Here is a 52,081-nt window from a genome sequence, read left to right as displayed (position 1 = left end):
GAAGTTCTATACATTCCAATTTGAAAGCAACGCTAAATTTTTCTTTCCTTTCCATAAAAAATGCCCCTAAAAAGTGTCTAACTTTTTGGGGGCAGTCCAAACCGCTGATTTTTTGATATCCATAATCTATAAAACAGCATGTTTAAATTCATCTAATTTGAATTCTCCTTATAAAACACTATTTTTGTTTTCCAAATTTTTTTTGTAGTATGGATTATCTGAATGGACTGAATGAATCACAATATGAAGCTGTTACAACACTTGAAGGACCTTTGATGGTACTCGCAGGAGCGGGTTCGGGTAAAACCAGAGTACTCACTATGCGTATTGCCCATCTTATAACCAATGGAATAGATCCTTTTAATATTCTTGCTTTAACCTTTACCAACAAAGCTGCAAAAGAAATGAAGGAACGTATTGCAAAAGTGGTTGGGCAAAGCAATGCGAGAAGTCTGTGGATGGGAACTTTTCACTCGGTTTTTGCAAGAATTCTCAGAAGCGAAGCCAATTATTTAGGATATCCATCCAATTTTACCATCTACGATCAGCAAGATGCCCTCAATGTAATTAAAAAAGCAATAAAAGACCTGAATATTGATGCAGATTTGTATAAACCAAAGAAAGTTCAGGCAAGAATTTCTTCGTATAAGAATAATCTTATCACTGTAAAAGCATATTACAATAATCCCGAATTATTGGAGGCTGACGAAAAAGCCAATATGAAATTTCTTGGTAAAATCTACGAAAAATACGTTGATGCTTGTTATAGAAACGGCTCAATGGATTTTGATGATCTGCTTTTGAAAACCAATGAGTTGCTTACAAGATTTCCTGAAGTTTTGGCAAAATATCAGGACAGATTCAGATATATTTTGGTAGATGAGTATCAGGATACCAATCATTCTCAGTATTTAATTGTAAAAGCTTTGGCTTCAAAGTTCGAAAATATCTGTGTGGTTGGAGATGATGCACAATCTATTTATTCGTTCCGAGGAGCGAATATTTACAATATTTTAAATTTTAAAAAAGACTATCCTGATGCCGTAACTGTTTCTTTGGAGCAGAATTACCGATCAACACAAAATATTGTAAATGCTGCTAATGTTGTAATTTCAAAAAATCTTCAGCAGTTTAAGAAAAATGTGTTCAGCGAAAATGAAGAAGGTGAAAAAATTAAAGTTTACCGTTCTCTTTCGGATGCCGATGAAGCCAATTTCGTTGCCGGAAACATTTGGGAACTTCATAATCGTGACCAAAGAAAATTTGGAGAATTTGCCATTCTTTATCGTACCAATTCTCAAACCAGAGCTTTTGAAGACGCTCTGAGAAGAAAAAATATTCCGTACAAAGTGTATGGCGGTCTTTCTTTTTACCAAAGGAAAGAAGTAAAGGATTTAATTGCGTATCTACGGTTGTTAATTAATCAAAACGACTCTGAAGCGTTGATGAGAATCATCAATTATCCAGCCAGAGGAATTGGTGAAACTACACAGAATAAACTCATTGTTTTTGCCGATTCCCAGAATCTTTCTGTATCTAAAGTTTTAGATAATCTTCCTATTTATGCCCCGCATTTGGGTTTTAATAATGGTATTATTACCAAATTGAGCGATTTTTGGTCGATGATTAAAGCATTTCAGGTATTGCTTAAAACTGAAACTGCTTATAACGTAGCCATGGAAGTAGCGAAAAGAAGTGGTTTGATTAAATTTTTGAAAGACGACCAAACTCCTGAAGGTATTTCCCGTGTAGAGAATGTACAGGAATTGATGAACTCTATGCAGGGTTTTATCGATGAGCAAATGCAGTTGGAAGATGGCGATCCGAGTTTGCCCAACTTTCTGGAAAATATTGCACTTTCCGCAGACACACAAAAAAAAGACGATTCCGACGATGCGGTTTCTTTAATGACTATCCACCTTTCTAAAGGACTGGAATTTCCGGTAGTACATTTGGTTGGGTTGGAAGAAAATCTTTTTCCGAGCTTTATGAGTTCTGCAACCAGAGAAGATTTAGAAGAAGAAAGACGGTTGTTTTATGTTGCTTTAACGAGGGCAGAAAAGCAGGCATTTTTCTCTTACGCCGTTTCCAGATTTCAGTGGGGAAAAATTACCGATGCAGAGCCATCTAGATTTTTGAGTGAAGTGGATGAGGAATACATAGAGTTTCTGAATCCGGCAATGCAGGGCAGATTCATCAATAATTCAGGTATTTCCTCTAATATTTTCGATGAACATCCTTCAGAAATCAGAAGTTTTAAGAAAGTAGAGAAAAAAACAATTACTAAAGCCGACAAAGATAAGCCTATTGCAGAACCACGTAAACTGAAGCCTGTAGCTACTGCAAAAATCATCAATCCGAGCGGTGCATCTTCTCAGGATATTGAAGTGGGAGATAAGGTAAGGCATGATCGTTTCGGAGTCGGTGAAGTAGCTTTTCTGGATGGAACAGATCCTCAGAATATTAAAGCAAAAGTTGTTTTTTTACATGAAGGAGAAAAAAACCTGATCTTAAAATATGCAAAACTTACTAAGATTTAGATAAGTTTTCTTCAATTCAATGATAGAATATTGAAAAAGGTTTAAAACAAAATAAAGGTACAGAATTAAACTCTGTACCTTTTTTATTTCTTGAAATTAAGTTAAAAACTATCTTTCTACCAATTCTTTTACGGTTTCTCCATAATAATCGGTTTCCGATGTTTTTACCTGCAGAAGTTTATACCATTTTCTGAATGCTCCAATGAATACGGCAAGCATTAAAACCATTGCAATTATTGCAAGGGAAGCCAATAAATACTGTTCTTTCGGAATATAAATTGTGGTAACTTGTATATAACCTGCCCAAAAGGTAATAACTGCCATAAAAACACCGGGAATTGCCGAACACAGTGCATATTTTCCTCTGTTGAGTCTGATGAGCATTGTTGTACATACAATAAGACCACACGCGGCAAGTAACTGATTACTAATTCCGAATAAAGGCCAAATACTGCTTACATTTCCGGTGAAAACCAAATATCCCCATGCAAAAGTAAAAAGCAAACTGCTGATAATAATTCCGGGAGTCCAGTTCTTATCATTAAATTTTGGAATAACGGAACCCAACATTTCCTGCAGGAAAAATCTTCCCACTCTTGTTCCAGCATCAATTGCGGTTAATATAAATACAGCTTCAAACATAATGGCGAAGTTGTACCAATATGCCATTAACTGATCCATGTAAGGTATTTTATTGAAAATATGAGCCATACCCACCGCTAAAGAAACGGCACCTCCTGTTCTTCCATGAAGGTCAATACCAATTTTTTCTGAAAAATAGCCTATATCTACTCCGTGTAAATCTGGATGAGCTGCTAAGAAAGTATCATACACTTCTTTTGGTGTATTAATAGCGAAATAATCTCCAGGCATTAAAGTACACGCTGCAATTAGTGCCATTAAAGCCACAAAACCTTCTACTAACATTGCTCCATAGCCTACAAAAAGAATTTCTCTTTCTCTATTCAGCATTTTTGGAGTAGTTCCTGTAGCAATTACCGCATGAAAACCTGATATAGCTCCACAAGCAATAACAATAAAAATGAAAGGTAATACGGGTCCGCCGATAATAGGACCGCCACCATTTACAAATTGAGTAAGAGCCGGCATTTGTATCGTTGGATGAATTGCAATTACACCTATTGCAAGCATAATAATGGTACCAATTTTTAAATAAGTGGATAAATAATCTCTTGGAACCAATAATAACCATACCGGTAAAACCGAAGCTAAAAATCCGTAAAGAGGAATGGCAATAGATATAGTGGTAATATCCCAACTGAATAAATTATTTATGGTTTCATTCTGCATAAGATTATGTCCGCCAATAATTCCTGCAATTAATAAAACACCCCCTAAAATACTTGCAAATGTTACCGAATTTTTTCTGTAACGCATTATTAAACCCATGATGATGGCAATCGGCATGGTTATAATAACCGTAAATAAAGACCAGGAAGCTTCATGCATTGCATTAATACATGCTAAAGACAATCCGGCAAGTGTTAGAATTAAAATGAATAAAATTGCAAAACCAGCAACTGTACCGGTTGTTTTACCAATCTCTTTGGAAGCAATCGTTGCTAAACTTTGCCCTTTATGTCTTACAGAAGCAAAAAGTACCACCATGTCGTGAACTCCGCCTCCTAGAACGCACCCGATTAAAATCCATAATGCTCCGGGAAGATAGCCGAACTGAGCCGCCAAAACTGGTCCTACAAGAGGCCCTGCTGCTGCAATTGCCGCAAAATGATGCCCAAAAAGTACATTTTTGTTGGTGGCAACATAATCTTTACCATCTGCAAATTCTATTGCAGGAGTAGTATTTCTGTCGTTAAGACGAAGTACTTTGTTTGCCAAAAAGATTCCGTAAATACGATAGGATATTGCAAAAATAAGTATAGATACAAATACCAAGGTTAATGCATTAATTCCGTTTAGAAATTCCATATAATTATTAATTTTTTATAGATATGTTTCAATGATTTGAAATTAAATTTCATAAAAATTTAATTAGATTGCAATTTACTTATTTTGAGTATAATTTATTTAAAATGTATATTAAATTAGCAAATATGTATCTTATGAAATTATTTTTAGTTGATTTTTAAATTTTTAGGATATCTATATTTACGATAAGTATATAGATTCAGATAGTGATTGTTTTATTGCAAAAACAAGAGAAGTTTATTTTTTGAAATGCTTTTAAACTATACAATGGCACTTTTTAGTAAAATAAAACAAAGTTTAGTGTTGCTTTGGTAAGTTCTACGCTTTGGTTTATGTTAAACATATGTAAATTAGATATTTTTACCCATTGCATTTTATAAATCCTTATCCCGAACTCAGGTTATTAAATACAGATTCTATATCATGAAATTGAATACCATAATAAATACAAAGACCGGCATTTTTAAAAGCCGGTCTTTCTAATATGTGTTAATATTTTTTATTTGAAATTATCAATAGCTTTATTAATAGCATCAATTTGAGGGTTGATGCTGGAAGCTTTTCCTGGATTTTGTTTTAATAATTCCATTTTTTTGCTTAGTCCGTCTTTCAGCATTTGGCTTATCATCATTTTTACCTGAGGATTTTCTCCCATCTGACCTTTTGCCTGACCCAATATTTTGGTAATGCTTGTCGTTGCTTTTAAATTATCCGAAGACATAATCCAATTATATCCTTCTTCGGCAACTTTTCCAAGTTCCGGATCCTGAAATTTAACAAATGGATAAAAAGCAGCAATAGGAGCAATATTCGCCATTTGGGAAGTCACTTTATTTTTTACAACGATTGGTAATAACTGCGAAAGCATGTCTTCAGAAGCACCTTCAAGATCAATCTTGTCTGCCAAAGAACTGGCTTTCGAAGGATCTACTGCTAAAATTGCAGCCAAAGAGTTGCCTTTTACAGAATTGGATACAGCATTAATTCCTTTTTCAAAAATCGGAACATATTTTTTGTCTTTTGTTTTTGCCAAAGCTGCTATTGCCGCTCCCTGAACCAAAGTTTTAGGATCATTTGTTGCCAGTTTTTCAACATCGCTTCCTAATGCTTTCATCATTTCTGCATTCGACAGATCTACAAGTTCCAGTGCCTTTATTCTTGTTCTGAAAAATGGATCTTTTACTGCAGCAGCCAACAATTTTGTGACAGCGGGATTTTTTCCTACCTGATCTTTAATTCCTGTTAGTGCAATGTATTTACTCTTAAATTCTTTAGAACCTAAGAATTGGGCTAAATATTGCTCCGGAGTTTTAGATTCTGTAACATCTGCAAGAAGAATTCCGTCTGCATTGATGTTGATAAGTTCAGGGTTTTTAGACGCATCAAAATTAAATGTATTTTTTGCTTCTGCATTTACCCAAACCTGATATCTTTTTGGTTTACCGTTTTCGTAAATATCAATAGCCAAAGGAAACTGAAAAGGCTCATCCTGAGTTTGGTTAATGGTTACGGTCACCTGTTTTTTTACAGGTTCAAAATTATAAGTATAATTCAGTTTTGGATTTCCGCTACCGAAATACCACTGATTAAAAAACCAGTTCAAATCTTTACCTGAAACTTTTTCAAAAGATAATCTTAACTGATGAGCTTCTGCCGCCTGATATTCGTTGGTTTTCAGATAATCTGTAATTCCTGCAAAAAATGCATCGTCTCCAAGGTAATTTCGTAGCATGTGTAAAATTCCACCACCTTTTTGATAGGTTACCAAATCAAAAACATCTTCTCTGGAATTATAATTGAATCTTACCAAATCTTTTTTGAAATCTGAAGGATTATGGATGTAATGGTTTACATCTTCCATTTGGTGATAATCTGCCTGATCTTTACCATACTTAAATTCGTTCCAGAGATACTCCGAATAGTTGGCAAAAGATTCGTTTACGGTAAGATTACTCCAGCTTTCTGCGGTTACAAGATCTCCAAACCAATGGTGGAAAAGCTCGTGGGCAATGGTGTCTTCCCATTTGTTTTCATCTATTAATTGTCCCGGTTTTTGTAAAATATCGCTCCCGTGAAGTGTCGCAGTTGTATTTTCCATAGCACCACTTACGTAATCTCTACCCGAAATCTGTGCATATTTTTGCCAAGGATAATCGTAACCCAATTTTTTCGAAAAGAAATCTATCATTTCAGGAGTATTCCCATAGATTTGTTTTGCGTAGGGTTCATATTCTTTTTCAATATAATAATCTACAGGAACATTTTTCCACTTGTCTTTAACTACGGCATATTCTCCTACACCCATAAAGAAAAGATAGGTGGAGTGTCTTTTATCCATCACCCAATGGTCGGTTCTCAATCCATTGGCCTCTTTTTGAGAATTTTTTAGAATTCCGTTGGAAAGTGTTACATATTTGTCTGGAACAGTCATGTAAATTTCCTGAGTGGTTTTTTGGTTGGGTTTATCTATGGTAGGAAACCAAGCAGATGAAGATTCTGTTTCTCCCTGCGTCCATATTTGGGTTGGTTTATCCGGATCTTTCCCCTGTGCATTAATGAAATAAAGACCTTTGGCATCATTAATAGCTGCACTTCCTTCCTGTTTTACTTCATTGGGTCTAGATGTGTATTTAATATAAACCGTATAATCCTGGTTTCGAGCATATACTTTATCAAGATTAATTTTTAAAACATCATTTTTATATTCATACTTTAAAGGTGTTTTTTTACCATTATTATCCAATGCAACTTCATGAATCAGCATCCCTTTGGCATCCAGAACAAGTTCATTGGTAGAGTAGAAAAAAGGAGATGCAGTAAGCCATTCTTCACCATTCATCTGCTCTTTCTCATAGTCGAAATTCACCTTCAGTTTGGTGTGCTTCAGTTCTGTAGTTTTGGTATGGGTCGCTCTGTAAGGAACTGTTCTTCCCGAAGTTTCTGTCTGAGCGAAAGTTACATTCGAATTAAATAGTGCACCCAGAAAAAGTGCTGTTATGAATATTTTTTTCATTCTTACGAATTTATGTATTGATGTTATTTTTAAGGTAATAAGTAGGAAATTTTTTGAAATTGTTACAGAATTAATTTTTGCATTATGATTATTGGAGATACTCTTTGAAAAACGCATTTAATTGTTTAATCATATCGTTGGTATGATTGTTAATCCCATGATTGTCATTTTCATATACCAATAATTTTGTAGAAAACTGATTAGAATTAAGCTCATTGAACAAGGCAAAAGCATTGCTTACATTCACTCTCTCATCTTTAGCTCCGTGAATGATAAAACTTTTCAGCTGCTTATTTTTTATTTGAGGAATTGCAAGTAATGAAGAACGTTTATTGAGTTCCAGTGTAGGATTTTTCTCAAAATCGGGTATAAGTTCTTTGTAAAGCCCGTACATTTCCGGTCTGTCTTTCTGGTTGAGATCTGCAATACCACCAATAGTTGCATTGGCAGATATTCTGTCTGTTTCTTTCAAAACCAGAAAATTAGTCATGGAACCTCTGCTAATTCCCAGCATTCCTATTTTTTTTGAATCTGCATTTGTTTGATGATCTATAATATTTAATAATTGCAATACATCATTAATATCTTTTCCGCCGAATTCATCCTTACCTTCACTTCTTGAGCTGCCCCGAAGCTGAGAACCGATAATAATAAATCCTTTTGCAGCTATTTTAGATAAAAAATTGGTAAGTGTAGCGATGCTTACAGCACCAAGGTCACGATTTCCACCACGGTTGAAAATAATCACCGGAAATTTTCCTTTTGTTTTGGGTTCAATAAGAAATCCCCGGATTTTCAGATTGTCGTGAGAGCGATAATCATAACCGTAAATACTAACAGAATCCAAATACTTATACTCTTCTTTGAATGTTTTTTTACCGTCTTTACCGTCTACAGTATACTCTGGAAATTTTTCAGGAAAAGTCTGTTCAAGAGATACGGAAGTATTCTGAGCATTGAAAAATGCAGAGAACAGTATTAACTTTAAGTAAATTAAATTTTTCATATTTACAACCGAGAAATACTTTTAATAAAAGAATGATTGATTTTGAATTATCATTTCAATAAAAAAATGTGGAATGTTTTTTTAAAAAAAAAATCTTGTTCAAATATTCAAGAAAATGATTCAAAAAATAATTACTTATATCGCTACCGGTGCTTTTATCCCTGGATGTGGATCGTAGTTTTCTAATGTAAAATCTTCAAAATCAAAATCAAAAATATTTTTAATTTCTGGGTTCAGTTTCATTGTGGGTAAAGCTCTTGTTTCTCTTGAAAGCTGTTTTTTAACCTGATCAAAATGATTGTTGTAAATATGTACATCTCCAAAACTATGAACATAATCTCCAACTTCAAGACCGGTAACCTGAGCGACCATCATCAATAAAAGCGCATAACTCGCAATATTGAAGGGAACACCCAAGAAAACATCTGCACTTCTTTGATAGAGTTGTAAAGATAATTTTCCGTCTGCCACATAAAACTGAAATAAAGCATGACATGGTGCTAATGCCATATTGGGGATTTCTGCAGCATTCCATGCAGAAACAATTAATCTTCTGGAATCGGGATTGGTTTTAATCTGCTCAATTACTTCCGAAAACTGGTCTACTACTTTACCATCTGCACCAGACCAACTACGCCATTGTGCTCCGTAAACAGGCCCCAAATCTCCATTTTCATCTGCCCATTCGTCCCAAATGGAAACACCATTGTCTTTAAGATATTTAATATTTGTTTCTCCTTTAATGAACCATAGAAGCTCGTAAATGATAGATTTCAGGTGAACTTTTTTTGTTGTTACCAGAGGAAAACCTTTAGACAAATCATAACGGAGCTGATACCCGAAAATGCTTCGTGTTCCTGTTCCTGTTCTGTCGGTTTTGTCGGTTCCGTTATCTAAAATATGCTGAAGTAAATCTAAGTAGTTTTGCATTGCGAAAATATAATAGCCTCAAATTTAGAAAAACTATGTTGAAAATCTTTACTTTGAGCCTAAATAATCCATATCGCAATCATTAATTTTTTGGATTGAATGAAGATGATATTTTTAGGTAACTTTTTGATATGCTAACGTGAGTTTTTGATAAGAATTTATAAAATGCAAAGCTAAACCTGAGATGTTAAATAAGATAAATTGCTTTTTTTACCCTTAAAATCAAAATTGAAAATTAAATAGTACGATTTTTTATGGGATTTTACTTCGAAAGAATATTTTCAACAATTATTTCCGCATGAATTCTTGAGTTTTCAATGAACCAAAGATGGGTATCTTTTCCGCCACAAACTACACCAGCAAGATATAAATTCGGAACATTAGTTTCCATTGTTTCAGGATGATAAAGTGGATTCAGACAATCTCCTTGTAACTCGATTCCTGAGTTTTTTAGGAAATCAAAATCTGGAAGATAACCTGTCATTGCCAATACAAAATCATTTTCAATTTCATTGATTTTTCCATTTTCATCTTTAAAAATGACCGAATTTTCTTTAATTTCAAGCAATTCGGAATTAAAATGTGCTTTAATACTTCCTTCTGAAATTCTGTTCTCAATGTCTGGTTTTACCCAATATTTTACGCTTGGTGATATTTCAGAATTTCGGATAATCATGGTTACTTCCGCACCTTTTCTGTAAGTTTCTAAAGCGGCATCTACCGAAGAATTGCTTGAGCCCACCACTACGATTTTCTGTTTTGCATAAGGATAAGGCTCTGTATAATAATGTTTTACTTTCGGCAGGATCTCTCCGGGAATATTCATGAGGTTGGGAATGTCATAAAATCCGGTAGCGATAATCACATTTTTGGCAAAATATTTTGATTTTGATGTTTCAACAGAAAATATTTCCTGATTTTTAGAAACATTTATTACCCGTTCGTAAAGATTAATGTTGATATTTTTCTGTCTTGCAATGCCTTGATAATATTCTAATGCTTCCTGTCTTCCCGGTTTGGGAGCCGCAGAAATAAAAGGAATTTCTGCAATTTCGAGTTTATCTGCTGTTGAGAAAAACTTCATATATAAAGGGTAATTGTAGAGGGAGTTTACAATAGTCCCTTTTTCAATAATTAAATAGCTGAGATTATTTTTTCTAGCCTCCAATGCACAGTTTAGCCCAATAGGTCCTGCTCCGATGATGAGAATATCTAAGATTTCCATTACACAAATTTACGAAATCAAAGGCTTTCTCTGCCTACATTTCAAAAAATTCGGCATCACTTTTGGAACTTTAAAGAAAATTTAAAAATGAAGCATTTTCTGATATCTTTACTTGTAGTAACTTTATTTTCTTGTAACAAAAAAGCAGAAGAAAATTACAAACCGTCTACTGATAGCATAAAAACTTCCGTTCAAAAGAAAGAAAAAAAACAGCAATCTCTTCCTAAGGAAGTCGTATTGAAAAAAATGAATAGCGAACTTCTGCAGGCTATAAAAATGGCAGATTACAATGCTTTCGCCAACCATATTCATCCCGAAAAAGGGGTTCGTTTTTCTATGTATGCATTTACAAACCGTAATGAAGATAAGCACTTTTCAAAATCAGATTTCCAGAAATATTTTCCTACAAAGACTATTTTTACGTGGGGATCTCTTGACGGAACTGGCGAAGTGTATCAATCAACGATTAAGAATTACTTCAGAAAATGGGTTTTCAAAAAAGATTTTACCCATTCAAAATATTCTTACAATTCTTTTCAGGGAGGAGGAAATTCGCTCAATAATCTTGAGGAAATATATCCTAAATCCGATTTCACAGAAAACTACATTCCCGGTTCGGAGCAATATAGCGAAATGGATTGGAAGTCGCTCCGTTTCGTTTTTGAAGAATTTGAAGGTGAATATTATCTCGTTGCTGTAATTAATGATGAATGGACAGTCTAACCCAGCAATTCGGAAAGTTGTTTTGTTAAATTTTTTCTTGAAAACTGTTCGATGTTTTTTGTGTTTTCAGATAAATTACCGTTTTTCCAGAGTTTAAATTTCTGTATAATAAAATCTTCAATTTCTTCTGAATCTTCGTAGCTAAAGTGCTTTCCGGCATTAGTTTCCTGCAAGATTTTAGAAACATCTGCTTCGTTGGGACCAAACGAGAGAATCTGCTTTCCGGTGGCGAGATACTCAAATATTTTGCCCGGAATTATTCCTTTGGAAGAAACATTGGGGAAGTTGGTAATCAATAAAACTGATGAGTTCGACATTTCCTGAACTGCCCGGTCATGCGAAACATACCCAAGATTCAGAATGTGATTTTTTAAATCTGAATTTTCAAGACTTGTCAAAATTTTATCATCAATTCTTCCCACGAATTTTAATCTGAAACTTTCAGCAAAATCTGAATTGTTTTTGATTAAATTATTCAGTGCTGCCCAAAGATTTTCAGGATTTCTCAGCTGTTCCAAAACACCGATATAGCTCAGCGTAAAATGATCAGGAATAGCGGACTGATTTAGTTTTTTTCCTGAATCTGTTTCATCAAAACCATTCGTAATGCAAACCGCATTGGCTCCGTTTTTTCTGAAATTTTCTGCATCTGTATAGCTTGTTGCCAAAGTAATATCTGCATTTTTAAAAACCTCACTTTCAAGAAAACGATGCTTTTTATCTGATCTGTTGGTAAGCTTTAAATGCTTGTAATATGAAATTTCTGTCCAAGGATCGCGGAAATCGGCAATCCATCGGAGATGGGGAAGTTTCTTCTTTAAATTCAGACCAATAAGATGCATGGAATGAGGTGGACCCGAAGTTACAACGGTTTCTATGTTGTTTTGCTGAAGATATTTTTCTAGAAATTCTGTGGAAGGTTTTACCCAGAAAACTCTGGCATCGGGAATGAAAAAATTTCCTCTCACCCAAATCGAAAGTTTAGATTTCCAGCTTTGATTATTTCCTACATCAAACTGTCCTGCTTTGAATTTTTTATTGCTTTTATTAAGCTTTTCGGCAAGTTGATAAGGTTCCCAGATTTTAGTTTTTACAATTTCTAAATCTTCAGGAACATCTTTCATTAAACTTTCATCCAGCAAAGGATAACTTGGGTTTTCCGGAGTGTAAATAATGGGTTTCCAGCCAAATTCGGGAAGGTATTTTGCAAATTTTAACCACCGCTGAACTCCCGGACCTCCCGCAGGTGGCCAGTAATACGTGATGATTAATATCTTTTTTGTCTGAATTCCTTCCATTTTAACTGTAAAAGTCCTTGATTTTTTAAGCGTTTGAAGTTTCAGTATTTTTAGGTTTTCGGAACATTAGAGAAATTCCAAAACCACTTAAAACTATAAATAATCCAAAACAGATTAGGGAAATCCATTTTCCTTTTTCGATTACCTCAGGCTCAAAAACCATTTTTATATTATGATTTCCTGCGGGTACATGTAATGCACGTAGAAAATAGTCTGCTTTAATATAAGGAACTTCCTTTTCATCTATGAAGACTTTCCAGCCATGAGGATAATACACTTCAGAGAAAACTGCCAATTGTGGAGTTTTAGAAGATGATTTAAATTCTAATTCGTTCGGCTCGTATTTGGTAAGATTAATTGTAGCCGTAGAGTCTATTTGAACAGGTTTTCCAGCGAAATAAGCTTTATCTGCATTATTAATTACAGCCGTTTTCTTACTGTCGATTTCTCCAATTAAATTAATTTCTTCGTTGGGTGTTGCAGCAAATTTTAAATCACTTACAAACCATGCATTTCCGTTGGCATTAGGGTTTGGAACTACTTGCGGAGAAGAAGTTTCCCCAAAAATTATGTATTTTGTATTGAGAAGATTTAAAATTTTTGGTGTTTTAATACTGTCTACATTAGAAATATATTGGTTCATAACATCATCAAACCTTCTCAGTCTTACTGCATGATAACCTCCCACTGAAGATTTAAAATATGACGTATTGGTTTCGCTATTTACACCCAAAACCTGATTGTATATTCTGTAATGCTTCTTGTCTTTTTCAGCAATGGTTTCCAGAGTTTTATTTACCGGAATGCTTGCTAAAATAGACTGTAAATTTTCGTTATCTCCCGCTTTCTCCATAAGATAATCGCTGCTCTCTGTCTGGAAAGGATTTTCTGCGAAAATTTTATCTACATAATTCTCGTCATTCAGGTAACGTTTGTTCACGCTCCACAAATCAAATAAACTTACCGCACCAATAATTAAAAGTGCAATATTTTGATTGAGTTTCTGTTTCAAACTAAAAAACAACACCGCACAAGTAATTCCAACATATAATAATGCTTTAATAGCATCTGTACGGAACATTCCGAATCTTGTGTCGATTAAATAATCCAATAAAAATGGAGGAAGATAGGTTCTTTCGTTATCGGTTGCAAACCCTAAAAGAGATTTTCCAAAAATAATCAGAATGAATGTTAAGCCTAAAGTTCCCGCACCAGTATACATTAGTATTTTCTTTTTGTATTCTTCGTCTAGATTTTCACTTTTGAAAAACCTGTATAATCCTATGATTGCTATAAGTGGGAATAGTAATTCTACTACTACCAAAATAGATGACGGAGCCCTGAATTTGCTATAAAAAGGGATGTAATCTATAAAAAAGTCTGAAAGAACCATGAAATTGCTTCCCCAAGCCAATAAAATAGTTAAAATAGTGGCTCCTAAAATCCAGTAACGGTATTTTTTCGGAGCAAAAAAGAATCCTAAAAGTGCAAGAAAACATACTACAGCTCCTTGATAAGCCGGACCTGAAGTTCCCGGCTGATCTCCCCAATAAGTAAGACTTCCGAATCCTTTCGAGATACGCTCGTATTCTGCCTGCGAACTTACATTTTGCTGAACCATCTCGCGAACCTTTTCCATCATTTCTTTTCCTTCCGGTTCCTGGCTTCCACCACCCATTAGTCTTGGTATGAAAAGATTTAAAGTTTCAAGTTTACCGTAGCTCCACATCAGGATGCTTTCTTTATCCATACCGGTATTTCCGGCTTTGTGACTGTCATTGGTTAAGATTTGTTTTCCTCTTACTGTTTCTTTTATGTATTCGGAGTTTGCCATAATTCGCTGAGAATTCATCCCAACACCTATCGCAAGAGAAGCAGCGATAATCCCTGAAGAAACTAAGAAATGTTTCATCGGAACTTTCTTTTTTATAGCTCTTACTAATTCAGAAATAAATAAAAATCCTAACCCTAAAAATAAATAGTAAGTCATTTGCGGATGGTTCGCTGCAACCTGTAATCCGAAGAATAGGGTAGTAACGATAAATCCGAGGATGTATTTTTTTCTGATGTATACCAATAAAATTCCGGCTAAAAGAGGTGCAAAATATTCTATGGTATTTACTTTTCCGTTGTGTCCTGCTGCAATAATAATATAGAAATACGTGGAAAGACCAAAAAAAGTGGCTCCTAAAAGAGCGTATTTCCAGTTTCGGACGGCAACCATTCCCAAAAGGAAAAATCCTGAAAAAAGTAAAAACAGATAATTAACCGGTCTTGGCAAAATATTTAGATAACTGTCTATTTTTTTAATAATATCTCCTTCAAAACGGCTTCCCATCTGGTAAGTAGGCATACCTCCAAACATAGAATCGCTCCAATACGTTTCTTTATCGAAATTTTCGCGGTAATCTAGAAGTTCTTTTGCACCACCCCGGTATTGTACAATATCGTGCTGAAAAAGCTGTTTTCCTGTAAAAACGGGAGTAGAATATAAAAATGCTAAAACTAAGAATACAACTAATGAAGCTGCAACATAGATTAAGTTTTTATTTTTTGCCATAAAATTGGTTGTTATCTTTAATATTGGGATGTTAACGTTTTTCGTTGCTGTCTTTTACCTCTTCATAATCTACAGTTTCGGCATCCCATTTTACTTTTTTCTCAATATTATTTTTTGAGTTTTTTATTTCTTCTTTCTCGCTGTTCTGAGGTCTGAAACCAGTGTATTTATAAAATTTATTAAAGAAAATCCTTTTAAGAATATTCCAAACAAAAAATAATACTATGGTTATGAGGATAAACTCAAGAATGTGCTTAAACATAATCTATCTTGTTTTTTTGAGCGTTGCAAAGGCATCCATCCTGAGCAACGCTTTTCGTAACTAAATTTTTAAATTATTTTGCAGAAGGATTTACCATAACAGAAGAATTAGAAATACTTTTCATAGACTTCGACTGTTTTCCATCAGAATATGTTTCTACCTGAGTGGTTTTTACATTGATGTTCTGGTTGTAAATCCATCCCGTATTTTGGTCAAACTTTATAGAACCGCTTTGTGCAAGCTCACTGCTTAAACTATGATTAATTCCGTTTTGGCTTTGTTTTTCTGTTTTCTTAGGAATTCCTCCGGAAATAGAAATTTCTGCAATACCATTTCCAACACTTTTTAAAGTATAATTAGAGGTGACTTTTATTTTTCCTGCTCCGTCAGCATTTTCGGAAGTGCTCCATTTATCCCCAATTTTAGCTCCTTTTTTAGGAAGGATAGAAAGGTTTTTTTCAAACTGGTCTTTCAGGATTTTTTCGTTGAAAGTTTCTTTCAGATTGGCAATTACGGCTGTTCTTTGGGTAGGATCTTTTACGATGTCTTTCAGTGCGTTAGAAATTTTTGTATAAACGGCATCAAACCCTGTAATAGAAATAACATTGCCTTTATCGTCCATTTTCATGTTCAGTTTATTTCCTGTAAGTGCTTTGTTGATATTCCAAAGCATCTTAAGATCGTCTTCTTTCGGAATTTTCTGATTGGTATCTACAACGATTGTTTTCCCTTGTGCAGACTGAGAATTTCTTTTAGAAATAAGATTAATGGTCATGTCATAAACATGTCCTTTAATATCATTAACCGTAAAGTTCATTTCGTCTGTAGATTCGCTGGTTCCGCTCATGCTTTTCCCTTCAGGATCAGTCATGGTTTTCGTATCTCTTTGGTAGGTTGTTAAAGGATAGGTTTTACCTTTTTCAAGCTTAAATGTTTGTTTGAAAATACCTGCAGAATCTCTAATTGCGGCATCTGCTTTTACTTCCTTTACAGAATCTGAAGGAACTTCTACAGTAATGGTTTTGCCGGTTTTGGGATCTACTTTTGTAATGGTTGCTGTTTCTTTTTTACATGAAATAACAGCTAACGAAATAATGGCTAATGCGAATATATTTTTCATAAATTTTTCTTTATTTGAATCGGTTAAATCTTAATTCAGATGAAAATGAAAAGTTTTAACCGATATTTTTCTTAATTAAAGTTGTGTAATTTTTTGTCTCATTGCTTCATAAAGGATAGCTCCACAAGCAACTGATACGTTTAAAGACTGTGTTTTTCCTTCGATAGGAAGCTTCACTTTTTCGTCCGAATGATGGAGGACTTCTTTAGAAATTCCTGTTTCCTCGTTCCCCATTACTATAGCACAAGGTTCGGTGAAGTTTACATCATAGATAAGTTTTTGGGCTTTTTCGGTTGCAGAAAAAACAGAAATTCCGCTTTGCTGAAGAAAGTCTACAACATGCGCTAGATTAGGCTCTTTACATATTTTGATATTGTACATGGCTCCTGCAGAAGTTTTAATAGCATCAGAATTTACCGGAGCTCCTCCTTTTTCAGGAATTACTACCGCATCAATGCCCACACATTCTGCTGTTCTGCATATTGCACCAAAATTTCTTACATCGGTAAGTCTATCCAGAATAAGAATGAAAGGGGTTTTTCCTTCCTCAAACAATTCGAGTACCACATCTTCAATTTTGTAAAACGGAACATCAGAAATAAATGCGACTACACCCTGATGGTTTTTTCTTGTAAAACGGTTCAGTTTTTCAACCGGAACATAATTGGGGCGGATTTTATTTTTAGCCAAAACAGCCTTTAATTCCGCATAAATTTCTCCCTGAAGTGCATTTTGCACAAATATTTTATCAATTGTTTTTCCAGCTTCAATAGCTTCTAATACGGGACGGAGCCCAAATATAAAATCGTCTTTCATTTCTTAATTGCCTGTTTTAAATTCAAAATCTAAAATGGGATATTTCTCGTTTGAATTTTTTGCCTTTTTCAAGGTTTTTCTAATTTTTTTCTCCTAAAATAGCTCTTCTCTGTGCCATTACATAGCCATAATGTAAGCTTTCGTGGATATTGTTGAATATAATCGCATCCTGAATGCTCTTCAAATCCATTCCGAAACTGGTGGTGTAAGGAGTGTAATCTGAAAAAAAATCGCTGTCGTAATCTTTCATTAATGTTTTTGAAGTTTCTGTAAGTAGAAATTCAAGATCTTCAACTTCAGATTTCTGCACATTTAGATTCGGTAAAGTTCCCTTTTTATAAGTTTCTATCCAGTATTTATCTATTCTGAAAGGATTGCCGCTTAGATAATAATGTAACAATTGCTGTGTTGCGACTGTATGAGCGATATTCCAGTAAATATTATTGTTAAAACCATCAGGAATCAGCAAAAGATCTTCGTGGGAAGTGTTTTGGAGAATATCTAAAAGGTTTTTTCTAACTTGTCTGTGCGCTTGAAAATGATAATTCATTTTGCGAAAATTTAATTGCCAAAATTAGTTTAATAAACTGAAAATGACAATTCTTAAACCGCTTATCCTTCAAATATTACGTATTTTTATGATATTCTTGCCTGAGTATATGATTTTTAAACGAAACTCCTGAAAAATGAAAGGTTTGTTTTGAAATTTATTTAACAAACTTTAACTCAAAAATGGCATTTATTGTGTTGATTAATGTAAGTTTTTATCAGAAATTTACCCATTATTTTAATTTAAACTATGTCAGATTCATATCAAGCAGAAGACATCCGTCAGCTTACGGAAAAAGTGAAAGAACAGAATTACTTTTTCAGTCTTCTGAGGCAGGAAATCAACAAAGCAATTATCGGTCAGCAATATATGATAGACCGTCTTTTAATAGGTCTTTTGGGAAATGGGCACGTTCTTCTGGAAGGGGTTCCTGGTTTGGCAAAAACTTTAGCGATAAAAACTTTGGCAGAAGCGGTTCATGGGGAATTTTCCAGAATTCAGTTTACGCCGGATCTTCTTCCTGCAGATGTTGTTGGGACGATGATTTTTAATATTAAAGACAATGATTTTTCTATTAAAAAAGGACCTGTTTTTGCAAATTTTGTTTTAGCAGATGAGATTAACCGTGCACCGGCAAAAGTACAGTCGGCTCTTTTGGAAGTAATGCAGGAGAAACAGGTAACCATTGGTGATGAAACCATGTCTTTGCCGAAGCCATTTTTGGTTTTGGCAACTCAGAACCCAATAGATCAGGAAGGTACTTATCTTTTGCCTGAAGCACAAAGCGACCGTTTTATGCTGAAATGCAAAATAGATTATCCTGAATTTGAAGATGAAAGAAAAGTGATGAGAATGGTTTCTACTTCGCATCAACCGGAAATTAAACAGGTAATTTCACTTCAAAATATTGTTGAAGCGAAGTCATTGGTCAATCAGATTTATCTGGATGAGAAAATTGAAAAATATATTTTGGATATGGTTTTTGCCACTCGTTATCCTGAAAGATACGGGCTTGCCGATTTAAAAAACTATATCAGTTTTGGAGCTTCTCCAAGAGCATCTATCAATTTGGCTATTGCATCAAGAGCGTATGCATTTCTGAAGGGCAGAGCATTTGTTATTCCTGAAGATGTAAAATCTTTAGCTCAGGATGTTTTAAGACATAGAATTGGATTGACATTTGAGGCAGAAGCTGAGGAAATTAGTTCTGAAGAAATTGTGAACAGAATTTTAGCTAAAATCCAAGCACCCTAATTAATTTAGCAATGTAGCAGTTTACTAATTTTCCAATTTACCATTTTTTTATTGTTATATTGATAAACTTATACATTGTTTTACATTTGAAGTCATGCAGATAAAAGATATTGTAAAAAAAGTAAAGCAGATAGAAATCCGTACCAGAAAGAAAACGGAAGCTTCGCTTATGGGGCAGTATCACAGTGCTTTTAAAGGGCAGGGAATGACGTTTTCTGAAGTTCGTCCTTATCAGTTTGGCGACGAAATCCGAAGAATAGACTGGAATAAAACGGCTCGTTTTCGGGAACCTTTTGTAAAAGTAATGGAAGAAGAAAGAGAATTAACCATGATTATTCTGGTAGATATTTCTTCTTCTATGGATTACGGAACCAAAACCCAACTGAAAAGAGAATATGTAGCTGAAATTGCCGCAAGTCTTGGTTTTTCTGCAGCAGGAAATAATGATAAAGTTGGTCTTATTCTTTTTGCAGATAAAGTGTACAAAGTAGTGCCTCCGGGAAAAGGAAGAAAACATATTTTATCTATTATCAGTCATATTTTAACGGCAGAGTATGTTCCAGCTGTTTCAAAAGTAGATAAAGCTTTAGAATATATGATGGGTGTTTTTAAAAGAAAATCTTTGGTTTTTCTGCTGTCGGATTTCGAAGACGATTACGATTCTAAAACGCTTCGTGTGGCTTCCAAAAAACATCAGCTTTTAGGAATGAGAGTGTATGATGAAAAAGATAACGAGATTCCTGATGTGGGGTACGTTCTCCTGAATGATTCGGAAACGGGAAAAAAAATATGGGTGAATACATCCAGCGCGAGATGGAGATATACTTTTGCTGAAGCTCAGAAGCAGAAACTCAGAATTGTGGAAGAAGATTTTTCGAAATCTTCGGCAGAATTGGTGAATGTTAGCGTGGGAGAAGATTATTCAAAATTATTATACAACTACTTTCAAAGAAAATAATTCAATTAAAAAATGTTGGGCTCAGTTTTAAGCTTACATTTTTCAACCTAGAATGATACATTAAATTGAAAAAAATATTTTTATTACTGTCATTTTTAATCTGTGCAAACTTGTTTTCGCAGCTGCTTTCTTCAAATCTTGAGAAGAAAACTCTGGCTTTGGGAGAAGTGAACCGCTTGGTTATAAAAATTGATAATTTAAGAAGCAAATCTGTAATTGCTGCTCAAAAAAACGAGCTTCTGCCTTTTCATTTTGAAGAAGTAAAAGACAGCATAGGGATAAATTCTTCCAGTTATGAAAGAATTGTAGAATTTGCTGTTTATGAAGAAGGAAATTTTAAAATACCCGAGCTTGAATTCAAAGTAGGAGATAAAATTCTCAAAACCATTCCTTACGAAGTTGAGGTCATTAATACTGCCAAAAAAGAAGATCAGATTAATGATATAATGAATAATAAAGAAGTCAATCTTGAAGCTGCAGATTATTGGGATTTATACAAATGGTATGTTTTATCAGCTTTGGCTTTTATTGCATTAATTATTGCTGTGGTAATCTTGTTAAAATACGGAAGAAAAAGCAAAGATCCTGCAATTGTCGCTACCAACCAAACTTTAAGAGAACTGGATTCTTTGAAGAAGAAAAAATACATTGAAGAAGGAAATTACCGATCTTTTTATGTGGAATTAATTGATATTTCCAGAAAATTCATTACTAAACAATACAATATTCCCGCAGATGTTTTGCTTACAGATGATCTGATTTCTTTAATGAAACAGAACAACACCATTTCTCCGGAAAATGAAAAAATTGTGGAAGATGTATTTTTACGAGGCGATTTGGTGAAATTTGCAAAAACCTTTCCCGATCAGGAACTTATGCAGAAAGATTTTGGAGAAATAAGAGATTGGGTGAAGCGTTCATCCAAAGATATTGAATTCGAAAACCTGAGAAAAGATGTTTAATTTAGATTTCGAATTTTACAGTCCGTGGTTTTTTCTGCTGTTTTTGGTTTTTCTTCCGTTATTATTCAGAGATTTCAGCCAGAAAAAAAGAAAAGGAGTTAAAGTTCCCACCATTCAGAATATGGATGAGAACAACCGTATCTTACCGGTTCTTTCTTTCCTGAAAATCTCCAAATACATTATACTTTCGGCACTTATTATTGCAATGGCGAGACCGAGAACGTTTTCTGTATCTCAGGAGAGAGACGAAACCAAAGGTGTGGATATTATGCTTGCGGTAGATGTTTCGCTGAGTATGTTTTCTAAAGATTTTGAACCCGATCGATATTCTGTTCTAAAAAATATTGCGGTAGATTTTATTAGAAAACGCCCCAATGACCGATTTGGATTGGTTAATTATAAAATGGAAGCCTTTTTGAAAGTTCCTTTAACTTTTGATCATAATGCCGTTATCCATGAAATAGAAAATCTCAACCAAAGAGAAATGATGGACGGAACTTCTGTGGGAGACGGGTTGGCTGTTGCGGTAAATCATTTGGTGAAAAGTAAAGCCAAAAGCAAAGTGGTGATTTTAATGACGGATGGCGTAAGCAATAAACTAAACGGATTGTTTCCGCCTCAGGTTGCGGCTATTCTTGCAAAAGATAACAATATCAAAGTTTATTGCATCGGGATAGGAACCAATGGATATGCGCTTATGCCTTATAACTATGATGAATTCGGATTTTATTACACCGAACAGCAGGTTTCTATTGATGAAGATACTTTAAAGGAAATTGCTGCAACAACAGGAGGAAAATACTATCGTGCGGATTCTGAAAATAAACTACAGGAAATCTATTCTGATATTAATAAACTCGAGAAAACAGATCTTAAGGTTACAAAAAATTATAATTATGAAGAGCATTTCAGGATTTTTCTCTGGATAGCTTTTGGAGTCCTTATTTTAGATGCAGTGTTACGTTGGATACTTTATAAATTTTTAAGCTGATGAACTGGTATTTAGGAAATAATTGGTATTTACTTTTGCTCTTGGTCTTACCTCTTTTAGCATGGGTAATTGTGAAGTATCTTGGCTGGAAAAAAAATAAACGGAAACTCTTTGCAGAATCTAAATTTCATCAAAATTTATTTGAAAAAAACACGTCTTTCAGCAAGTTTTTTCCTGTTCTGTATATTTTAGCTGTATTTTTTCTTGTACTTTCAATAATAGATATTCTCAGTGGTTTCGAGAAAATTAAGTCTGTACAGAAAATGAACAATGTGATGTTCGTGATGGATGTTTCCAATTCTATGAATGCGGAAGATATCGATCCGGATCGTCTTACACAAGCGAAAAATATCATCATCAATACGATTAAAGAACTGAAGAATGATAAGATAGGAATCGTAATTTTTGCAGGAGAAGCCGTCTCTGTAATGCCATTAACTACCGATTATAATTCTGTGGAAACTTATATTTCAGATTTGCAGACGGATAATATTACCATTCAGGGAACCGATTTTCTTAAGGCAATGGAAGTTACTGTTTCAAAATTTAAAAATATCAGTAAAGGATCAAGAAAAGTAGTTCTTATTAGTGATGGTGAAGACAATGAAGGTAATGACAATGCAGCGATAAGACTTGCCAATTCAGAAGGAATTAGCATTACTTCAGTAGGTATTGGGACAGATGAAGGAGCGCCGGTTCCTGTGTATGAATTCGGGCAGCTTGAAGGTTATAAATTAGATGCAAACGGAGAAACGGTTATTTCTAAAAGACAGACAGATGCTCTTAAAAAAATGGCTGCATCTACCGGAGGAAACTATATCGACGGAAACAATATGAAAGATGCTCCCAAAAGAATTGCTGAGGAGTTGAGTAAAAAAATGTCGTCAACAGATACCGAGGTAAATTCCAGGAATGCAAATCATTATTATCAATATTCTCTAGCCGTTTCAATACTCATTTTCATGATTATTTTTATTTTTAATCCGAAAAGAGATTTCAATATTTAGTCTTAAATAAATCTGTATTCACTTTAACCCAATTTTAACAATTAAAACGCTGTTTATTAACATTTAAAGAGATAATTTTGCAAGGGATGAATACTAAATTTTTATTTTCAGCGTTTATAATGTCTTTTTTATTTTCGGGTTTTATTTTCGGACAGGAAAATTACAGAACATTAGTATTCGAAGGAAATCAAAAATTTAAAGGGAATGATTTCGATGGAGCTTCTTCCAAATTCATGGAAGCAATAAAATCTAATGCAAAAGATTTTACTGCTCATTATAATCTTGGGAATGCGTTATATAAAAAGCAAAAATATCAGGAAGCAAAAGAAGAATATTCTAAAGCCGAGAAACTTTCTCGTACTTTGCCCGATAAAGCTGCTGTACTGCATAACTTAGGAAATACCATGATGCAGATGAATGAAGCCGAAAAAGCTGCCGATTATTATAAGCAGTCTCTTAAACAAGATCCCTACAATGAAGCCACAAGAAAAAATTATGAAATTGCCAAGTTGAAGCTGAAAGAACAACAGCGTAACAGTGGAGATAAAAACAATTCTCAGGGAAAAAGTGGAGAGGGAGAAGATAAAAATAAGGGCGAAAAGGGAGATTCTAAAGATAAGAAGAAAGATAAGGGAAATGGTCCTCAGCAAAGTAAAGGCGAAGATCAAAAGCCTAAAGGAAACGGAAATCAAGGTAAACTTCCAAAAGATTTACAGAAAGCAATTTTAGACAGTATAGACGGCAGAGAAAAACGCACTGCCAGAAGAATTTTAAACAATAAATCTTATTCTCCGCCTGCAAGCAACGAGAAAGATTGGTGATGAAGCAAAAAATTATTTACGCGATTTTTACCCTTATATCTGTAATTTCTTACGGACAGGTTGATCTCAAGATGAAGCCTGATAAAACAGATTATAACGGGAACGAAATTGTAAATCTTACCATTATTCTACAGCTGAATGGCGATAATCTTGTTCAGCAAAGTAAAATAATGCTTCCGGATTTGTCTAAATTCAATATGATAGGCAATGGTTCTTACAGCCAGAGTTTTGTAGAAGCAGGAGCTAATTCTTCTGAAGATCAGTTTGTTAAACAATATGTAACCAGAATAGCATTAGAACCGAAGCAGAAAGGTAAAATTAAAATTGGTTCTGTACTGGTTAACATCAATAATAAGATATATAAAACTGAGCCTTTCAATATTTTCATTAGAGATGTAGAGAAAAAAACAGCTTCAAATATCAGTAACGATGTGTATCTCAATATGGAAATTGAGGACAGAGAAGTTTACCAGGATCAGCCGACAATTGCTGTATTGAGAGTGTATTCTAAAAATATGGATCACCTCAGAAAAGTAAAAAATATAAAACTTCCCAATCAGGAAAATATCAATGTACACCCTGTCAGTTTAAAAAGATCAGAAATAGATCCTAATGGATACGCCAACATGGCATCGCAGGTTTTGGCTGTTTTTATGGTTTTTCCCAACGAATCCGGGTATGTTGAAGTACCGGCTGTTTCGGCATCTGTAAATACATTCGCCAGTAAAAATTCCATAGTATCTAATAAAGTAAAGCTTAACGTTAAAAAACTTCCGGAAGGTTCTCCCGAATCTTTTAAAAATGCGGTGGGAAATTTTAAGGTAGATGTTTTTCATAATTCTAAAGAAAAAATTGAAGTCCAAAAGCCCTTTAATGTTACGGTGAAAGTTTCTGGCGAAGGAAATTTAGCCGATTTGTCGCTTCCTAAAATAGAAGTTTCACCTTTTTATGAGGTATTTGCTCCCAAAATTTCGTCTTTTGTACGTCCCGGAAAAACAGGCATGAAAGGTGAAATCCTGGCAAAATATGTTGTAATTCCTAAAAAAGCAGGAGATTTTGTTGTTAAAACCGAGTCGTTTTCATTTTTTGACCCAAGAAATAAAGAATACACAGATTTAGGCGAGAAAAAAATGGCAATAACTGCCTTTTCGCACGATGAGGTTTTAGAATCTAAATCTACTGTAGAAAAGGTGAACGAATATACCAATACTTTCCTTGAAACAGTAGATAGCCCCGTTCTGAAAACAACTTCTTTTAAAGTTAAGGAAAAAAGCAAACTAAACTGGAATGTATTTTTTATAAATGTTGGGCTATTTTTGAGTTTGATTATTATGTATTTCGGTTTCAAAAATTGGCAGAAAAAACGTTTTATTGTTAAAGAAAAATTAGTTGGTAAAGATTTGGGATCTGTTGCAGAAACTGAAGCTGAGATTCGGGAAAGTCTGAAAACAGATGTATCAGATTATTTTGCATATTTAGAAAATCTTAAAACTTTTGGCAATTATTCGAAATTTTTTCAGACAGTCGATGAATTGGATCACGAAGTGAGAAGCCAGTATTTTCAAAGTTCAAAGCAGGATTTTGTTGTTTTTCTGGAAAGAGATAAAGGACGTTCTGTGGCAGAACAGTATCAGGAACTTCAGCAAAAAATTCAAATCGAGAAATATTCTCCTCTTACATCAGAAGATTCTATTGCGAATATACTTACAGATGTTGTTAAATTATACAGTTTGATTAGTAAATAGTCATTTTTTATTTATATTTTTGCGAAATTAATAATCGTAAAGGTATGGAGGTTTTCAACGGTTTTGCAATTAAAGAGGTTTTTACCAGTTTTATGGTATTGTTTGCGGTAATAGATATTATAGGTTCTGTTCCTATTGTAGTAAGTCTGCAACAAAAGTTCGGTCAGATTGAAGCAGGAAGAGCTTCGGTTACGGCGGGGCTTATTATGATAGTCTTTCTTTTTGTAGGGAATAAAATTCTTAAATTTATTGGTGTAGATGTTAATTCATTTGCCATTGCCGGTGCTTTTGTAATCTTTATTATTGCTTTGGAAATGATTTTAGGAATTGAAATTAATAAAACTACAGAAGCGAAATCTGCCTCTATTGTTCCCATTGCATTTCCTTTAGTTGCGGGTGCGGGTACATTAACGACTACTTTGTCTTTACGTGCAGAATTTCATGATATTAACATTATTTGCGGTATTATTCTCAATACAATTTTCGTATATTTGGTGCTGAAATCTGCTAAGTGGATTGAGATGAAAATGGGAGAAGCTTCTTTGGCAATTCTTCAGAAAGTTTTCGGGATCATTTTGCTGGCAATTTCAATAAAATTGTTCACCGCTAATTTTGCACAGCTTGTACAGAATTATTTTAATTTTTAATAATCATGCAGAAGTTTTATAAAGTATTTTTGGTACTGTTTATCGTTTTTATTGCTGTTAATTTATATGCATTAGACTGGAGATCTGAAGTTTTATCTGAAGATAATCTTAAATTTGTATTTTCAATTCTATGTGCAGTTTTGGGCTTAATCCTGCTTTTTGTACTCAATACCTGGAGCAAAATAGGATTAAAGAAGCAATAATGTATACTATTTAAAAATATAATCCTCTTTCAGTGATTTGAAAGAGGATTTTTGTTTTAATCGAAAGAAAGATTTTTCAGCACGGCTTCAGATTTAAGTTCTGTTTCTATCCATTCCTTTTCTGGCGAACTTTCGGAAGTAATTCCTCCGCCTACAAAAAGATGAACTGCATTTTTGTAAAGTTTTGCACACCTAAGATTCACGAAATAACTGATGTGGGTATGATTTTCAATTTTAATACATCCGGCATAAAGTTCTCGAGGAAATTTTTCTGTTTTTTGAATTTCATTTTTGCAGAAATCTTTTGGAATTCCACAAACGGCGGGAGTAGGGTGGAGTTCTGATATAATTGAATCTAATTGATCCGGATTTATTTTTAATCGAAAATCTGTTTTAAGATGTTTAATATTTCCCGAAATATGATCGTAGGTTTCAGACTCTTTTAATGTATTTTGAGTGTCGTAGTTTTCGAGGATTGATCTGATATAGTCGGATACAGGTTTCTGCTCTTCAATTTCTTTGTGCGACCAGTTTTCATTTACTGCAATGGTTCCTGCAAGACTCATGGTTTCAAATTCCTGAGTGGTTTTATTGAATTTTCCTAAAACTTCAGAGAATGCACCAATCCAACATTCTTTACCATCAAAAAAGAAATATTTAAAGGCATTTGGGTAATTTTTGCAAAGATTTGAAAAGCTTTTTTTCAAATCTATTATTCGAAAATCCCTAATAATCTTTCTTCTAGACAAAACAAGCTTGGGGAGATTATTTTCTTTAATTATCTCAATTACTTCATTTAATTTTTGAATATATTCTTCCTGATTTTCTGCAGTATATTCTTGTTCCTCATGGAGAAGAATAGAAGAATCTATATTAAGTTTTTCGAATTCCTGAGCATGTATTTCCGTAAGGGTTCCTTCAAATTTTTTGATTTCTGAATTATCGAACGAATGAAATTCTATGGGATGATCTTCAGAATTTTGGGTAACGGAGTATATTTTTTCATCAAAAGGAAACTGGAAGTAAATCATAAATCAATGCATTGCTAAAGAATTTCCATTAACATAAGAGATAATTGGAAAATCCTTTTGGCAAAGGTATTTTAGGTTTTAAAGTATCATTTTTAATTGAATTGAGAATTAATTTGATTAACAATTCAATTTCATACAAAAAAAGACTCGGTGTTTGAGTCTTTAAAGTTTTTAAATTATCTGTTGATAATATTATTCGTCATGGTTGTATGGTTAATTAGCTGGTTTTTCTCATCGCGTATTTCGATTTCAGAAACATGCATAGTTTTACCTTTTCGGATAAATCTTGCAACAGCCGTTACGATGCCGTCTTTTTTACTTCTCAAATGGTTAGAATTGATGTTTGTTCCTACGCCATAATATTTGCTGCCATCAATAAAGAGATTAGACAGGCTAGAACCTAAAGTTTCTGCCAAAACACAACTCGCTCCGCCGTGTAAAATCCCAAAAGGCTGATGAACTTTTGGCTGTACTGGCATTATTGCGGTAAGTGTTTCGTTTTCCAGATCAATATCTGTGAATTTTATTTCCAGAGTTTTAGCCAGTGTAATTCCTCCGCCCCAATTGTTTAAAAATTCAAGAATTTCTTCTTTAGATTTATTTTCTAAGTCCATGTTTTTATAAATGATGATGAAATAATATTACTAATTTTCTTTATTTGTAGCTTCGTGTTCTGTGCCCATGATATTGGGATTCCAGTTGGCTGCGATTTTTGGAGTAATATCATATTTTATATAATAATCCTGTATTTCCTGCATAATTTCGGAAAAGCTTGCAGTTTCCAGTCTTTCGTAAGGAATTTTGTATCCCAGAAAAACTGTATTACGTTTAAAATCGCCTGCAGCCAATACAATAGGAACTTTTGCAGCCAATGCCATGTGATAAAAGCCTTTTCTCCATTTTGGAACCCAGCTTCTTGTACCTTCCGGAGTAATTACCAGACTGAAATCTTCTTTTGCAAACTGTTTTGCCACAAAATTTACCAAATCATTTTTTTGGCTTCTGTCTATCCCAATTCCTCCTAATCCTCTTACAATGGCACCGTACCAAGCTTTTGTATGTGCGTCTTTAATGATAATTTTAAGCTTTTTTCCTAAAGACCAATAAGCAAGATTTCCCAAAAGATATTCCATGTTATGGGTGTGCGGAGCCACTACAAGAATACATCGGTTAAGATTATTAACATCTCCCTGAAGTTCTACTTTCCAACCCATTAATTTCAGCACTAATTTGCCTATCAGTTTCTTCATTTTTATCTAAGTTTAAAACAAAAAAGTATAACCAAATAATGGTTATACTCTACAAATATATTGATTTATTGTGGCTCTTAAAATAAACTGCTGATAAAATCTGCAATTTTTACGGCGATTTCTAAAACTACCTGTACCATGATTTATTTTTGTTTAAAATTTAACGATTTTAAAGTACGAATATAAGAATATTTTCTGTAATAAAACACTTTTTGTTAAAAAAAATATCTTTTTTTTGAGAGAAGAAGGGTGTGAATTTCAAACGGTTGTCTTACGTTCACACCTTCATCACTCTCTAGCCTTTAATTATTTGGTTTTAATAGATAGTTCTTTTTTGCCGTCTTTAATTTTAATGTCCATATTTTTTATTTTACCCACATTCATCTTCACGGTATCGGTTATTTTCTTTGCTTCGTCTTTAGGGTATTTTTTTCCGTTAATGATTACGCTGTCCTTATCATCCGGATTGTATTGTATGGTAGATCCGTTTATTTTTATCACATTTTCATATTCATCCTCATCTTCATGATTTTCAATGTCCTGTTCTCCATTGCTCAAATCAATATCATCTTTTTTTAATGAAATAACAACCATATTCTGAGGAACTACCAATTCATAGTCTATATGATATTTTCTGAAACGATGATCGTATGGGTATTTTACGTAGTTTGGAAGAATAACTTTATTATTGCTTATTTCTATCGGTACATTTACATTAAGCGGAATATTATAGCCTTTTGCTTCTTTTTTAATAACAAGGTAAGGTGTTTTTATATCTGCTTTACGAATAACATTTACCTCTACCCAGTCTTTTTTGTAAACATAATTTTTGTCTGAGTATAAATCATCATCATATCCAATAAAATTCTGAGGAATGGTAATTTGTTTTACATCAACAAAAAGAGTATCAGATTTGGTATTAATCGCAATTTCTTCGGTGTCTTCTTTATGTCCTGTAAAAAGCATATCTCTTTTTGCCATACTTATTCCGAAGTAGGTAGATAATCCTATTACTGCAAGAAATAGTGCTCCAACAACCCATCCGATATTTCTCAGTTTTGTTTTAGGAGAGAAAATTTTAATACTCAGTAACGTAAATAATATTGCAGGAATTAAAGATCCTATAATAATTATTGCTGCCAAAACATTGTACAGACCATTGTCATCAAAAAAGAATCTCATTTCGTTTGCACCGGGAAAGTTTGAATCAATTCCAAATAGCCCGAAAACTACAAATACTCCTATTATGCTGCTTACTGCCATTATGGCGAAGAAAATTCCGATAATGTATTTTAGAACATTCCATATTCCGCTCCCTGCATTGTTTATGTATGGCTTATTTTCGTTATAAATTTCGCCTGCTCTTGCAGTTGTTTCATTGGCAAACTGTACAATTTTACTAGATTCTTCCTTTAGATTATCAAAATTCAGAGGTTTACCTTTCATTTTCAAAAAATCGGATGCGGTTTCTGCTTTTGGTAAAACTGCCCAAAGAATGAAGTACAAAACAATCACTAATAAAGAAGATCCAGGAGCTACCCAAAGAAAAATGAATGCTCCAACCCAGATAAGTCTCATCCAGGTAATATCCATTCCGGAATATGCTGCTAAACCCGCACAAACACCGGCAATTTTTTGGTTTTCAGGATCGCGGAATAATTGTCTCTTGTCAGAATAATAAGTTCCTGAACTGCTTTTCTTAGAATTTTTTTCTGAATAGTATGCTTCTTCCTGCTCTTCAATTTTTTCTGGAGAACCAATCTGAGCAATAACTTTTTCTACATCCGCATCATTAATTACTTCTCGTCTATTCAAAGTTTCTTTGAAGATTTCTACCATTCTTATTTCTATATCGTGCATTACTTCATCTGCTTCGGAAGCGTCTAATGAGCTTCTCAGAGCATTTAAGTAATCGCTGAGCTTAATATATGCATGTTCTTCTATGGTAAAAGAAAAACCTGCGAGTCCTATTGAGAGTGTCTTGTTCATAGCGTTTGTTTTTAATTTTTTTGAGTGATTTGGTTTACAGAATCTGTAAGTTCTTTCCAGGTGTTTTGCAGTTCGGATAAAAACATTTTGCCTTTTTCTGTGATCTGATAGTATTTTCTGGGAGGTCCTCCTGTAGATTCTTCCCATCTGTAGGAGAGAAATTCTCCGTTTTTCAATCTTGTAAGAAGAGGGTAGAGGGTTCCTTCCACTACATCCAGTTTTCCTTTTTTTAATTCATCTATCAAATCCGAAACATACATTTCACGATGATTGATGAGGCTTAAAATACAGAATTCCAGAATCCCTTTTCGCATTTGCGCTTTGGTATTTTCGGTATTCATTGTTAATTGGTTTTGTTAATTTGTTATCATTATTTCAGAAAAAAATTCTCAGCTAATGAATCTATTCTGATTTTATATTACAAAGATATGTAATTAAAATGGTATTATGCAATACAAAGTAGTAAAATAAATTTTAAATTAAATTTAAGTATTTGATAATCATTAATTTAAATTTAAATATACTTTTGGTTTTAAAAAAATATATGAATTGAGCATTAAATTTTCATTGTGTTGATAAAATCTAAGTAGATCGTTTTGTTCAAAATAAATAGGAATTCTTAATTTTGTGGGATGAAAATTCAGAAAGAAATCGATTTTATTATTGCAGTAGATGCATTAAAAAATGTTCAGCGCAGAAATTATAATGCAGACGATTCGCGAAGGGAAAATACGGCAGAACATTCTTGGCAGATTATTATTTTGGCTCAGATTCTTTATCCTTATGCAAAAAATAGAGCAGATATAGATTTGTTGAGAGTAATAAGAATGCTTTCTATTCATGATTTGGTGGAGATTGAAGCCGGAGATACTTTTCTTTTTGATGAAGCTGCTATGATTGGCAAATTTGAAAGAGAAAAGCTTTCTGCACAGAATATTTTTGGAATTTTAGACGAACCCATCCGTTCAGAATTTTATAATCTCTGGCTGGAGTTTGAAGAGGAGAAAACTCCGGATGCTATTTTTGCCTGTGCAATAGACAGAATAATGCCCTTTATTTTAAATTCTCATACTTCGGGGAAAAGCTGGACGGAAGCTAAAGTAACCGAAATTCAGATAAGAAAAATGCTCGAAAATGCTATATGCAGAGCTTCTGATGAGATGGAAGAAGCTTTTCATGCTCTTCTGAATCTCAGTTTGGAAAACAAAAAAGTGATAAAGCAATAATAATTTCGGCGGGCAAAGCCCGCCGAAATTATCAAGATATTATAATATCTGTATCGGTTTTTTGTGCTCATCAATGGCTACAAACGTGAAATCTCCTACAATTGCCCTTTCTCTTTCGTAAGAATACATTTGCTCGGTGTAAATCTCAACATTTACTTTCATACTGGTTCTGCCTACATAAGAAACTTTGCCAATAAGTTCTATAATGGTTCCTGCGGGAATTGGCTTTTTAAAATCAATTTTATCGCTACTTACTGTTACAACGCGTTTTCTGGCGAATCTTGTTGCGGATATAAATGCTACTTCATCCATAAGCTGCATCGCTGTTCCTCCGAAAAGAGTATCGTAATGATTGGTGGTGCTTGGGAAAACGGCTTTGAAAATTCTTGTTTCGGAAGCTTTAATTCTTTCTTCTGTTGTCATTTTACATATTCAATTTAAAAGCGAAAAAGCATTTAAACCAACAGAAAGAACTTGGAAGATTGTAAAATCTTTAAGCTGCTGTCAATCTAAAAACTTCAATCGCGAAAGTTTTTATTTTAAAACGAAAAATTGGCAGGTCTCCTGGCTTGTAACTCTCATATATCTCCTTCCCATATTTTGTACAGTGGTTTATGATAAAGATTATAGTTACTAACAGTTGCGCGACAGCTCGTGATTTTCACACGATTCCCTTTTCATTTGCGGTTAAGCAAAACCATTTTTTCGAAAACCATCTAAGGTATTCTTTTGCAAAGGTAAAAAAATAGAATTATTCTGGATTGCTAAAAATAATCTGACTGATTACTTTTCCTTCTTTAATTGTCCAAAGAGTGGTATATCTGTGTTCTCCAGATCCGTTTATCATATAAAGAAAAATATGATCTTTGTCGATAGATGAAACGCCTACTTTATCAAAATCCATAGTGGGCTGAAACATGTTTTTTATGGCTTCTCTTACAAAAACAGAACCTCTTCCGGGTTGCTGCACTCGGATAGATTTTATTTCGGTAAGACCTTCCGGGAGTTCTTTACCTATTCCCCATGTTTTTACTTTATCAATTTTAATAATATTTCCTTCAGAATCTTTCTCCTGTTTCCTGTAACTTGCATTGGAAGGATAAATATCTATAATGACTTTTGTACGCTCGTTTGTTGGAGTTTTTTGGTTGGTATCGTCAGTAAAAATAAGCGATTTTCCATTTTTAGATTTAGAAGGCGTAAATTTTGGAAGCTGATCTACATAAGCAATTCTTTCTTTGTTTACCATTCCTTCTTTGGTAAGACTGTCGTATCGTACGAACGGTTTAGGAATTTCTTCTTTTTCGGGATATTTAATCCAAATCCAATCTGTTTCTCCGGGAGCGGGTTTTACATAAACAAAAACATCACCTTTACGCATTCTTATTTTATCAACAATTTTTCGGTAATCTTCTTTATGAACACGTACCATTGCATATCCTTCCTCTGCTTTTACCACACCAAAAGGTACTTTGTTTTGTGCAAATATTAAACATGAACAAAAAATGAATACAGATAAAAAAAATGCTTTATTAAAAAATTTCATTGTTTAAAGGAATATTTTTGTAGCTCAAAGATATAATTAATTATTTTTTTTGTGATAATAATATTGTAATTCTTCCGAATCTCTTATTTAAAAATATCAGTAGTCATATCTTTGTAACCAAATGGAAACAAAAACTCCAAATCAATCGAACTAGATTCTCTCCAGCTCATCTCCATCAATCGTAGTTTTAAATGTTCCATAATTCACGATCACTTTATTTCTGGAAATCTTCTCAATGGTTCCCACACTCGTGCTTCCCGTAATTCTTACCCTTTGCCCTACTTTCATCCATACAGCACGGTCGGTTTTACGCTTTTCTTCTATTTTTTCGTTAGTTTCGGTGATTTTTTCGATCACTTCTTCTTTTTTCAGCTGTTGGGTAATTTTTCTTTTAACCACCTGAAGCCTTTTAGATTCATCTTTATCTGCACCAATTTTTCTGAATTTCTCCTGCTCCAGAATTTTCACAAAATCTTTCACCACATCTTTTCTAGATTTACCTTTCACATAGCTGTCTATAAAAGATTCAATTTTGTTTCCGAACTGAAGTTTTCTGTGCTCATCTTCGTATAATTTCTGGAAATTGAATAATTTCTGCTGAAGCTGCTCATTGAGTTTCTGCAGATTATCACGCTTATCTTCCACGGATTCTTTTCTTTCGGCAAGATCGGTTTTCAGTTTTTCAACTTCATATTTTTCCTGCTGAAGTTTTACAATCGTTTTATCTAAATTAACAATATCGTGCTCTACTTTTTTCTTGGCAGAATGAATGATGAATCTCGGGATTTTATTCTTCTCGGCGACTTCAAAAGTAAACGAGCTTCCGGCTTGTCCTACTTCAAGTTTATACATCGGCTCCAGAGTTTCTTCATTAAAAAGCATGGCTGCATTTTGAGCGTTCGGAAGCTGTTCTACCACCAGTTTTATATTAGTATAATGGGTGGTAATGATGGCAAAACTTTTTTTATCGTAGAAAAATTCAAGAAAACTTTCGGCTAAAGCTCCGCCGAGCTCGGGATCGGAACCTGTTCCAAATTCATCAATCAGCAAAAGGGTATCTGCATCTGCTTCACGAATGATTCCGCCCATTTTTTTCAGACGGGAAGAGTACGTGGAAAGGTGGTTTTCAATAGACTGATTATCACCAATATCTGTCATGATTTTACTGAAGAAAAACATTTCGGATTTTGGATGAACGGGAACTAAAATTCCGCTCTGAATCATCAATTGAAGAAGTCCAACAGTTTTCAGAGTGATAGATTTCCCTCCCGCATTCGGACCAGAAATACAGATAATCCTGTTGTGCTCTGTGAAAGTAAGCGACTGCGGATGTATAGTTTTGTTTTCTGCTTTATTTCTTAAAAATAATAAAGGATGAAACGCATCTTTTAACCGTAAAGTTTTATGTCTGTTGATTTTAGGTAAAACTCCGTTGATGAGTCCTGCAAATTTTGCCTTAGCCCTGCTTAAATCGAGATCGAAAATATATTTCTGATATCTCCAAAGCTGAGGCTGAAACTCAGCAAGTTCTGCTGTGAGCTGTCTTAAAATCTTATCAATTTCCTTTTTTTCTTCGTCTTCACTTTCTTTAAGCTTAAAGTAGTGTTTTATGACACTTTCCGGCTGTATATAAGTAATTGAGCCGGTTTTAGAAAGACCTAAAACCCTTCCCGGTACTCTTTTTTTGAATCCCGATTTCACGGCTAAAACTCTCTGGTCATCAATTATTGTTTCGCGGATGTCGTCCAGAAATTCACTTTGTCCGTAATTAAACAGAGCACGGTTAAAATTTTCTGTAATTGCTTTTTTGGCGTGCTGAATTTCTGCTCTTAAACCTTTTAAAATAGGGGATGCTTCACTTTTTACTTCGCCAAAACGGTTAAAAACTTTGTCTATTTTATCAATAATTTCTTTTTTGAATTCCAATACAGAAACATCCTGAATTAAGCTTGGGAACGTTTCGGGCATTGTAGGGAAAAATTTCTGCAGTTTTCCTATCTGCTCCGTTAGGATTTTTATTTTAATAAATGCTGAGTTTTCTAGCCGGTAGTTTTCTATCAGCATCAGTTTCAGTTCGTTCTCAATATCTTCGTATTCGTCGAAAGGAATTGCATTAGAACTTTCAAAACTTGAAAGATATTCTGAGGTCTTTTTTAATGAAATTTCGGCCTCATCAATATTCATTGGGCGAAGCTGAAGAATTTTTTCTCTGGTTTTCGGAGAATATGCAAATGGAGCGATTTCCGCAAGCAGCTGCGGAAACTCAAGCTCGTCTAAGTCTTCGTTATCTATATACACTCTGCAAAGATAATTATTTTGAAAATGAAATAATTTGAGAATTTGAAATTGTACTCCAGATTTCAAATCATTTAATTAAATTTGGCTTATGAAACTCGAAACCGAAAGACTCATCCTTCATCAAAATTCATCGAAAATTCAAAGTCTTTTCAAAAATGGATTCGTTTTGGAAGAGGGAAAGGAGTTTTAAAAGTGAGATGTTTTATAAAAAAATTAGAAATACAATGTCAGTTACGTTTGAATTAAAAATTAATTACAACGTTTAAATAAATGATCAAATTAACTCATTCTCAAATTTTCAAATTCATACTATGACTTGGACCGACGTTTTAGCACCGATAAAAAATACCCCTTATTTTGAGCAGCTTTGGGAAAAAGTGAAGCAGGAATACGCTACCACACAAGTTTTCCCACCTAAAAAACAAATTTTCAGAGCCTTAGAAATAACACCTTTTGAAGAGGTGAAAGTGGTTATTATTGGTCAGGATCCTTATCATAATGATTTTCAGGCTAATGGTTTGTGTTTTTCGGTTTCCGAACAGGTTGCAGCACCGCCTTCTCTCAAAAATATTTTTACCGAACTGAAAGATGATCTGGGAATTGAGCGAAATTCAAAAGAGCTCGATGACTGGGGAAAACAGGGTGTTTTAATGCTCAATGCAACGCTTACTGTACGTGCTCATTCACCCAATTCCCACAAAGACTTGGGATGGGAAAAATTTACAGATTTTATTATTAAGGAAATTTCAGATAAAAAAGAAAATGTAGTTTTTGTTTTATGGGGAGCTTTTGCACAAAAAAAAGCCGAACTGATTAATCCGGCTAAACATCTTATTATAAAGTCTGCACATCCTTCTCCGTTTTCGGTTTACAGAGGTTTTTATGGAAGCAAGCCTTTTTCTAAAATTAATGATTATTTGGTTTCAAAAGGAGAGAAAGCTATTTCGTGGTAATATTTTCTCCTGCTTTTTTAATGATAATTCCTATGCTGTAATTGCTTTTTAAAGCATTTTTTTTCTTTGATGATTCGGGATAGGGCGTTACATCTGCCAAACTGATATCATAACCATTGAAATTTACAGTTTTATGATAGTTTCTATCCGGGTTATCAATGCTGGAAATCTGTAAAATCATTGGTCTGGTTGTAGTTCCCATAACTTCAATTTGTGCAACGGCAACACCGCTCCAAATACATTGCACATCTTTAGGACAACGGCTGTCTTCCGCAATTCCTTTAAAAGTTACATTCATTTGGTAATCTTTAAGAAATTTGTTTTCACCTTCTTTAAAGTAGATTATTTCATCACTATTTTTTTTATGAATTTCTGCTTTTTCGGTTGTGACATCGGTTTTTATTTTTTGAGATTGACAGTTGAATAAACTTAAAATTCCCAAACTCAGAAGAAAATTTTTGTAAAACATTTTATATTACATTAATAACATTCAAAACTACAACTAAAAACATTGCCACACCAACTACAAAACTGAATCCGGTTCCGTAAATAAAACCAATGAAAGCACCTTTTGTAGATTTCCAAGCTTTCGTAAAGTCTTTGCTGTCATGCAACAATTCTCCTATGAAGACTCCGGCAAACATTCCAACTAAAAACCCCAGCGGAATTGGCAAAAACATTCCTACAATTGTACCAATTACAGAACCTATGCTTCCCCAACGGGTTCCGCCATATTTTTTAGTGGTTTTGGCTGGGATAACATAATTCAAAACTACAGAAGCAAGAGTTAGAATTACAAATGCCCAAATATAAATCATAGAAAGATCTGCATCGGTTCCGTATTTATAAATGAGAAGTCCGGCAAGACTAAGAACCAATCCCGGTAAAATGGGCAAAAACGTTCCTAAAATACCAAGTATCAGTAAAACGATGCTTAAAAAAGTAATAATCGAATGATCCATGAAAGATTAAATAAATTCTCAGGATACTGGGCAAAAAGTATGCTAATTTTATGGGTGCAAAATATTGGGGAATTTTTTCTCTAACTCTATAAAATAATGAAATTGGAAATTAGAATTTCAAGAAATTGGAGAGAAGATGTATGTATTCCAAATATTGAGTTGGAAAAAATAAGTTCAGTTAAAGAAGAATTTTTATGATTAGCGTTTTTTCTGCGATCTTTTAGGTGCAGTTTTTACTCTAATTTTAAATCTTTTCTGAGATTTTGATTTTTTTCGGCATATTTGTGATTATTTGATAGCTAAATTTAATATATTTTTCAATTAAAATAAATACTTTTAGCAAAAAATTGAATTAATTTTTGTTTACATAAAATGAGAAAAATAAGTATTAAATCTATTCTGGTTGTTCTGTTGAAAATACTCGGCTGTATTGTAGGAACTGTTTTAATTTATGCACTTTTGGGCTACTTGCTTCCGTTTATAGAAATTTCGGCAAAAGATGATGGAGAAATAAAGGAAATTCCAATTTATATCTATACAAACGGAGTACATACAGATATTGTAATGCCGGTAAAGAATGATATACAAGACTGGAGTGCAAAAGTACCTTTTTCGGATACAAAATCTAAAAAAACAGATTATCATTTTATAGGAATTGGGTGGGGCGACAAAGGTTTTTACCTCGATACTCCTACTTGGGCAGATCTTAAATTTTCAACAGCCTTTAAAGCTGCTTTTTGGTTAAGCGAATCGGCTATGCATTGTTCTTATTATCAAAAAATGACAGAAGCGGAAGATTGTAAAAAAATTTTGATTAGCAGAAATCAATATAAAAAATTAGTGAATTTTGTTGATGCTAAATTCGATAAAGATTCTAACGGTTCGTATCAGTTTATCCCTACTAAAGCCGTTTATGGAGATAATGATGCTTTTTATGATGCCAAAGGAAAATATAGTTTTCTGAACACCTGTAATACTTGGGCGAATAATGCCTTAAAAGCTTCCGGCCAAAAAGCAGCTTTTTGGACGCCATCAGATTACGGAATTTTCTTACACTATAAATAATACATTAATACAATACGTAATTAAGAATATTCAGTAAATAAAAAGAGACTCTCTAAAATTAGAAAGTCTCTTTTCGTATGTGTTGTTGTCTGAATTATTTCTTGTAAGGAACGTCTTTAATTCTCGCTTTTTTACCTCTAAGGTCTCTGAAGTAGTAGATTCTAGATCTTCTAACTTTACCTCTTCTGTCTACTTCAATTTTCTGTAAAGCAGGCATGTTGATAGGGAAAACTCTTTCTACACCCACATCACCAGACATTTTTCTGATTGTGAAAGTTTTTGTAGAACCAGTACCTCTCAATTGGATAACTGTTCCTTTGAAGAACTGAGTTCTTGTTTTTTGTCCTTCTTTAATTTCGTAATACACAGTAATTGTGTCTCCCGCTTTGAATTCTGGGAATTCTTTCTTAGCGATGTACTTGTCTTGTACGTACTTTAATAAATCCATTATTAATAAAATAAAATGTTAAAGCTAAGCAACTTACACGTTCTTCGTCAGAGGTTGAATAACAGATTGCAAAAATAAAACAAATTTTTATGACTGCCAATACTTTATAAAATATTTTTCAGAGAATTTCCTTTCCTCAATAATTTGAAAAAATAACGTTGAATATTCTAAGAGATTTCTTTCAGATTATAATTTGGGCGTGTCCCTCGCCTTGCCTTTTTCCTGTGCCCGGGTCGCTACGTCCGCTACAATCTTTAAAAATTCGGCGGCTTTGCCTCCGAATTTTTAAAGGATTTCCACTACCATCGCTCACGCAGAAACATTCTCGTACCATATTATTTCAGCCAAAAATTTCATGAGAGAGAGAGAATAGCAAAATTTTTAAAATCTTTATTTTTTCAGTTTAAAAGAAAAATACTAATTTAAGACCTTCAAATTGTATACTTAAAATGATCGATAAAAGAGTAAAAAATGCCCAAGAAGCTATCGAAGGAATTAAAGACGGAATGACACTCATGTTAGGTGGTTTCGGACTTTGCGGGATTCCCGAAAATTCTATTAATGCTTTGGTGGAGAGCGATGTAAAAGACCTTACCTGTATATCAAATAACGCAGGAGTTGATGATTTCGGTTTAGGGCTGTTGCTTCAAAAAAAGCAAATTAAGAAGATGATTTCATCGTATGTAGGAGAAAATGCCGAATTCGAAAGACAGATGCTTTCCGGAGAATTAGAGGTCGAATTAACCCCACAAGGAACTTTAGCAGAAAAATGCAGAGCGGCTCAAGCCGGAATTCCTGCCTTTTATACTCCTGCAGGTTTCGGAACTGAAGTGGCAGAAGGGAAGGAAGTAAAAGATTTCAAAGGAAAACCTCACATTTTGGAGCATGCTTACGAAGCAGATTATTCTATTGTAAAAGCCTGGAAGGGAGACCATGCCGGGAATTTAATTTTCAAAGGTTCTGCAAGAAACTTCAATCATCCTATGGCTGGAGCAGGAAAAATCACCATTGCAGAAGTTGAAGAATTGGTAGAACCAGGCGAATTAGATCCTAACCAGATTCATATTCCGGGAATTATGGTTCAAAGAATTTTCCAGGGAGAAAAATTTGAAAAAAGAATAGAGCAGCGAACAGTGAGAAAGAAAGCAAACTAAAACTGTTTTCAGTTAAAAATCTGTAAGCCGTTGTTAAGAATTGAGTTTTTTTTGATTTTCACAGTAAATCAGAAATAGATTTTTCAAATTATTACATCAACAAATTTTCAAATTAAGCAAAATGTTAAGTAAAGAAGATATAGCAAAACGTATTTCCAGAGAAGTAAAAGATGGGTATTACGTAAATTTAGGCATAGGAATTCCCACATTAGTTGCCAACTACGTTCCAGACAATCTTTCTGTAGAATTTCAGAGTGAGAACGGTGTTTTGGGTATGGGGCCGTTTCCTTTTGAAGGAGAAGAAGATGCAGACATCATCAATGCCGGAAAACAGACCATTACGATTCTTCCGGGCGGTTCGTTTTTCGATTCGGCATTCAGTTTCGGGATGATTAGAAGTCAGAAAGTAGATTTAACGATTCTTGGAGCTATGGAAGTTTCAGAAAATGGAGATATCGCCAACTGGAAAATCCCCGGGAAAATGGTAAAAGGAATGGGTGGTGCAATGGATTTGGTGGCTTCTGCCGAAAATATTATCGTGGCAATGATGCACGTAAATAAAGCTGGAGAAAGCAAAATCCTTAAAAAATGTACACTTCCTTTAACGGGGGTAAACTGTGTGAAAAGAGTAGTAACAGAATTGGCTGTTTTAGACATTACACCTGCCGGATTTAAGCTTGTGGAAAGAGCTCCAGGAGTTTCTGTAGAACATATCGTTCAATCTACGGAAGCAGATTTAATTATTGAGGGTGAAATTCCTGAAATGCAATTCTAAGTGTTTTTAAAGCATAAATTCAAGCCGAAAATCTTCAGATTTTTCGGCTTTTTATTTCGTTAAAAGGAGTGATATTAATCCTCAGAAAAGAATTATATTCGCTAAACTCAAACAAAATTCAGAAATGCAGCGTTTTTTACTTCTATTTTCGATATTATTTTCGGAATTTTTCTTTTCCCAAACCCAATTGAATTTAATTCCTTATCCGCAAAAAGTTGAATTTAAATCGGGGAATTTTGAGATAAATGAGAATACACTTTTCGTAGGCGACAAAAAATCTAATGAATACAAATACTTTATTAATAAATTTAAGAAAATCTACCCAAAAGATTTATCTAAAAACATAAAAAAAGTAAAACCAAATTTTATTTCTCTACTTTTAAATAAAGATTTAAAAATTGATTATAAGCGAGAGTTTAATTCAAATTACATTTTAAATATTAGCGATGAAATGATTATGGTTATTGGAAAAGACTCTGAAGGTCTTTTTCAAGGCATTCAAACTCTTTTACAATTAATAGAAACTTCAAAAGAAGGAAAAATTCCTGCTCTCGAAATCCAAGATTCACCCAAATTCGCATGGCGCGGAATGCATCTTGATGTTTGTCGTCATTTTTTTACAGTAGAAGAAGTAAAGCAATACATCGATTATTTAGCAATGTATAAGTTGAACACTTTTCACTGGCATTTAACTGACGATCAGGGTTGGAGAATCGAAATAAAAAAGTACCCCAAGCTTACCCAAATTGGCTCAAAACGGAAAGAATCGATGATAGGTTCCTACGTAGATAATACTTTTGACGGGAAACCTTACGGACCATATTTTTATACTCAGGAGCAGATTAAAGAAGTAGTAAAATATGCAAAAGAAAGGCATATCACCATTGTTCCTGAGATTGAAATGCCGGGTCATGCATTAGCAGCACTTGCAGCATATCCGGAATTGGCTTGCACAAAAGGTCCTTTTGATGTAGCTACAAAATGGGGTGTTTTTGATGATGTTTTTTGTCCTGAAGACGATACTTTTAAGTTTTTAGAAAATGTTTTGGATGAAGTGATGGCACTTTTTCCTTCTCAGTATATTCACATTGGTGGTGATGAATGCCCTAAAACTCGTTGGAAAGAATCTGCTTTTTGTCAGGATTTAATCAAAAAGAATAATCTGAAAGACGAACATGGTTTACAAAGTTATTTCATCCAAAGAATAGAAAAATATCTGAATTCTAAAGGCAGAAAAATTATCGGTTGGGATGAAATTCTTGAAGGCGGACTAGCTCCCAATGCTGCCGTAATGAGCTGGACGGGCATTAAAGGCGGTGTAGAAGCAGCAAAATCAAATCATTTTGCCGTGATGACGCCCGGTGCTTATTGTTATTTTGATCATTATCAGGGAGATCCTCAAACAGAACCGAATGCTTTCGGCGGTTTTACGCCTTTGGATAAAGTTTATTCTTACAATCCTATTCCTGAAGAACTTACGAAAGTGCAGTCTAAATACATTTTAGGGGTTCAGGCAAATTTGTGGACAGAATATATAACAGATTTTAAGCAGGTTCAATACATGATTTTTCCAAGATTATTCGCCCTTTCAGAAGTAGCTTGGGGAACTTCAAAACCCGAAAATTACAAAGAATTTGAAAATAGAGCCATCAGTCATTTTAAAATTCTAGATAAAATGGGAGTAAATTATGCCAGAAGTATTTACAATATCAACGGAAAGGTAGTTCCGAGCCAAAATGGTATTGCTTATGAACTTTCCACTTCGCAAAATCCGGAAGGAATTCATTTTACTGTAGACGGAAGCATTCCAACTGCACATTCCCAAACATACAAAAGTGCAATTCCGGTTTTAAAATCAATGGTGATTCAGTCAGCTTATTTCGAAAATAATGAACTGAAAAGTGCGGTTTCTTCACAGGATTTTATAACTTCGAAAACTACAGGTAAAAAAATAACCTTAGAAGATCAGCCTAGCGAAAACTATTCTTTTGGTGGAGCATTTACTTTGGTTGATGGCATTATGGGTAACCAAAAACAGTTGGGAAAAACTTGGCTGGGATTTCAAGGGAAAGATGTGGTTGCCACAATTGATTTCGGTGAAAAAACTCAGTTTTCGGAAGTATATTTCAATACTTTAGATAATAAAGGAAGCTGGATTCATCTGGCAAAATCTGCTACAGTTTATATTTCTGATGACGGAAAAAATTTTAAAGCCATTAAAGAAATCGGAAAAGACCAGATTCTTTCCGCAAAAGGAAAAATTAAAATAAATGTAGGAAATCAAAGCTCAAAATATTTAAAACTGAAAATAGAAAATGCAGGGATTATTCCCGCAGGAAATCCGGGAGCAGACTCAAAAGCCTGGCTTTTTGTAGATGAAATTGGAGCAAATTAAATTTTCAAACTCATTATGTATGAATTCAAGAAGAAAATTTTTAAAAACAACGGGTATATTATCTTCCGCATTGCTGATAAATCCTTTAGATTTAATAGCTAAAGAAACTTCTGAAAGTAAACCAACAGTTACCAATAAACCCATTGTAATCTCCACATGGAATTTTGGTTTGAAAGCTAACGAAGAAGCCTGGAAAATTCTTGCAAAGGGCGGTAGAGCCTTAGATGCTGTTGAAAAAGGAGTTCGTGTGGTAGAAGATGATCCCAATGAAAGAAGTGTGGGCTATGGTGGCAGACCAGACAGAGACGGAAGAGTAACGCTGGACGCGTGCATTATGGATGAAAATTATAATATAGGTTCTGTAGCCTGTTTAGAAGATATTAAAAACCCGATTTCTGTAGCAAGAGCAGTGATGGAAAAAACTCCTCATGTAATGCTCGTAGGTGACGGTGCTTTACAGTTTGCTGTTTCTCAGGGTTTTAAAAAGCAAAATTTATTAACGCCTGAATCAGAAAAAGAATGGAAAGACTGGCTGAAAGAAAGTAAGTATAAACCCATCGTTAATATAGAAAATCATGATACCATAGGAATGATTGCCCTTGATGAAAAAGGAAATCTTTCCGGAGCGTGTACCACAAGCGGAATGGCGTTCAAAATGCACGGAAGGGTAGGTGATTCCCCAATTATAGGTGCAGGTTTGTTTGTAGATAATGAGGTAGGTGCCGCAACAGCAACGGGACATGGCGAAGAAGTGATCAGGATGGTAGGAACGCACCTCGTTGTAGAATTAATGAGGCAGGGTAAAAATCCTCAACAGGCTTGTAAAGAAGCAGTGGAAAGAATTGTAAAAATCACCAAAAGCAGAAATAAAAATTTGAAGGATATACAGGTGGGTTTTATTGCTCTCAATAAAAAAGGAGAATACGGCGCCTATTGTATTCAGGACGGATTTAATTTTGCGGTGTACGACCAAAAAGGAAATCGTCTGGAAAAACCGGAATTTGCCCTGAAATAATTTTTTAAAAAAATTCAAATACAAAACTTCAAACCTTAGACTTATTATGTTTTTAGAAATTGCCACATTCGACATTACTTCTGCCGAAATTGCCCTAAATTCTGTTGCAGACCGAATAGAATTTTGTGCAGACATCAACTCCGGAGGCATTACTCCCGATTATGAAGAATTGAGGTATCTGAAAGAAAAATATTCAAAACCCATTCATGTGATGATTCTTCCTGTTGGCGGAAATTTTCTTTATTCTGATTCAGAATTCCAACAAATGCAAAAAAGTATTCTGCAATTTTCTAAGGCCAATGCAGATGGTTTTGTTTTTGGAATTTTAAATGAAAATCAGGAAATTGATGTTGAAAAAAATAAAATTTTACTAGATTTAGCCAACGGTAAACCATGTGTATTTCACAGAGCGATAGATAGAACTCCCGATATTTTTGAGTCTACAGAAAAATTAATTAATCTGGGTTTTAAAGAAATTCTTACTTCCGGAGGCGAAAATTCTGCTCTTGAGGGAAAAGAAAATCTAAAAAAACTGGTTGAAAATTATAAGGATCAGATTAAAATTTTAATAGGCGGCGGCGTACGTTCCAACAATATTTCGGAGCTCAGAAGTTTTACAAAAGGTAGTTATTTTCATTCCTCTGCGGTACTTTCTTACGAGTTTTTTGCCAATGCTGAAGAAATTAAAAAGCTGAAATTGAATCTTTAAAGTCAAGTAAACTCATGTAATGAAGAAATACTTTTTTTTACCTTTTTTTCTCATTCAAATTTTGGTTTTTGCTCAGACTTCGGAGCGAAATTTATCTTCGGAAAAATGGCAGTTTAAAAGTGCCAAAGAAAACAAATGGCTGCCTGCCAATGTTCCCGGAACGGTACATTTGGATTTGATGAAAAACAAAATCATCCCGGATCCTTTTAAAGACGAAAACGAGAAAAAAGTTCAGTGGGTTGAAAATGAAGACTGGTGGTATCAGACAAAATTCAAAATTTCTTCAACCGAATTAAATAACCAAAATATAGAACTTGTTTTTAACGGATTGGATACTTTTTCGGAAATTTATCTGAATGGAAAACTCTTTCAGGTTACTGATAATATGTTCAGAACTTGGAAAATTCCGGTAAAGCAATATCTGAAAAGCGGTGAGAATATTTTAAAGATAAAATTCAAATCTTCGGTGAATGTAGGCAAAGAACTGGCAAAAAAAGTCGCTTTCACAATGCCGGAATCACCAAGAAGTTTTGTAAGAAAAGCACAGTATCAGTTTGGCTGGGATTGGGGACCAAGATTGGTAACTGCAGGAATCTGGAAAGAGGTAAAGCTAGAATTCTGGAACAATGCCCAGCTTGAAAATATAAAAATTGAGCAAAAAAATGTAACAGAACAAAAAGCAGAGTTAAATATTTTTACCGAAATTTTTGCTGATAAAGAGGGGCAATATTTTCTGGCTTTTAACAATAAAACCAATACTGTTCATTTAAGAAAAGGAAAAAATGCAATACAGATTCCTTTCACTATCGAAAATCCAAAACTTTGGCAACCCAACGGTTGGGGCAATCCCAATGTATATCATATTAAGGTTTCGTTAAAAAAAGATTCGAAAATTCTGGCAGAAAAAACAGAAACAATCGGTTTAAAGACGATAGAGCTCATTCAGGAAAAAGACGGAAAAGGAAAATCTTTTTATTTTAAAGTAAACGGTAAACCGTTGTATGCAAAAGGAGCAAACTGGATTCCCGGCGACAGCTTTTCACCGAGAATGACCAAAGAAAAATACCATCAGCTCATCAAAGCCTGTAAAGAGGCTCATATGAATATGATTCGGGTTTGGGGCGGAGGAATTTATGAAGATGATGAGTTCTACAAAGCCTGTGACGAAAACGGAATTTTGGTATGGCAGGATTTTATGTTTGCAGGAAGTTTTTATCCGGCAGACGAAAATTTTCTCCAAAATGTGAAAGCGGAAGTGAAAGATCAGGTTCAAAGGCTTCAAAATCACCCATCTATTGCCTTGTGGTGCGGTAATAACGAAATTGATGAGGCTATTGTAAACTGGGGTTATCAGAAACAGTTCAACTATTCAAAAGAAGATTCTCTGCAGGTCTGGAAAGACTATAAAAAGCTTTTTCATGAGGTAATTCCTAATGCAATTCAAGAATTTGCAATACATGATAAGCAAATCTATTGGGAAAGTTCGCCATCCATCGGTTGGGGTCATAAAGAAAGTTTAACGGAAGGAGATTCTCATTACTGGGGCGTTTGGTGGGGCGAACAGCCGTTTGAAATATCCAATGAAAAAGTTCCCAGATTCGCTTCAGAATATGGCTTTCAGGGAATGCCGAGCTTAGAAACCATAAAATTTATGTTTTCTGGCGAACCGGAACTGCGTTTACAGAACGGAACTGTTAAAGCACACGAAAAACACGCAAAAGGTTGGGAAATCATAGAAAAATATATGCAAAGGGATTATTTTGTTCCTAAAGATTTTGTAAAATATAATTATGTTTCTCAGCTTCTGCAGGCTCGGGGAATGCAGATTGCCATAGAAGCTCACCGTCGTTCAAAACCATATAATATGGGAACTTTATATTGGCAGTTGAATGATTGTTGGCCGGTGGTTTCGTGGTCTTCGATTGATTATTTGGGGAACTGGAAAGCTCTGCATTATCAGGTAAAAAGAAGTTTTGAAAATCAGGTGATTTTTACAGAAGAAAAAGACGGAATTTTAAATTTTTACGGAGTTAATGATGAGCCTAAAAAATTTGAAGATGTTTTTATTGAAATACAGGTGATTGACTTTAACGGAAAAATTATAAATGAAATTACAACCGTTCCTGATGGTAAAATATTAGATGAAATCATCAGGTTTGATCCTATCGAAATTGAAAATATAATCTCGGACGATCATAAAAATAATGCTTTTCTGAATTTGATTCTAAAAGATAAAAATCAGCAAATAATTGCGCAAAACCTTCATTTCTTTGCAAAACCAAAAGATTTAAAACTTTTAAAACCTAATATTAAGATCAGGAAAATCTCCGCAACCGAAATTGAAGTTTCCACAGATGTTTTTGCTAAAGATATTTACCTGATAGGAAATACCCATTTCAGCGATAATTTTTTTGATCTGTTGCCCGAAACTGCTAAAAAAATCAAACTTTCAGTTCCTTTAGAAAAAATAGAGGTGATGAGTCTTTGGGATACCATTTCTCCATAAAAAGACCGGTTTTCAATAGAAAAACCGGTCAGTTTCAAAATTATTTATCTACCTCAACATATTTTAGTCTGAATTCTTCTTCATTAGTGGTATAACGCAGAGTTTTCAATTTTATTTTATAAATATTTTAAAAAAATTATATATTAAGTTTCTGCTGACAAACTGTTGTCATATCCTGCCATTATCTTTGCATTAGAATTAACAAAAAAATCTAAAAAAATTATGACAACAACAGCAAAACAGTTTATTTCTGCCGACCAATTATTAGAACATTGGCAAGGTCACAGAAATCTTACCAGAAGAGTTATAGAAGTATTTCCCGAAAAAGAATTGTTTGAATTTTCTGTACAGGGAATGAGACCGTTTTCTACCATGGTAGTGGAGTTAATCAGTATTGCCGGACCGGCATTAAAAGGAATCGTAGAACAACAGATTACTGAATTTTCGGAAGAAGTATTTCAGCCTAAAACCAAAGAAGAAATTCTTGCAAGATGGGACGCTGAAACTGAAGTTATCAACCATTATTTTAATCAGATTTCGGAAGAAAAATTTCAGGAAACATTCAATTTATTTGGACAGTATGAATTTCCGGTTTATCAGAACATCCTTTATTTTATAGATAACGAAATTCATCACCGTGCACAAGGATATACTTACTTACGGTCTTTAGGAATTGTGCCGCCTTTCTTTTGGGAAAGATTTTAAAATTGATAAAATGCAGATGTTTTAAATCAACATTTGTAAAATCAAATTAAAAATACTGCTCCATATCTATTGCAAAATTTTTCAGGTTACTTCTGTTTTATCTGAAAGGATTTGCAATAAATATGGAGTTTTTATGAATATTGGCTGAGGTTTTTAGAAATCTTTTCAATGAGTTCTTTCATGGTTGTTTTCAAAGATTCAGGTTCAATAATTTTGGCGTAATCTGTAAAAGTTATCAACCAGCGTGGAAATCCTTCAGAAATCCATTCTGTTTCGAAGGTTAATTCAATTCCGTTGTCAGTTTCTTTTTCTTCGGTTAACCCGTAATAAATTTTTGAATTTCCCAAGTGAGGCATTATCTTTTTTTCAACCAAAAGCTTTACGACAGTTTTGTTTCCGTTAGGATTTTTACGGTAGTCGTTTATTTGTCCGTATTCCTGTAAAAAAGGATTTTGAGTTTTGTTCAGTTTTAAAATTCTGTCCACTCGAAACTGCCTGAAATCGTTTCTCAAAGTACAATATGCAATAAGATACCAATAATTGAACTCGAAGAAAACACCCACTACCTCAATTGTTCTTGTAGAAATTTTTTCATCTACCGTTTTATAATCTATACATATCTGAACTTTTTCTGCAATACTTTGCAAAATGGTGGGAATGATATTTTTGATGTAATCTTCCGTTTTTGGATAATGATTGTAAATATCAATTTGTTTTTCAATATTTTCCAGCAGCTTCTTATCCGAATATTTTAAAACAGAACGCAACTTTTCCATGGCTGTTTTGTAGTGAGCTCCCAAACTTTCATGTGAAAAATGCTGCATCAGTTTTTCTGCGGTAATAAAGCTCAAAACCTCATCTTTTGTAAACATTACGGGAGGTAATTTGTATCCGTCCATCAAAGAATATCCGTTTCCGGCTTCTCCAATAATGGGGATTCCTGCATTTTCGAGCGTTTTTATATCACGGTAAATGGTTCTTATGCTTACTTCGAATTTTTCTGCCAAATCTTGGGCTCTTACAATCGGTTTAGATTGCAGCTGAGTAAGAATTGTGGTTATCCGGTCTATTTTTTTAAGATAATGGTCATTCATATTCTTGGCAAAAAGGATGCTTTGGTTTTAAATGAAAAAAGTACCGTTCTGTAAGGAAATGGTACTTTAGTTTTTATTTAATTTCAACAAAATTCAACAGTAAATGAATTTATTTTGAAATTTAATTTATACTTCAAAAATATAGGTTGTTGCATAAGCCAGTTCAGATGTACTTGCAGCTTTTGAATCTGATTCTGCCTGTTCTAAAGAATATGTAGAATTGATTTCTTTCTTCTGAAATACAAAAGAATTGTAAGCATTTTTATCTATAATTTCATTGAAAATATGCTCTATTTCTGAATTGGATAATGATGCAAAACTGATGTCTTCAAAACCATGCATTAATCTTAAATCATCAAACTGTGCAAAATTTTCTTTTACAAAATCCTGAAATTTATTTTTAGAATCAAAATTTCCTGCCCAAATATTATAAGCATAGCTTTTTTTACTTGGCTTATCGAAAATACTTTGATAGACAAAGTTTTCCCCTAAATAGGCTTCTCTTACCTGCGGATCGTTTGCAAGATCTTCAGGAAGTCCTTCTTTCAGAATTTTACCTTCAAACATAATATACGTTTTGTTGGTAATGGCTAAAGTTTGCTGAACGTTGTGGTCGGTAATGAGAATTCCGATGTTTTTATCGGTTAAACTCCGCACAATTTTTTGGATGTCTTCTACGGCAATTGGGTCTACTCCCGCAAAAGGTTCATCTAAAAGGATAAAACTTGGGTCTGTCGCCAAACATCGTGCAATTTCTGTTCTACGTCTTTCTCCTCCAGAAAGCAAATCTCCTCTGTTTTTACGAACGTGCTGTAAAGAAAACTCTTCAATAAGTTCATCACATTTTATCTGCTGCTCTCTTTTGGAAAGTTTGGTTAGCTGAAGAACGCCTAATATATTATCTTCAACCGAAAGTTTTCGGAAAACTGAAGCTTCCTGAGCAAGATAACCGATGCCTTTCTGAGCACGGCGATACATAGCATCTGAAGTAATTTCCTGTTTGTCGAGAAAAATTTTTCCGGAAGTAGGTTTTACCAACCCTACAATCATATAAAATGAAGTGGTTTTCCCTGCACCGTTCGGTCCCAGCAAACCAACAATTTCTCCTTGCTGTACCTGCACAGAAACTCCTTTCACTACTTTTTTGGGACCGTATTCTTTTATTAAGTTTTCTCCTCGTAAAATCATAGTCGCAAAGATAAAGTTTTTTTTAATTAGAAATTTATATTCTCAATTTCAGAACATTTAATTTGGAAGGATAAAAAAGTCCCGTAAAACTGTCAGGTTTTTAAAATCAAGCGTAACTTTGCAGATATTTTTTTATAATCATGGTGAATTTTGTTTTAATTGCAGTGTGTATTTTGGCAGGGATGATCTTTAAACAAACAAAGTCTATTCATCCGGATGCCCACAAAGGCATCAACACCTGGATTCTCTATATTGCTCTCCCTGCGGTTTCATTTAAATATTTACCCAAAGTTAAGTGGTCTGCAGAAATGCTTTTTCCTATACTTTCCACAATCTTAGTAGCGGTATGCTGTTTTTTTATAATGATGTTTTACAGCAAGTATAAAGGATATTCCCGAAGATCAAGAAGTACGCTGGAACTGGCAAGTGGATACAGCAATACATCTTTCATAGGTTTTCCGCTTATTTCGGCATTTTATGGAGAAAGTCTTTTAAGTATTGCCATTATTTGTGATCAGACCATGTTTTTGGCATTGTCAACATTAGGAATTATAGCTGCGGTTAAAGGAGGCAGCAAATCGGGTAAGGTAAGTGCAAAATTTATTTTAAAGAGACTTATTACTTTTCCGCCGCTTTTGGGATGTGTTTTTGCACTCGGATTATCACAATTTATAGATTTTTCTTCTGCAGAACCGTTTTTCGATAAGCTTGCTGCAACAGTAAGTCCTTTGGCCTTATTTTCTGTAGGATTACAGTTGAAATTTAATGGTTGGAAAAAACTCATTCCTCAGATGTCTTTTTCTATGCTTTATAAACTCATTTTGGCTCCGGCAATTGTATTGGCATTGGCTCTTTTGTTCAATATAAAAGGGAATGTGGCAAAAATATCTGTATTTGAAGCAGCAATGCCAACGGTGGTTACTTCTAGCATTATAGCAGAACAGTTTAGGCTGAATACCAAACTTACCAATCTTATTATTGGGGTAAGCATTATTGCTGGGTTTGTAACATCGGCTATTTGGTTTGAAATTATTGAAATAGTTTTCTAAAGCATTTTCAGAATTAAAATTTTTGCATTGAATCTAAATTGTAATGAATATCCGTAATTTATCATAACTTTTGTATATTTGTAGTAATCAAACAATTAGATATGAATTTATTCAGTTTTTCAGCACATTTTGGGACAGAAGA

Annotated in this window: 45 protein-coding genes, 1 pseudogene and 1 riboswitch; of the genes and pseudogenes, 22 read left to right on the top strand and 24 right to left on the bottom strand. The window is 34.0% G+C overall.

Features of this window, described 5'->3' with window-relative positions; all coding sequences use genetic code 11:
* The first annotated feature begins 209 nt into the window (after positions 1-209).
* Positions 210-2,540, top strand: a complete 2,331-nt coding sequence (locus tag IV513_RS06335) for an ATP-dependent helicase (protein ID WP_209389764.1) — start codon at positions 210-212, stop codon at positions 2,538-2,540.
* A gap of 108 nt (positions 2,541-2,648) precedes the next feature.
* Here the strand turns inward: IV513_RS06335 and IV513_RS06330 are convergent, their stop codons facing one another.
* The 5 genes from IV513_RS06330 to IV513_RS06310 form a co-directional block, all read right to left on the bottom strand.
* Positions 2,649-4,490 carry a carbon starvation protein A gene (locus IV513_RS06330; protein ID WP_209389763.1) on the bottom strand — a complete coding sequence of 614 codons (1,842 nt, stop codon included), beginning with the start codon at positions 4,488-4,490 and terminating at the stop codon, positions 2,649-2,651.
* Between the two features lie 499 nt (positions 4,491-4,989).
* Positions 4,990-7,503 carry a M1 family metallopeptidase gene (locus tag IV513_RS06325; RefSeq protein WP_209389762.1) on the bottom strand — a complete coding sequence of 838 codons (2,514 nt, stop codon included), beginning with the start codon at positions 7,501-7,503 and terminating at the stop codon, positions 4,990-4,992.
* A gap of 88 nt (positions 7,504-7,591) precedes the next feature.
* Positions 7,592-8,509 carry a S9 family peptidase gene (locus IV513_RS06320; RefSeq protein ID WP_209389761.1) on the bottom strand — a complete coding sequence of 306 codons (918 nt, stop codon included), beginning with the start codon at positions 8,507-8,509 and terminating at the stop codon, positions 7,592-7,594.
* 135 nt (positions 8,510-8,644) lie between these two features.
* Positions 8,645-9,439 carry a thymidylate synthase gene (locus IV513_RS06315; RefSeq protein ID WP_209389760.1) on the bottom strand — a complete coding sequence of 265 codons (795 nt, stop codon included), beginning with the start codon at positions 9,437-9,439 and terminating at the stop codon, positions 8,645-8,647.
* 262 nt (positions 9,440-9,701) lie between these two features.
* Complete coding sequence (locus IV513_RS06310) at positions 9,702-10,664, bottom strand: YpdA family putative bacillithiol disulfide reductase (protein WP_209389759.1); 963 nt, start codon at positions 10,662-10,664, stop codon at positions 9,702-9,704.
* Positions 10,665-10,751: 87 nt separating this feature from the next.
* Between IV513_RS06310 and IV513_RS06305 the strand changes: the two genes are divergently transcribed.
* Positions 10,752-11,387: a hypothetical protein gene (locus IV513_RS06305; RefSeq protein WP_209389758.1), complete on the top strand. Its 636-nt coding sequence runs from the start codon at positions 10,752-10,754 to the stop codon at positions 11,385-11,387.
* Here IV513_RS06305 and IV513_RS06300 read toward each other — a convergent pair.
* The 6 genes from IV513_RS06300 to IV513_RS06275 all read right to left on the bottom strand — a co-directional run bounded on the left by IV513_RS06300 (position 11,384) and on the right by IV513_RS06275 (position 17,993).
* Positions 11,384-12,676, bottom strand: coding sequence for a glycosyl transferase family 1 (locus IV513_RS06300; protein ID WP_209389767.1), 1,293 nt, complete (start codon positions 12,674-12,676; stop codon positions 11,384-11,386). The genes IV513_RS06305 and IV513_RS06300 overlap by 4 nt on opposite strands.
* 34 nt (positions 12,677-12,710) lie before the next feature.
* Complete coding sequence (locus tag IV513_RS06295; RefSeq protein ID WP_209389757.1) at positions 12,711-15,245, bottom strand: YfhO family protein; 2,535 nt, start codon at positions 15,243-15,245, stop codon at positions 12,711-12,713.
* A gap of 31 nt (positions 15,246-15,276) precedes the next feature.
* A complete protein-coding gene (locus IV513_RS06290) occupies positions 15,277-15,507 on the bottom strand; it encodes a hypothetical protein (protein ID WP_209389756.1) in 231 nt (76 codons plus the stop codon).
* A 73-nt stretch (positions 15,508-15,580) separates the two neighbouring features.
* Positions 15,581-16,627: a DUF6263 family protein gene (locus IV513_RS06285; protein WP_209389755.1), complete on the bottom strand. Its 1,047-nt coding sequence runs from the start codon at positions 16,625-16,627 to the stop codon at positions 15,581-15,583.
* 75 nt (positions 16,628-16,702) lie between these two features.
* Positions 16,703-17,443 (bottom strand): 23S rRNA (guanosine(2251)-2'-O)-methyltransferase RlmB, encoded by a 741-nt coding sequence (gene rlmB, locus IV513_RS06280; protein ID WP_209389754.1) that lies wholly within the window; start codon positions 17,441-17,443, stop codon positions 16,703-16,705.
* 79 nt (positions 17,444-17,522) lie between these two features.
* Positions 17,523-17,993 carry a DinB family protein gene (locus IV513_RS06275; RefSeq protein ID WP_209389753.1) on the bottom strand — a complete coding sequence of 157 codons (471 nt, stop codon included), beginning with the start codon at positions 17,991-17,993 and terminating at the stop codon, positions 17,523-17,525.
* A 249-nt stretch (positions 17,994-18,242) separates the two neighbouring features.
* Here IV513_RS06275 and IV513_RS06270 point away from each other — a divergent pair, with 249 nt between their 5' ends.
* From IV513_RS06270 to IV513_RS06230, 9 genes are all read left to right on the top strand, one after another.
* Positions 18,243-19,247: a MoxR family ATPase gene (locus tag IV513_RS06270; protein WP_209389752.1), complete on the top strand. Its 1,005-nt coding sequence runs from the start codon at positions 18,243-18,245 to the stop codon at positions 19,245-19,247.
* A gap of 94 nt (positions 19,248-19,341) precedes the next feature.
* Positions 19,342-20,205, top strand: coding sequence for a DUF58 domain-containing protein (locus IV513_RS06265; protein WP_209389751.1), 864 nt, complete (start codon positions 19,342-19,344; stop codon positions 20,203-20,205).
* A gap of 65 nt (positions 20,206-20,270) precedes the next feature.
* Positions 20,271-21,167, top strand: coding sequence for a BatD family protein (locus IV513_RS06260; protein WP_209389750.1), 897 nt, complete (start codon positions 20,271-20,273; stop codon positions 21,165-21,167).
* Entirely contained in the window at positions 21,160-22,158 is a 999-nt protein-coding gene (locus tag IV513_RS06255; RefSeq protein WP_209389749.1) for a VWA domain-containing protein, read from the top strand. The genes IV513_RS06260 and IV513_RS06255 overlap by 8 nt, the downstream gene beginning before the upstream one ends.
* On the top strand, positions 22,158-23,165 hold the full coding sequence (locus tag IV513_RS06250) for a VWA domain-containing protein (protein ID WP_209389748.1): 1,008 nt from the start codon (positions 22,158-22,160) through the stop codon (positions 23,163-23,165). The genes IV513_RS06255 and IV513_RS06250 overlap by 1 nt, the downstream gene beginning before the upstream one ends.
* Positions 23,166-23,284: 119 nt before the next feature.
* Positions 23,285-23,986, top strand: a complete 702-nt coding sequence (locus IV513_RS06245) for a tetratricopeptide repeat protein (protein ID WP_245168877.1) — start codon at positions 23,285-23,287, stop codon at positions 23,984-23,986.
* A complete protein-coding gene (locus IV513_RS06240) occupies positions 23,986-25,731 on the top strand; it encodes a BatD family protein (RefSeq protein ID WP_209389746.1) in 1,746 nt (581 codons plus the stop codon). Before IV513_RS06245 ends, IV513_RS06240 begins: the two co-directional genes overlap by 1 nt.
* A gap of 44 nt (positions 25,732-25,775) precedes the next feature.
* Positions 25,776-26,378, top strand: a complete 603-nt coding sequence (locus tag IV513_RS06235; RefSeq protein WP_209389745.1) for a MarC family protein — start codon at positions 25,776-25,778, stop codon at positions 26,376-26,378.
* A 5-nt stretch (positions 26,379-26,383) separates the two neighbouring features.
* Positions 26,384-26,581 (top strand): hypothetical protein, encoded by a 198-nt coding sequence (locus tag IV513_RS06230; RefSeq protein WP_209389744.1) that lies wholly within the window; start codon positions 26,384-26,386, stop codon positions 26,579-26,581.
* Between the two features lie 56 nt (positions 26,582-26,637).
* On the opposite strand, the gene IV513_RS06225 is transcribed toward IV513_RS06230, so the two are convergent.
* The 5 genes from IV513_RS06225 to IV513_RS06205 all read right to left on the bottom strand — a co-directional run bounded on the left by IV513_RS06225 (position 26,638) and on the right by IV513_RS06205 (position 31,192).
* Positions 26,638-27,612, bottom strand: coding sequence for a chorismate-binding protein (locus tag IV513_RS06225; protein ID WP_209389743.1), 975 nt, complete (start codon positions 27,610-27,612; stop codon positions 26,638-26,640).
* A gap of 176 nt (positions 27,613-27,788) precedes the next feature.
* Positions 27,789-28,226: a PaaI family thioesterase gene (locus tag IV513_RS06220; RefSeq protein ID WP_209389742.1), complete on the bottom strand. Its 438-nt coding sequence runs from the start codon at positions 28,224-28,226 to the stop codon at positions 27,789-27,791.
* Positions 28,227-28,256: 30 nt separating this feature from the next.
* Entirely contained in the window at positions 28,257-28,862 is a 606-nt protein-coding gene (locus IV513_RS06215; protein ID WP_209389741.1) for a 1-acyl-sn-glycerol-3-phosphate acyltransferase, read from the bottom strand.
* Between the two features lie 306 nt (positions 28,863-29,168).
* A complete protein-coding gene (locus IV513_RS06210; RefSeq protein WP_209389740.1) occupies positions 29,169-30,851 on the bottom strand; it encodes a PspC domain-containing protein in 1,683 nt (560 codons plus the stop codon).
* 11 nt (positions 30,852-30,862) lie between these two features.
* On the bottom strand, positions 30,863-31,192 hold the full coding sequence (locus IV513_RS06205) for a PadR family transcriptional regulator (protein WP_209389739.1): 330 nt from the start codon (positions 31,190-31,192) through the stop codon (positions 30,863-30,865).
* A 291-nt stretch (positions 31,193-31,483) separates the two neighbouring features.
* Between IV513_RS06205 and IV513_RS06200 the strand changes: the two genes are divergently transcribed.
* Positions 31,484-32,077, top strand: coding sequence for an HD family hydrolase (locus IV513_RS06200; RefSeq protein ID WP_209389738.1), 594 nt, complete (start codon positions 31,484-31,486; stop codon positions 32,075-32,077).
* Positions 32,078-32,116: 39 nt separating this feature from the next.
* Here IV513_RS06200 and IV513_RS06195 read toward each other — a convergent pair whose 3' ends face one another.
* The 3 genes from IV513_RS06195 to IV513_RS06185 form a co-directional block, all read right to left on the bottom strand.
* Positions 32,117-32,500, bottom strand: coding sequence for an acyl-CoA thioesterase (locus tag IV513_RS06195; RefSeq protein WP_209389737.1), 384 nt, complete (start codon positions 32,498-32,500; stop codon positions 32,117-32,119).
* Between the two features lie 113 nt (positions 32,501-32,613).
* Positions 32,614-32,794: riboswitch (cobalamin riboswitch) on the bottom strand.
* A gap of 34 nt (positions 32,795-32,828) precedes the next feature.
* A complete protein-coding gene (locus IV513_RS06190; protein WP_209389736.1) occupies positions 32,829-33,623 on the bottom strand; it encodes a hypothetical protein in 795 nt (264 codons plus the stop codon).
* Between the two features lie 150 nt (positions 33,624-33,773).
* A complete protein-coding gene (locus IV513_RS06185; RefSeq protein WP_209389735.1) occupies positions 33,774-35,921 on the bottom strand; it encodes a DNA mismatch repair protein MutS in 2,148 nt (715 codons plus the stop codon).
* A gap of 311 nt (positions 35,922-36,232) precedes the next feature.
* Here IV513_RS06185 and IV513_RS06180 point away from each other — a divergent pair, with 311 nt between their 5' ends.
* On the top strand, positions 36,233-36,874 hold the full coding sequence (locus tag IV513_RS06180; protein WP_209389734.1) for a uracil-DNA glycosylase: 642 nt from the start codon (positions 36,233-36,235) through the stop codon (positions 36,872-36,874).
* Here IV513_RS06180 and IV513_RS06175 read toward each other — a convergent pair.
* Both IV513_RS06175 and IV513_RS06170 read right to left on the bottom strand, forming a co-directional pair.
* Entirely contained in the window at positions 36,861-37,343 is a 483-nt protein-coding gene (locus IV513_RS06175; protein WP_209389733.1) for a hypothetical protein, read from the bottom strand. The genes IV513_RS06180 and IV513_RS06175 overlap by 14 nt on opposite strands.
* Position 37,344: 1 nt before the next feature.
* Positions 37,345-37,836: a DUF456 domain-containing protein gene (locus IV513_RS06170; protein ID WP_209389732.1), complete on the bottom strand. Its 492-nt coding sequence runs from the start codon at positions 37,834-37,836 to the stop codon at positions 37,345-37,347.
* A gap of 372 nt (positions 37,837-38,208) precedes the next feature.
* Here IV513_RS06170 and IV513_RS06165 point away from each other — a divergent pair, with 372 nt between their 5' ends.
* Positions 38,209-38,901 (top strand): TIGR02117 family protein, encoded by a 693-nt coding sequence (locus IV513_RS06165; RefSeq protein WP_245168876.1) that lies wholly within the window; start codon positions 38,209-38,211, stop codon positions 38,899-38,901.
* Between the two features lie 94 nt (positions 38,902-38,995).
* On the opposite strand, the gene rplS is transcribed toward IV513_RS06165, so the two are convergent.
* Positions 38,996-39,349, bottom strand: a complete 354-nt coding sequence (gene rplS / locus IV513_RS06160) for a 50S ribosomal protein L19 (RefSeq protein ID WP_089742977.1) — start codon at positions 39,347-39,349, stop codon at positions 38,996-38,998.
* A 449-nt stretch (positions 39,350-39,798) separates the two neighbouring features.
* Here rplS and IV513_RS06155 point away from each other — a divergent pair, with 449 nt between their 5' ends.
* The 7 genes from IV513_RS06155 (at position 39,799) to IV513_RS06125 (ending at position 48,608) form a co-directional block, all read left to right on the top strand.
* Positions 39,799-40,503 (top strand): CoA transferase subunit A, encoded by a 705-nt coding sequence (locus tag IV513_RS06155; RefSeq protein WP_209389731.1) that lies wholly within the window; start codon positions 39,799-39,801, stop codon positions 40,501-40,503.
* 121 nt (positions 40,504-40,624) lie between these two features.
* Positions 40,625-41,278, top strand: a complete 654-nt coding sequence (locus tag IV513_RS06150; RefSeq protein WP_209389730.1) for a CoA transferase subunit B — start codon at positions 40,625-40,627, stop codon at positions 41,276-41,278.
* 124 nt (positions 41,279-41,402) lie between these two features.
* A complete protein-coding gene (locus IV513_RS06145) occupies positions 41,403-43,673 on the top strand; it encodes a family 20 glycosylhydrolase (RefSeq protein WP_209389729.1) in 2,271 nt (756 codons plus the stop codon).
* Positions 43,674-43,692: 19 nt separating this feature from the next.
* Positions 43,693-44,688 carry an isoaspartyl peptidase/L-asparaginase family protein gene (locus IV513_RS06140; protein WP_209389728.1) on the top strand — a complete coding sequence of 332 codons (996 nt, stop codon included), beginning with the start codon at positions 43,693-43,695 and terminating at the stop codon, positions 44,686-44,688.
* A gap of 46 nt (positions 44,689-44,734) precedes the next feature.
* The gene (locus IV513_RS06135; RefSeq protein ID WP_245168875.1) at positions 44,735-45,397 is read left to right on the top strand and encodes a copper homeostasis protein CutC; all 663 of its coding nucleotides are present in this window, start codon (positions 44,735-44,737) and stop codon (positions 45,395-45,397) included.
* Positions 45,398-45,416: 19 nt separating this feature from the next.
* Positions 45,417-47,903 carry a glycoside hydrolase family 2 protein gene (locus IV513_RS06130; RefSeq protein WP_209389727.1) on the top strand — a complete coding sequence of 829 codons (2,487 nt, stop codon included), beginning with the start codon at positions 45,417-45,419 and terminating at the stop codon, positions 47,901-47,903.
* 222 nt (positions 47,904-48,125) lie between these two features.
* Positions 48,126-48,608 carry a DinB family protein gene (locus IV513_RS06125; RefSeq protein ID WP_209389726.1) on the top strand — a complete coding sequence of 161 codons (483 nt, stop codon included), beginning with the start codon at positions 48,126-48,128 and terminating at the stop codon, positions 48,606-48,608.
* A gap of 131 nt (positions 48,609-48,739) precedes the next feature.
* Here IV513_RS06125 and IV513_RS06120 read toward each other — a convergent pair whose 3' ends face one another.
* Together IV513_RS06120 and lptB are read right to left on the bottom strand one after the other, a co-directional pair.
* A complete protein-coding gene (locus IV513_RS06120) occupies positions 48,740-49,702 on the bottom strand; it encodes a YafY family protein (protein WP_209389725.1) in 963 nt (320 codons plus the stop codon).
* A 462-nt stretch (positions 49,703-50,164) separates the two neighbouring features.
* Positions 50,165-50,890, bottom strand: a pseudogene (lptB, locus tag IV513_RS06115) (LPS export ABC transporter ATP-binding protein); the annotation flags it as partial.
* 140 nt (positions 50,891-51,030) lie between these two features.
* Between lptB and IV513_RS06110 the strand changes: the two are divergent.
* A complete protein-coding gene (locus IV513_RS06110; RefSeq protein WP_209389723.1) occupies positions 51,031-51,939 on the top strand; it encodes an AEC family transporter in 909 nt (302 codons plus the stop codon).
* The last annotated feature ends 142 nt before the right edge of the window (positions 51,940-52,081 follow it).

The sequence above is a fragment of the Chryseobacterium sp. RR2-3-20 genome (assembly GCF_017808115.1).
Lineage (GTDB): Bacteria > Bacteroidota > Bacteroidia > Flavobacteriales > Weeksellaceae > Chryseobacterium > Chryseobacterium oryzae.
Note: the sequence above shows the minus strand (reverse complement) of the source record. Positions and strands in the feature narration are given on the sequence as shown.

Coding starts and splice junctions, on each gene's coding strand:
- IV513_RS06250 (WP_209389748.1), top strand. CDS start 22,158: ATGAACTGGTATTTAGGAAATAATTGGTATTTACTTTTGCTCTTGGTC.
- IV513_RS06335 (WP_209389764.1), top strand. CDS start 210: ATGGATTATCTGAATGGACTGAATGAATCACAATATGAAGCTGTTACA.
- IV513_RS06165 (WP_245168876.1), top strand. CDS start 38,209: ATGAGAAAAATAAGTATTAAATCTATTCTGGTTGTTCTGTTGAAAATA.
- IV513_RS06245 (WP_245168877.1), top strand. CDS start 23,285: ATGTCTTTTTTATTTTCGGGTTTTATTTTCGGACAGGAAAATTACAGA.
- IV513_RS06170 (WP_209389732.1), bottom strand. CDS start 37,836: ATGGATCATTCGATTATTACTTTTTTAAGCATCGTTTTACTGATACTT.
- IV513_RS06130 (WP_209389727.1), top strand. CDS start 45,417: ATGAAGAAATACTTTTTTTTACCTTTTTTTCTCATTCAAATTTTGGTT.
- IV513_RS06155 (WP_209389731.1), top strand. CDS start 39,799: ATGATCGATAAAAGAGTAAAAAATGCCCAAGAAGCTATCGAAGGAATT.
- IV513_RS06320 (WP_209389761.1), bottom strand. CDS start 8,509: ATGAAAAATTTAATTTACTTAAAGTTAATACTGTTCTCTGCATTTTTC.
- IV513_RS06275 (WP_209389753.1), bottom strand. CDS start 17,993: ATGAATTATCATTTTCAAGCGCACAGACAAGTTAGAAAAAACCTTTTA.
- IV513_RS06140 (WP_209389728.1), top strand. CDS start 43,693: ATGAATTCAAGAAGAAAATTTTTAAAAACAACGGGTATATTATCTTCC.
- IV513_RS06220 (WP_209389742.1), bottom strand. CDS start 28,226: ATGGACTTAGAAAATAAATCTAAAGAAGAAATTCTTGAATTTTTAAAC.
- IV513_RS06310 (WP_209389759.1), bottom strand. CDS start 10,664: ATGGAAATCTTAGATATTCTCATCATCGGAGCAGGACCTATTGGGCTA.
- IV513_RS06295 (WP_209389757.1), bottom strand. CDS start 15,245: ATGGCAAAAAATAAAAACTTAATCTATGTTGCAGCTTCATTAGTTGTA.
- IV513_RS06110 (WP_209389723.1), top strand. CDS start 51,031: ATGGTGAATTTTGTTTTAATTGCAGTGTGTATTTTGGCAGGGATGATC.
- IV513_RS06210 (WP_209389740.1), bottom strand. CDS start 30,851: ATGAACAAGACACTCTCAATAGGACTCGCAGGTTTTTCTTTTACCATA.
- IV513_RS06190 (WP_209389736.1), bottom strand. CDS start 33,623: ATGAAATTTTTTAATAAAGCATTTTTTTTATCTGTATTCATTTTTTGT.
- IV513_RS06215 (WP_209389741.1), bottom strand. CDS start 28,862: ATGAAGAAACTGATAGGCAAATTAGTGCTGAAATTAATGGGTTGGAAA.
- IV513_RS06270 (WP_209389752.1), top strand. CDS start 18,243: ATGTCAGATTCATATCAAGCAGAAGACATCCGTCAGCTTACGGAAAAA.
- IV513_RS06265 (WP_209389751.1), top strand. CDS start 19,342: ATGCAGATAAAAGATATTGTAAAAAAAGTAAAGCAGATAGAAATCCGT.
- IV513_RS06325 (WP_209389762.1), bottom strand. CDS start 7,503: ATGAAAAAAATATTCATAACAGCACTTTTTCTGGGTGCACTATTTAAT.
- rlmB (WP_209389754.1), bottom strand. CDS start 17,443: ATGAAAGACGATTTTATATTTGGGCTCCGTCCCGTATTAGAAGCTATT.
- IV513_RS06330 (WP_209389763.1), bottom strand. CDS start 4,490: ATGGAATTTCTAAACGGAATTAATGCATTAACCTTGGTATTTGTATCT.
- IV513_RS06235 (WP_209389745.1), top strand. CDS start 25,776: ATGGAGGTTTTCAACGGTTTTGCAATTAAAGAGGTTTTTACCAGTTTT.
- IV513_RS06195 (WP_209389737.1), bottom strand. CDS start 32,500: ATGACAACAGAAGAAAGAATTAAAGCTTCCGAAACAAGAATTTTCAAA.
- IV513_RS06180 (WP_209389734.1), top strand. CDS start 36,233: ATGACTTGGACCGACGTTTTAGCACCGATAAAAAATACCCCTTATTTT.
- IV513_RS06150 (WP_209389730.1), top strand. CDS start 40,625: ATGTTAAGTAAAGAAGATATAGCAAAACGTATTTCCAGAGAAGTAAAA.
- IV513_RS06175 (WP_209389733.1), bottom strand. CDS start 37,343: ATGTTTTACAAAAATTTTCTTCTGAGTTTGGGAATTTTAAGTTTATTC.
- IV513_RS06230 (WP_209389744.1), top strand. CDS start 26,384: ATGCAGAAGTTTTATAAAGTATTTTTGGTACTGTTTATCGTTTTTATT.
- IV513_RS06200 (WP_209389738.1), top strand. CDS start 31,484: ATGAAAATTCAGAAAGAAATCGATTTTATTATTGCAGTAGATGCATTA.
- IV513_RS06205 (WP_209389739.1), bottom strand. CDS start 31,192: ATGAATACCGAAAATACCAAAGCGCAAATGCGAAAAGGGATTCTGGAA.
- IV513_RS06240 (WP_209389746.1), top strand. CDS start 23,986: ATGAAGCAAAAAATTATTTACGCGATTTTTACCCTTATATCTGTAATT.
- IV513_RS06145 (WP_209389729.1), top strand. CDS start 41,403: ATGCAGCGTTTTTTACTTCTATTTTCGATATTATTTTCGGAATTTTTC.
- IV513_RS06305 (WP_209389758.1), top strand. CDS start 10,752: ATGAAGCATTTTCTGATATCTTTACTTGTAGTAACTTTATTTTCTTGT.
- rplS (WP_089742977.1), bottom strand. CDS start 39,349: ATGGATTTATTAAAGTACGTACAAGACAAGTACATCGCTAAGAAAGAA.
- IV513_RS06225 (WP_209389743.1), bottom strand. CDS start 27,612: ATGATTTACTTCCAGTTTCCTTTTGATGAAAAAATATACTCCGTTACC.
- IV513_RS06120 (WP_209389725.1), bottom strand. CDS start 49,702: ATGAATGACCATTATCTTAAAAAAATAGACCGGATAACCACAATTCTT.
- IV513_RS06135 (WP_245168875.1), top strand. CDS start 44,735: ATGTTTTTAGAAATTGCCACATTCGACATTACTTCTGCCGAAATTGCC.
- IV513_RS06255 (WP_209389749.1), top strand. CDS start 21,160: ATGTTTAATTTAGATTTCGAATTTTACAGTCCGTGGTTTTTTCTGCTG.
- IV513_RS06285 (WP_209389755.1), bottom strand. CDS start 16,627: ATGAAAAATATATTCGCATTAGCCATTATTTCGTTAGCTGTTATTTCA.
- IV513_RS06315 (WP_209389760.1), bottom strand. CDS start 9,439: ATGCAAAACTACTTAGATTTACTTCAGCATATTTTAGATAACGGAACC.
- IV513_RS06290 (WP_209389756.1), bottom strand. CDS start 15,507: ATGTTTAAGCACATTCTTGAGTTTATCCTCATAACCATAGTATTATTT.
- IV513_RS06125 (WP_209389726.1), top strand. CDS start 48,126: ATGACAACAACAGCAAAACAGTTTATTTCTGCCGACCAATTATTAGAA.